Here is a 48,527-nt window from a genome sequence, read left to right on the forward strand (position 1 = left end):
CACCCCCGCCCCTCTCCCCGGGATCCGCCCCCCGCCCCTAGCGGTAGGCTGCGCGGGCGGGGACCGCCACCGCACGGAGGGGCTGACGATCACGTGAACCTGCGCGACAAGCTGCGCGGCCTGCTGGTCAGGCTGTACGCGCGCCGGGTGGAAGGCCACCTGGACCACGCTCAGGTGCCCAAGCACATCGGCGTCATCATGGACGGCAACCGGCGCTGGGCGAAGGCGGCGGGCTCCTCCACCATGCACGGTCACCGCGCCGGTGCCGACAAGATCGAGGAGTTCCTCGGCTGGTGCACCGAGACCGATGTCGAGGTCGTGACCCTCTGGCTGCTGTCGACGGACAACTTCGACCGGCCCAGCGAGGAACTGGTCCCCCTGCTCGGCATCATCGAGGACGTCGTGCGCACCCTCGGCGCCGACGGACGCTGGCGGGTGCACCACGTCGGCACGCTCGACCTGCTGCCGGACGGCATGCAGCGCACGATCAAGGGGGCGCAGGAGGCCACCGCGCACGTCGACGGGATAGTCGTCAACGTGGCCATCGGCTACGGCGGCCGCCAGGAGATCGCTGACGCCGTCCGCTCGATGCTCCTCGACGCCCATGACAGCGGCGTCTCGATGGAGAAGCTCGCAGAGTCCGTCGACATCGACATGATCGGACGTCACCTCTACACCGGCGCCCAGCCCGACCCGGACCTGGTCATCAGGACCAGCGGCGAACAGCGGCTGTCCGGATTCATGCTCTGGCAGACGGCACACTCCGAGTACTACTTCTGCGACGTCTTCTGGCCCGCCTTCCGCAAGGTCGACTTCCTGCGCGCCCTGCGCGACTACGCGGCCCGCCACCGCCGCTTCGGCGGCTGACGCACATCTCACGCAGGCCCCACCGGGCAGCACGTAACACGGAGTTCACCAGCTCGCCGTCATATGCCCTGGCATGGCGGCGGGTGTTCGAGGGCATAAACCCAACAGGTCGACTCCCGAACCACGGGTGTCGGATCTCAGCGGGCGGCACGGGGCCGTCCGCCCGGGAGGCCCTTTGCACCAGCCCGATCGTGCGTTCACCGCACGGACGAAGCAGCGGAGGGCCGGTTCTCGGCCCGCAGTGCAGGGCGGCCGCAGACCGGTCCAGCTCCTCTCCGTCGCTCCCCGACCTCATCCGAGGGGGTACGTCCTTCCGTGGTGACCAGCACAAAGCGCCACAAGCCCGACCGGCGCACCTATGTTCTCGACACCAGCGTCCTGCTGGCCGACCCGAACGCCCTGAGCCGCTTCGAGGAGCACGAGGTCGTGCTCCCCGTCGTCGTGGTCACGGAGCTGGAGGCCAAGCGGCACCATCCCGAACTCGGCTACTTCGCCCGGCAGGCCCTCAGGCTGCTGGACGACTACCGCGTCCGGTACGGCCGTCTGGACGCCCCCATCCCGATCGGGGAGCTGGGCGGAACGCTCCGGGTCGAGCTGAACCACTCGGACCCCAGCGTGCTGCCCAGCGGCTACCGCCTGGGGGACAACGACTCACGCATCCTCGCGGTCGCCCGCAACCTCCAGGCCGAGGGGTTCGACGTCACCGTCGTGTCGAAGGACCTCCCGCTGCGGATCAAGGCGTCCTCCGTGGGCCTCCTCGCCGAGGAGTACCGGGCGGAACTCGCCATCACGGACGCCTCCGGCTGGACCGGGATGTCCGAAGTCACCCTCCCCGGCGAACAGGTGGACATCCTCTTCGAGGAAGGGCACCTGTACGTCCCCGAGGCCGCCGACCTGCCCGTGCACACCGGCCTGACCATCCAGTCGGAGCGCGGCAAGGCGCTCGGCCGGGTCACGCCGGAGGGCAGTGTCCGGCTGGTGCGCGGCGACCGGGAGGCGTTCGGCATCAAGGGGCGCAGCGCCGAGCAGCGGATCGCGCTCGACCTGCTCCTCGACCCGGACGTGGGGATCGTGTCGATGGGCGGCCGGGCGGGCACCGGCAAGTCGGCGCTCGCGCTGTGCGCCGGTCTGGAGGCGGTGCTGGAGCGCCGTCAGCACCAGAAGGTGATGGTCTTCCGGCCGCTGTACGCCGTGGGCGGGCAGGAGCTGGGCTATCTGCCCGGCACCGAGGCCGAGAAGATGAGCCCCTGGGCGCAGGCGGTGTTCGACACCCTGTCGGCGGTGACGAGCCGTGAGGTCATCGAGGAGGTCACCGCGCGGGGCATGCTGGAGGTCCTGCCGCTCACCCACATCCGGGGCCGGTCCCTGCACGACGCGTTCGTGATCGTGGACGAGGCGCAGTCGCTGGAGCGGAACGTCCTGCTGACGGTTCTGTCCCGGATCGGGGCCAATTCCCGGGTCGTCCTCACCCATGACGTGGCGCAGCGCGACAACCTGCGCGTGGGGCGCTACGACGGAGTGGTGGCCGTCGTGGAGAAACTGAAGGGGCATCCGCTCTTCGCGCATGTCACGCTGACGCGGTCCGAGAGGTCCCAGATCGCGGCCCTTGTGACCGAAATGCTGGAGGATGGACAGATCTGACCGTAGCGCCCCAGGTCGGGGCGGTTACCCGGCAGTTGGCGCCGTCCGGCAAAGGCCCAGAGCCTAGCCGGGCGGCGCCGCCGTGTGTGGGGGAAAGAGGAAATCCCCGGGGCCGAACCGCATGTGAGCTTTCACACGCAACTCGGAATTGCCTTGCGCCGTCGGGTTACGGCAGAGTCTCAATCCTGTCAGGCCCCGCATACGACACTTCTGTGCCCCCAGCGCCACGGCACACCAACAGCAACAACTCCATAGCAGCCGTCGTATGCCGCCCGAGCACCATGCGGCGCTCCCGAGCCGGGAGTTGCCCACCGGGCCCGCGCCTCCCGTGACCCCGCAGTTGGGGAGGCCAGTGCCAGGGGCACGATTGCGTCCGCCAGGGTCACCGAAGCGGGCGATGCTGGAAGGAAACCGTGTGAGCCGGATCTCGGTCCGGGGATTCGCAGTGGCCTCCGCCACCGCGGTCACCGCAGTCGGAAGCGTCGTCGGCGTTGCCTCGGGCAGCACCGCCCAGAACAACGACGCCGAGGCGGCGGCAACCGACCTGACGCTCCTCGCGGACATACCCGCGGGCCAGCAGGCCCAGGTGCAGACCGCGTCCCTGACGCAGCAGGCCGACGTGCAGGCCATCGCCGCGGACGCCAGCGCCAAGAAGGAAGCGGAGGAAGCGGCCCGCAAGGCCGCCGCCAAGTCCGCGATCGAGAAGAAGGAAGCCGCCGAGGCGGCGGAGAAGGCCGCCCAGGAGGCCAAGGAGCGCGAGGAGGCCGAGGAACTGGCCAGCCGCTCCGCCACCCGGGACGCCTCCAGCTTCACGGTCCAGAGTTCCTACTCCATCGCGGAGATCCAGTCGATGGCGCGGGCGATGGTCCCGGGCGACCAGTGGACGTGCTTCAGCAACATCGTGGACCACGAGTCCAGCTGGAACTACCAGGCGGTCAACCCCTCCTCTGGCGCGTACGGCCTCTTCCAGGCGCTGCCGGGCTCCAAGATGTCGTCGGTCGGCTCCGACTGGCAGACCAACCCGGCCACCCAGATCAAGTGGGGCCTGAACTACATGAACGAGCGGTACGGCAGCCCCTGCGGCGCCTGGGACTTCTGGCAGGCCAACCGCTGGTACTGAGCCGGACCACCCGCTCGTCTCAACCCCGCGAAGCCCTTCCCCGTCCTAGGGGAGGGGCTTTCGCGCTGTCCGGGGCCGGGGCCCTGTACGGTCGGATCCGACGACTCCGGGGGGAGTGGTGGGGAAGAACGGGGGAAGAGGACGGATCATGTCGCGAGTGCCTGGATGGCTCGGCCGGCTCGGTGCCGGACTGACGGCGGCGAGCGAGCGGTGGAGCGAACGCCGGGCCGAGGTGGCCCGGCAGGACGCCGAGCGCGACGCGCATCCGCCGGAGTCCGCCACCGGCCAGGTGCCGCCCCCGCCCGACCATCCGCCCCTCGTCCAGCCGAGGCCCGATCCGGCGCAGGCGGTGCCGTGGGGCGTACGGGTGGCCGCCGAGGTCGGGTGGCGGCTGCTGGTGCTGGCCGGGACGGTGTGGGTGCTGATGCGGGTCATCAGCGCCGTACAGCTGGTGGTGCTGGCGTTCGCGGCCTCGCTGCTGATGACCGCGCTGCTCCAGCCGACCGTGGCGCGGCTACGGCGGTACGGGGTGCCGCGGGGGCCCGCGACCGCGCTGACCGCGGTGCTCGGGTTCGTGGTGATGGGCCTGATCGGGTGGTTCGTGACCTGGCAGGTCATGGAGAACATCGACAACCTCTCCGACCAGATCCAGGACGGCATCGAGGAGCTGCGGCGGTGGCTGCTCGACAGCCCGTTCCACGTCACGGACAAGCAGATCAACGAGATCGCCGCGAACCTGCGGGAGGCGGTCGGCGCCAACACCGACCAGATCACCTCCGCGGGTCTGGAGGGCGTGACGGTGGTCGTGGAGACCCTGACGGGCATTCTCCTGGCCGTCTTCTCCACCCTGTTCCTGCTCTACGACGGCCGCCGGATCTGGGAGTGGTCCCTGAAGCTGGTCCCGGCGGCGGCCCGGCCCGGGGTGGCCGGGGCGGGGCCGCGGGCCTGGCGGACACTGACGGCGTACGTACGCGGCACGGTGGTGGTCGCGCTGATCGACGCCATCTTCATCGGGCTCGGCATCTACTTCCTGGACGTCCCGATGGCCGTCCCGCTCGCCGTGTTCATCTTCCTGTTCGCCTTCATCCCGCTGGTGGGCGCGGTGGTGTCCGGGGCGCTGGCGGTCGTCGTCGCCCTGGTCACCCAAGGGGTGTTCACCGCGGTGATGACGCTGGCCGTCGTCCTGGCCGTGCAGCAGATCGAGGGCCACATCCTCCAGCCGTTCATCCTCGGCCGCGCGGTCCGGGTGCATCCCCTCGCCGTCGTGCTGTCCGTGACGGCGGGCGGCATGATCGCCGGGATCGGCGGCGCGGTCGTCGCGGTGCCCCTGGTGGCGGTGACCAACACCGTCGTCGGCTATCTGCGCGGCTACTCCGAGGAGGTGGCACGGGCAAGGCTGGTGGCGGAGTCCAAGACCCCGCCACCAGCCCCGGCCGACAACGGCACGGAGGCGTCGTAGCTCACTCGGTGCGCAGCCCCTCCGGCCGCATCAGACGCCACAGCGGCGGCAGGCTCAGCAGGGTCACGGCGAGGACGACGGCCGCGCCGATACCGGTCATGGTCGCCACGCTCGACCAGTCCACCGCGACCGGTGTCGCCGTCATCCGCAGCAGCACGGCGCCCAGCGTCAGGCCCACCGCGGCGGCCAGGACCAGGCCGAGGGCGACCGGGATCGCCGTCTGCCAGAGCACCGACAGGCTCAGGGTGCGGCGCCGGGTGCCGAAGGCGACCAGCGACGACAGCAGCTTGCGGCGTTCGCGCAGCTGCTCCAGCTGGGAGACGAGCAGGCTCGCGCCGATCAGCGTCAGGACACAGGCGGCGCCGACGAACAACCCGGTGCGGATGGAGTCGTAGCGGTCGGCGCGGTCCGTGGCGGTCCACATCATCGGGTACGCCAGCGGGTCGACGGTCGCGGCCGTGTTGCGCACCAGCTCGGACGCGTCCGGCACCGAGAAGTCGACGGCCAGGTACACCTGCCCGGTCAGCGCCCGTGCCGCGCCCTCGGGCAGGGCGCCCGGGGTGAGGAGGAAGCCGCTGCGCTCGCCGCCCGTCATGTCCGTGCGGGTCCCCGCCGACTTCAGGCCCTCCGGGAGCGTCCAGGGGACCTCCCGGCCGGGCAGGGCGCCCTCGTAGGACGGGTCGAGGTACAGGGTGCGGCCCGGCTTCGCCAGCGCCGGTGTCTCCGTGTCGTACTCGGCACCCGTCACCGCGAACGCGTCGCCGTCCCGGCACGACGGCAGCTCGGCCACCTCCCGCAGGGCCGCGCAGTCGCCGACGGTCACCTGGGCGGTGCTGTCCGGGTCGCGGCGCCGGTCGCCGAGGCCGCCCTCGGAGTAAGCGGTCGCCTCGCGCACCCCCGGGGTCTGCCGGAACCGCTCGGCGGCGGTGGTCACGGCCACGTCGCTCGTCAGGCGCACCTGCATCTGCGCGCGGGTCAGGTCGGCGCCGGTCGGCCGGGTGTAGTCGCTCTCGACACCGGCGAACAGCATCTGGAGGGCGATCGCACCCGCCACCGCGACCGCGATGCCGTTGACCGTGCGGGCCGCCGTACCGCTGCTCAACTGGAGCCTGCGCACGGCCAGTTGCCAGGACACGGCGCCCGCGCCGAGCCGGGCGACGAACCGCTCGACGAGCCACGGCAGCAGCGCGGTGACGCCGACCAGCAGCAGGACCACACCGCCGACGACCAGGTACTCGTTGAAGTCACCGTTGTCGCGGCCCTGGCCGGTCATCGGGTACAGGGCGGCGAGACCGGCCAGCGGCAGCAGCAGCCGCCACCACAGCCGCCGCCGCGCGGGCTTCGCGGTACGGACCACGCCCAGCGGCTCGATCACCACACCGCGCAGCGCGAGCAGGGTGACCAGTACGGCGGCCAGCGGCACCGTCACCGCGACCAGCGCGGCCAGCGCGGGGGAGGGGTTGAGGTAGCTCGGGAAGACACTGATCCCGAACGCCTCAAGGGAACCCGCCCCCTCCCTGCCCAGCAGGAAGAAGACCACCCCGAAGGCCAGTCCCAGCGCGGACCCCGCGAGCGCCTCGCCCGCGGCGACCCGGCGGGTCATCCGGCTGTCGGAGCCGACCAGCCGCAGCGCGGCGAGCCGCCGGTCGCGTCCCTCCCCGCCGAACCGCACGGCCGCGGCGATGAACACGCCGACCGGCATCAGCAGGACCGCGAAGAGCACCACGATCAGCAGGATCAGCACCGGGTCCCACGGTTCGGTCCCCTGCTGCGCGCCGCCGAAGCGGTCGATCCGGGTGACGTAGGAGGTGTCGATGTGCTCGGCGAGGCCCTGACCGCCCCGGTAGAAGGAGAGTTCGGCGGGGCCGACCAGGCCCTGGTCGCCGATGGTGCCGGTGATCTCGTCGGGCAGCCGTTCCCGCAGCAGGGCGCCCTCGTCCGACTCCAGCAGCCGCCGGAGCGCCGGGGAGACCAGCATCTCGCCCTTCGCCGGGAACCGGGACACGCCCGGCGGCAGTGGCGCCCGCGCCCCCTCCGGCTCCAGCTCCCGGCCCCGGATCTCGTCGTCGTGGTAGGAGGTGTCGACATCCGCGACGAGCAGGGAACGGTCCGACTTCGGCGCCGTCACGGGGCCGTAGGTGATGTCCGTACGCGCCGCCGACCGCTCGTGCCGGGCGTCCAGCGCGTTCGGGATCGCGGTGGTGAGCAGCAGCAGCGCCACGCCGAGGCCGACGCCGACGCCGGTGAGGACGGCCCGCACCCAGCCACCGCGGCCGGTGAACGCGAAGGACGCGCCCATGGCGAGGTCGCGGTACCACTGCCGGGCGGCACTCATACGGCCCGCTCCATGTCCCGGGACCTGCCGTCGCGGACGACGATCTCGCGGTCGGAGTAGGCGGCGACGCGGGCCTCGTGGGTGACGAGGACGACGGCGGCGTTGGTGGAGCGCGCGGCGTCGGTGAGGAGTTCCATCACGCGCTCCCCGTTGAGGGAGTCGAGGGCGCCGGTCGGCTCGTCGGCGAACAGGACCTTGGGGTCGGTGACCAGGGCCCGCGCCACCGCCACCCGCTGGCCCTGGCCGCCGGAGACCTCGCCGGGCCGCTTGCGCCGCAGGTCGTCGACCTCGAGGCGTTCCATCCAGGTGAGCGCGGCGCGCTCGGCGTCCTTGCGGGGGCGGCCGTTGAGGCGCAGCGGCAGCGCCACGTTCTCCACGCAGGTCAGTTCGGGTACCAGCTGCCCGAACTGGAAGACGAACCCGAACTCCGAGCGGCGCAGGGCGCTGCGCCGGGTGTCGCCCATGGTCGCCATCTCCTGGCCGGCGTAGACGATCGAGCCCGAGTCGGGGGTGACAATCCCGGCGAGGCAGTGCAGCAGGGTCGACTTGCCGGACCCGGAGGGGCCCATGACGGCGACGACCTCGCCGGGGTGGATGGAGAAGTCGGCGCCGTCCAGGGCGGTGGTGGGGCCGTAGGCCTTGCGGAGCTGGGAGGCGGTGAGCAGGGAGCCGGAGGGTGCGGTCACTTGGTCCTCACCGCCTCGGCGAGCTTGTCGAGGCGGGCGGCGGTCAGTTCCAGCCAGCGCAGGTCGGCCTCCAGGTGGAACAGGGCGTGGTCGCAGATCAGCTGGTCGGCGAGGTCGCCCTTGCGCTTGCGGTCGGTGAGGATCCGCATCATCCGCAGGTGCTCGGAGCGCTGGGTGTCGAGGATGTCGGCGGCGTCGCGCCGGGTGAGCAGGGCGAGGACGACCTTGGTGTACAGGGTCGACTGGAGGTACGGCTCCGGCTTCTCCGGGGTGCCGAGCCACCGTTCGACGTCGGTGACCCCGGCGTCGGTGATGGCGTACCGCTTGCGCTCGGGGCCGCCGCCGGGCTCGATGCCGTCGACCTCGACGAGGCCGTTCTTCAGCAGGCGGGACATCGTCGAGTAGACCTGGCCGTAGTGCAGGGGCCGGTCCTGACCGAACTTCTCGTCGAACGCCCGCTTCAGGTCGTAGCCGTGGCGCGGGCCGGACTCCAGGAGTCCGAGGAGGGTGTGACCGATGGACATGCCGAGCACTGTACACAGGGAGTATACCTCGTGTGTATACGCGGCGTGCACAGTGCTCGGCAGGGGGTACGGCCATGCAGGTCAGGGCCGGTTGTCACAGTTGTGCTACTGAGCCTCCGGACCGCGCGGTGGCCGCCCCCGGCGCGGGATCGGGCCCGCCTCGCCGGGCAGCCGTCCCGCCTCCGCGAGCGCGCGCCGCAGCAGGAACTCGATCTGGGCGTTGGCCGACCGCAGTTCGTCCGCCGCCCACCGTGCGAGCGCCTCGTGGACCAGCGGGTCGAGCCGCAGCAGCACCTGCTTGCGCTGCTGCGGCCCGCGCCGGGGGCTCTCCGGTTCCTCGCGGGGCGCCGTCACTGGTAGAGCGTCCCGGTGTTCAGCACGGGCTGCGCCGAGCGGTCCCCGCAGAGCACCACCATCAGGTTGGACACCATCGCCGCCTTCCGTTCCGAGTCCAGCTCCACGATGTCCTGCTCGGCGATCCGGGCCAGCGCCGCCTCGACCATGCCGACCGCGCCGTCCACGATCTGCCGCCGCGCCGCCACGACCGCGCCGGCCTGCTGCCGCTGGAGCATCGCCGAGGCGATCTCGGGGGCGTAGGCGAGGTGGGTGAAGCGGGACTCGATGATCTGCACTCCGGCCGCCTCCACGCGCGCGTGCAGCTCGACGGCGAGCTTCTCGGTGATCTCCTCGGCGTTGCCGCGCAGCGAGAGGCCGTCCTCGTCGTGGGCGTCGTAGGGGTACTCGATGGCGATGTGCCGCACGGCCGCCTCGGTCTGGGTCGACACGAACTCGATGTAGTCGTCGACCTCGAAGGTGGCCTGCGCGGTGTCCTCGACCCGCCACACCACGACCGCGGCCAGCTCGATGGGGTTGCCGTAGGCGTCGTTGACCTTGAGGACGGCCGTCTCGTGGTTGCGGACCCGGGTGGAGATCTTGGTGCGGCTGGTGAGCGGGTTCACCCAGCGCAGGCCGTCCTGCCGGATCGTGCCCCGGTAGCGCCCGAAGAGCTGGACCACGCGGGCCTCGCCCGGGGCCACCGTGTTCAGCCCGCACAGGGCGAGGAACGCGGCGAGGGAGAGCAGTACGCCGGAGACGACCAGGGCGGCCTTGGCGCCGCCCCCGCTGACGGCGACGGCCGAGATGGCCAGGGCGACCCCGCCGGGCAGCCCTATGAGCCCCAGCAGCAGGGCGAGTCCCCCGTGGATGCTGTGCGCGGCGACCTCGCGGACGCGCGGGGCGGGCATCTCGGGGATGTCGGCGGTGGGTGCGGTGTCGTGCGTGGACATGAGGGTCCCCCCGTTTCTGCGCTAACAGCGCGATGTCATAGTGCTATCACTTTACCCGTTCATGGCAACCTCAACCGCCCTCCAGTCGTCGGTTCCAGTGAGGTGGGTGCTCATTGTCACGTCCGTAAAGAGCCGGATCGGGCGGACTTGGTCATATAAACCGGTGTTAGCTTGCAAGGCTGAGACAGACGACTGCGACAGACGAGAACGAAGCGGAGCGAACGGACTCATGGGACGAGCCGAAGAGAGGCGAGCGCGGCAGCGTCGTGGCCGTCGTGCGGCCGGTCCCGGCGGCATACGCGCGCTGCTCACCTGGAAGAAGATCCTCGGCACGTTCCTCGGCCTGTGCCTGCTCGGCATCGGCGGCTTCATCCTGCTGTACCTGCTGATCGATGTGCCCAGGGGCAACGCCCTCGCCCAGGAGCAGAGCAACGTCTACAAGTACGCCGACGGCACCACCCTCACCCGCACCGGCGAGGTCAACCGCGAGGTCGTCGACCTCGCCCAGGTCCCCAAGGCCGTACAGCGCACCTTCGTCGCCGCCGAGAACAAGTCCTTCTACAGCGACTCCGGCGTCGACCTGAAGGGCACCGCGCGGGGCGTCCTCAACACCCTGTCCGGCAAGGGCAAGCAGGGCGGCTCGACCATCACCCAGCAGTACGTCAAGAACTACTACCTCACCCAGGAACAGACGGTCACCCGCAAGCTCAAGGAGCTGGTGATCTCCCTGAAGGTGGACCGCCAGATGTCCAAGGACGACATCCTCGCGGGCTACATCAACACCAGCTACTACGGCCGCGGCACCTACGGCATCCAGGCCGCCGCCCAGGCCTACTACCGCGTCGACGCCGACGACCTCACCGTCGAGCAGGGCGCCTACCTCGCCGCGCTGCTCCAGGCGCCCAGCCAGTACGACTGGACGAGCGCCTCCGACACCGGCAGGAAGCTGGTGAAGCAGCGCTGGAACTACGTCCTGGACAACATGGTCGAGGAGGGCTGGCTGTCCGCCGCCGACCGCGCGGACGCCGAGTTCCCGGTGCCCGAGGAGCCCAAGGGCGCCCCCGGCATGGAGGGCCAGACCGGCTACCTGGTCAACGCGGCCAACCAGGAACTCGCCCGCCGGCTCGTCGAGCAGGGCGCCGCCACCGACACCGAGGAGGCGATGGCGAGGATCGACCGGGGCGGCTGGACGATCACGGTCAACATCGACAAGAAGAAGCAGTCCCAGCTCGTCAAGGCGGTCAAGGACCAGCTCACCAGCAAGCTCGACCCCGACGAGCGGAAGGTCGACGCCGACGTCCAGGCCGGTGCCGCGTCCGTCGACCCGAAGACGGGCAAGGTGGTGGCGATGTACGGCGGCGTCGACTACCTCAAGCACTTCCGCAACAACGCCACCCGCCTCGACTACCAGGCCGCCTCCACCTTCAAGCCGGTGATCCTCGCCGCCGCCCTGGAGGACGGCGCCGAGACCCAGGACGGCGAGCCGATCACCGCGAAGACGGTCTACGGCGGTGACAGCGAGCGCCCGGCCGTGGACAACGGCCGCGAGGTCGGCTTCGCGCCGCCGAACGAGGACGACGTCTCCTACGGCGACGTCACCGTGCAGACCGCGATGAACAAGTCCATCAACTCCGTCTTCGCGCAGATGGGCATCGACGTCGGCATGGAGCGGGTGATGGAGGTCGCCGAGGAACTCGGCATGAGCGCCGGCCTGGAGGCCGTACCCGCCCAGACCCTCGGCTCCATGGGCGCCAGCCCGCTCCAGATGGCCGGGGTGTACGCCACCCTCGACAACCACGGCAAGAAGGTCACCCCGGCGATCGTGGCCTCCGCCGAGCACAAGGACATGACCGTCGAGATGCCGGACCCGATCGGTGAGCAGGTCCTCAGCCGGGAGGCCGCCGACACCGTCACCTCGGTGCTCACCGGCGTGGTCGACGACGGCACCGCCCGGGTGTCGGTCCGCGACAACCCGGCCCGCGGTGAGCAGCAGGTCGCGGGCAAGACCGGTACGTCCGACGAGAACCGCTCCGCCTGGTTCACCGGCTACACACCGGGCCTGGTCACCTCGGTCGGCCTGTTCGGCGAGAACGACGAGCCGCCGCACAACCAGGTGCCGATGTACAAGGCGGGCGGCGTCCCGCGCGTCAACGGCGGCGGCTTCCCGGCGATGATCTGGGCGCAGTACACCTTCGGCGCGATGGGCCCGGTGACCGAGTTCGACCTGGACACCGACCAGGGCGCGGCCGTCGAGCCCAGCTGGACGCCGACGTCGCAGGCGCCGACCAGCGAGGCGCCGAGCGAGGAGCCCACCACGGAGGAGCCCAGCGACGAGCCGACCACGCGCGAGCCGACGACCGAGGCGCCCACCACCGAGCCCCCGGTCACCGACGAGCCGACGACCGAGCCGCCCACGACCGTGTCGCCGCCCGCGTCGACGACGGGCGAGCCGGAGATCCCGGAGAACCCGTTCGCGCCGGACGGCGACGAGTAGGGGCGGGCGCCGGTCAGCCGCCGTTGACCTCGTGGGCGATCCGGTCGCCGATCTCCTTGTCGATGTTCCGCCAGTACCTCAGGGCGCGGTCGACGACCGGACGGCTCACCCCGTTCAGCAGGTGCCCGCTGACGTTGGAGACCAGCCGCGCGCGGGCGTCGTCGTCGAGGACCTGGCGGACCATGGTGCCCGCCTGCCCGAAGTCGTCGTCCTCGGCGTGCAGCGCGTACGCCTCGCGGACCATCTCGCCCGCCGTCCGCCAGCCCGCGACGTCCCCGAACCGGTCGGTGTCCGCGGCCGGACCGCCGTACGAGTTCGGCGCGTACGGCGCACCCGTGCGCGCCGCCTCGTAGCGCATGGGGCCGTCCTTGGCGTAGGAGCGCACCGGCGAGCGGGGCCGGTTCGGCGGGAGCTGGGCGTAGTTCGGGCCGATGCGGTAGCGGTGGGTGTCGGGGTAGGAGAAGAGACGGCCGAGGAGCATCTTGTCGGGGGACGGGCCGATGCCCGGCACCATGTTGGACGGCTCGAACGCGGCCTGCTCGATGTGGACGAAGTAGTCCTCGGGGTTCTCGTTGAGGGTCATCCGGCCGACCTCGATCAGCGGGTAGTCGCCGTGCGGCCACACCTTGGTCAGGTCGAACGGGTTGAACCGGTAGTCCGTGGCGTCCTCGAACGGCATCACCTGGACGTGCACCGTCCACGACGGGTGCTCGCCGCGCTCGATGGCGGTGAACAGGTCCCGCCGGTGGAAGTCGGCGTCGGACCCGGCCAGGCCGTCGGCCTCGGCCTGGGTGAGGAACTGGATGCCCTGGTCGGTCTTGATGTGGTACTTGACCCAGAACCTCTCGCCGCCGTGGTTGACCCACATGTACGTGTGCGAGGAGTAGCCGTTCATGTGCCGGTACGTCCTCGGCACGCCCCGGTCGCCCATCAGCCAGGTCACCATGTGCGCGGACTCGGGGGAGAGGGTCCAGAAATCCCACTGCATGTCGTTGTCGCGCAGCCCGTTGTCGGGGCGGCGCTTCTGCGAGCGGATGAAGTCCTGGAACTTCTGCGGGTCGCGGACGAAGAACACGGGCGTGTTGTTGCCGACGAGGTCGTAGTTGCCGTGCTCGGTGTAGAACTTCAGCGCGAAGCCGCGCGGGTCGCGCCAGGTGTCGGGCGAGCCCAGCTCACCGGCGACGGTCGAGAAACGGGCCAGCATCGCCGTGCGCCTGCCGGGCTGGAAGAGGTCGGCCTTGGTGAACTGGCTGACGTCGTTGGTCACTTCGAAGAATCCGTAGGCACCGCTGCCCTTGGCGTGCACCACCCGCTCGGGGACCCGTTCCCGGTTGAACTGGGCCATCTTCTCGATCAGGTAGTGGTCCTGGAGCAGGACCGGACCGTTCGCCCCGACGGTCAGCGAGTGCTCGTCGCTCTCCACCGGGATGCCGTGGTTGTTGGTGGTGTACGGAACCTGCTGGGGTGTGGTCGCATCGCTCACCCCAGCAGTCAAAGCCCGTTTCGTTACATCGGCAACTTTTGGCGCGTATCTACTCGCGTATCCACTGTTGTGTCCTTATGTCCCGTTCAGTTCGAACCAGACCACCTTGCCGGTGCTCAGCCGGGTCGCCCCCCACCGCCGCGCCAGCCGGTTCACCAGGTAGAGCCCACGTCCGCCCTCGTCGGTGGCGCGGGCCTGCCGCAGCCGGGGCAGCTGGGGCACGTCGTCGCCGACCTCGCAGCGCAGCACGTCGGTGCGCAGCAGCCGGAGCGTGATAGGCCGGGACGCGTAGCGCACGGCGTTCGTCACGACCTCGCTGACCAGCAGCTCCACCGAGTCCGTCAGCTCCTCCAGACCCCAGCGGGCGAGCGCGCGCCGGGCGAGCCGCCGGGCCTTGCCGGGCGCCATCTCCTCCGGGTCGAGGTACCAGTACGCCACATCGCTCGGCGCGATCCCGTCGAAGCGGGCGGCGAGCAGCGCGATGTCGTCGTCCCGGTCACCGGGACCGAGCATGTCCAGCACCTCGTCGCACAGGGCCTCCAGTGGCGGCGGGTGATCCGGGCCGGTCAGCTGGGCGGTCGCGGCGAGCTTCTCCCGCAGCTGCTCTATGCCGGTCCACACGTCCCGCAGCCGGGACTCCACCAGCCCGTCCGTGTACAGCAGCAGGGTGCCCCCGGCGGGCGCGTCCAGCTCCACGGCCTCGAAGTCGACGCCGCCGACCCCGATCGGGGCGCCCGCGGGCACCCGCAGCACCTCGGCCCGGCCGCCCAGGTGCAGCAGCACCGGCGGCGGGTGTCCGGCGTTGGCGACCGTGATGCGGTGGCTGACCGGGTCGTACACCGCGTACAGACAGGTCGCCATCCGGTCGGTGCCCAGGCGCTGGGCCTGCTCGTCGAGGTGGTGCAGCACCTCCTGCGGCGGCAGATCGAGACCGGCCAGGGTCTGCGCGGTGGTGCGCAGCTGCCCCATGATCGCCGCCGAGGTCATGGAGTGCCCCATGACGTCACCGACCACGAGGGCGACCCGGCTGCCCGGCAGCGGGATCGCGTCGTACCAGTCGCCGCCGACCCGCGCGGTCTCGGCGGCCGGGAGGTAGCGGGAGGCCAGCCGCACCCCGGTGGGCTGCGGCAGCGTCTCCGGCAGCATGGTGCGCTGCAGTTCGTCCGCGATGTACGCCTCCCGCCCGTACAGCACCGCCTTGTCGATGCCGAGGGCGCTGTGCGTGGCGAGCTGGGCGGCGACCAGCAGATCGTCGGCCTCGAAGGCGAGCCGCTCCGGGCGGCGCAGGAAGACCGCCGCGCCGATCACCCGGCGACGGCCGCGCAGCGGCGCGAGGATGGCCCGCTGGCCGCACGGGATGACCGCGTCGGCGTCCGGCCCGAGGAGTTCCGGCAGCGCGGCGCGGGCCGCGGGCGCGTCGGCGAACACCGGGCGCACCCCGCGCAGCACCTCCGCGAGCGCGCCACCGGGCCGCACCTCGGACAGCTCCACCGTCAGCTCGGTCAGCGCCGACTCCGACGCCTCCGCCGCCAGCGCGGACAGGAAGCCGCTCTCGGTGTCCCGCTCCTCCGGTATCCGGTCGGTACGGCGCAGCCGCAGCACCATCGGGCCGGTGGGCCGCTCGTCGCCGACCGGCAGCGGGTCGCGCAGATAGACCAGGATCGCGTCGGAGAACGTCGGTACGGTCGCCCGGCACAGCCCCATCACGATCTCGTCGAGGTCTATGCCACGGGCGATCCGCCGGGTGGCCGCGCCCACGAAGCGCAGCCGGTCCCCGTCGCGCCGCATCGGCGTGGGCCGCCCCGGCGTCAGCACACCCTGCCCGGTGCGCCGCTCCTGACCGGCCGGGCCCGGACCGTTGCCCGGCGGGTCCTGGTCGGAGGGCTGGGCCGGGATGTGGTCGGCCGCCGCGGGCCGCGGCCGGTGGGTGCCGGGGTCGGTGGCGGCGGGCTGGGCGTGCTCGGCCCCGGAGGAGGCGGCCGGGTTGCCCGCGGGCGTCTCACCGGTGCGGGACTGGGCGGGTAAACCCGCGGCCCGGGACGTCGCGGGGGACGCCGGGGAACGCAGCATCGCCCCGCGGCCATCCACGGGGTCGGCGCCCGCCTGGGGGCGCTCGAAGGAGGTCGGCTGCTCCGTCACGCCTGTCGAATCCATCCGTCCGGGGTCGTGCGCACCGTGCGCCGCACACGCAGTTCGTCCCGCAGAAGTCCCGATACCCGGAATACGTGCCCCAGGAACGGAATTTCCGCGTGGTCAGAGGCTGTTGCTGTGCCCCCGGCGAACCTGAGGTCCGCGCGGGTCATGCCGTAGTACCCCTCGCTCACGTCCTGCCGCCCCTCGGTGACAACTGGTCAGACCCTGCACTTGCCCCCGGAGTTGCTGCCACGCGCCCTTGCGGAGGACGATCCTACGTTTCCTGCCCGGGGGTCTATCAAGGGTCTCATGAGGACACACGCGCGGGCGTACGATCCCAGTCCTCCGGCAGTTGCGGAACCTCCCAGGACGGATCCGGCCGCCAGTGCTCCCAGCCCTCCGAGAAGGGCGACCCCCAGGCGCGGATCACCTCCACCGCCGCCCGCCCCGCCGCCAGCACCCGCTCGGCCTGCGCGGCGTCCATCAGACCGTCCCGCTGGGCCTGTGCGAACTCGTCCTCGTCCCGCCAGTGCCAACTGCCGTCCGGGTGCACCGAGATGTCGAGAAAGTGGTCCTCGGAGTCCACGCCCCCACCCCACCGGGTGAGCGGCTCCTCCAGGTTCACGTACCAGTTCTTGAACCGCCAGCCCGGCTCCCAGAACAGCCACACCGACCACGGCTCACCCGGCCGCGCCAGCTTCAGCACCCCGGTGCCGAACCAGCGGTCGCGCTGCACGGACCGCGGCTTGGTGTACCGGCTGCCCAGCGGCTCCAGGTGGACCGGCGTACCGTCCGCGAGCACGGGCTTGACGCACTCGGTGCCGGGCGCCATCCAGGCGGCGAGCAGTTCGGCGTCGTCGCGTACGACGGTGACGGGGCGCGCGATGTGGAAGCGGTCACCGGCGTTCTCCCGGTACCGCCACAGGATGCGCGTCCCCGGCGCCCAGTACGCCGCCGCCGGGGCACCGCCCGCCGCCACCCGCCTCACGTCTCCACCGTCTGCCATGAACAGATATTAGGTGTCACCGGCACAGGACGCTGCGGCGCGTGTCACGGTTCACGCACCGGTCACCGGGCCGCCCCCGCCGTCACGGCCGCGTCATACGCAGCACGTCCAGCGCCTGGTCCAACTGCTCCAAGGTGAGGTCACCGCGCTCCACATACCCCCCCTCGAGGACGACCTCTCGAATGGTCTTCCGCTCCGCCAGCGACCTCTTCGCGACCTTCGCGGCCTCCTCGTACCCGATGTACTTGTTGAGCGGCGTGACCACGGACGGCGACGACTCGGCGTACTCGCGGGCGCGTTCCCGGTCCGCCACGATCCCGTCGACGGTCCGGTCGGCCAGTAGCCGCGACACGTTGGCGAGCAGCCGGATCGACTCCAGCACGTTCTTGGCGATGACCGGAAGCATGACATTCAGCTCGAAGTTGCCGGACGCGCCCGCCGTCGCGACGGTGGCGTCGTTCCCGACGACCTGCGCGGCGACCATCAGCACGGCCTCGGGGATCACGGGGTTGACCTTGCCCGGCATGATCGACGACCCCGGCTGAAGATCCGGCAGCGCGATCTCGGCGAGCCCGGTGCGCGGCCCCGACGCCATCCACCGCAGGTCGTTCGCGATCTTCGTCAGCCCGACCGCGACGGTCCGCAACTGCCCGCTGACCTCGACGATCCCGTCCCGTGCGCCCTGCGCCTCGAAGTGGTCCCGCGCCTCGGTCAACGGCAGCCCGGTCGCACGGGCCACCTCCTCGATGACGGCGGCGGAGAACCCGGGCGGGGTGTTGATGCCGGTCCCGACCGCCGTGCCGCCGAGCGGCAGTTCGGCCAGCCGCGGCAGCGAGGCCTCCAGTCGCTCCACGCCGTACCGCACCTGGGCGGCGTACCCGCCGAACTCCTGCCCGAGGGTGACGGGCGTGGCGTCCATGAGGTGGGTCCGCCCCGACTTCACGACATCGGCGAACTCCTCGGCCTTGCGGGAGAGGGAGGCGGCGAGGTGACCGAGCGCGGGGATCAGGTCCCGCGTGACGGCGGCGGTGGCGGCGATGTGGATGGAGGAGGGGAAGACGTCATTGGACGACTGCGAGGCGTTGACGTGGTCGTTGGGGTGCACGGGCCGTCCCAGCCGCTCGCTGGCGAGGGTGGCGATCACCTCGTTGGCGTTCATGTTGGACGAGGTCCCGGACCCGGTCTGGAACACGTCCACGGGGAAGTGCTCGTCCCACTTCCCCTCCGCGACCTCGCCCGCCGCCGCCTGCACGGCCCCGGCGATGTCCTCGTCCAGCACGCCGAGCCGCGCGTTCACCTTCGCCGCGGCGCCCTTGATCCGCGCGAGGGCCTCGATGTGCGCGCGCTCGATGCGCTGGCCGGAGACGGGGAAGTTCTCGACGGCACGCTGCGTCTGGGCACGCCACTTGGCGTCCGCGGGGACGCGGACCTCGCCCATGGAGTCGTGTTCGATCCGGTAATCGCTCATACCGGCTACAGCGATCGGGGAGGCGGGGATGTTCCGTCGATTGGGCCACATGGGGTGAGGGTGCGGTGCACACTGAGGGTGACGGTGTGGTTGTGGAGAGTGACTCGGGGGTGTCCAGGGGTGACTACGGCGTACGGCGACTGGTTGCGGGAGCAGCGGGAGGCGGCGGGCAAGACGCAGCAGCAGCTGGCGGACGAGGCGATCATGTCGCGGACGCATATTGCCCACATTGAGGCGGGGCGGAGGGTGCCGAGCCGGGAGGACGCGCGGAGGCTGGACCAGGTGCTGAACACGCGGGGCGCGCTGACGAGTTTCCGGCCCGGGAACGACCGCAGGCCGGTGGCCACGCATTTCAAGGCGGCGCTGGAGCTGGAACAACAGGCGTCCGTCATCAGGGAGTTCGCGCTGTCCTTCGTGCCGGGCTTCCTCCAGACGGAGGCGTACGCGGATGCCGTGCTGCGGGACGCGTCGTACCCGCCGCTGGGCAAGGAGGTGCGCGCCGAGGCCGTGGCCACACGAGTGGCCCGTGCGCGGATCCTCGACAACCCGTGTACGCCGGTGGTGTTGGCGCTGCTTGACGAGGCGGTACTGCGGCGGCCGACCGGCGGGCGTGAGGTGATGGCCGCGCAGATCAGACACCTGGTGCAGCTGGTGGAGAGCGAGCGGATCCGGGTGCATGTGGTGCCGCTCGAGGTCGGCTGCCATCCACTTCTCGTCAGTGCGGCCAAGCTGCTGTGGTTCGAGGATCAGCCTCCGGCCGTCTATGTCGAGGCGTTCCTCACGGGCACGGTGCACGACGATCCGGATCTGGTCGAGCGCGTCCAGCAGACCTACGATCTCGTGCTGGGAGACGCCCTACCGCAGCGGGAGTCAACGGCCCTGATGCGGTCGATCGCTAAGGAATATGGCCATCATGACTGAGCACACGATCCCCGACGCTTCCGCGCTCAGGGGTTGGCGCAAGTCCTCGTACAGCGGCGGAAACGAGGGCGACTGCCTCGAAGTCGTCCCTGACGTACCGTCCGGCCTCCCGGTCCGGGACTCCAAGAACCCCCACGGCCCGGCGATAGTCTTCGGCCGCTCGGCGTGGGTGGCGTTCGTCGGCCATCTCAGCCCGTCCGGCGTTTGAGGACGAGGCCCGCAGGGCCGACAGGGGGTCCAGGGGGCAGCGCCCCCTGGACGGTGTCGTAGGGGCTGCGCCCCTACGACAGCCCAGGCCCCCGCACCGGAATCGACGTGAACGTCGGCGCCGGCGCCGGGTCCTGGAAGAAGTCGTTGCCCTTGTCGTCAACGACGACGAACGCCGGGAAGTCCTCCACCTCGATCTTCCACACCGCCTCCATCCCCAGCTCCTCGTACTCCAGGACCTCCACCTTCTTGATGCAGTCCTGCGCGAGCCGGGCCGCGGGCCCACCGATGGACCCGAGGTAGAACCCGCCGTGCGCGGCGCACGCGTCGGTGACCTGCTTACTCCGGTTGCCCTTGGCGAGCATCACCTTGGAACCCCCGGCCGCCTGGAACTGCTCCACGTACGAGTCCATCCGCCCGGCCGTCGTCGGCCCGAAGGACCCGGACGCGTACCCCTCGGGCGTCTTCGCGGGCCCGGCGTAGTACACCGGGTGGTCCTTCAGGTACTGCGGCATCTCCTCACCCGCGTCCAGCCGCTCCTTGATCTTCGCGTGGGCGATGTCGCGGGCGACGACGAGCGGCCCGGTCAGCGAGAGCCGCGTCTTGACGGGGTACTTCGTCAGCTCGGCGAGCACGGACTCCATCGGCTGGTTGAGGTCGATCTTGACGACGTCACCGTCGGCCTCCAGGTGCTCGTCCGTCGTCTCGGGCAGGAACCGCGCCGGGTCGGTCTCCAGCTGCTCCAGGAAGACACCCTCGGCGGTGATCTTCGCGACGGCCTGCCGGTCGGCCGAGCAGGACACGGCGATGGCGACGGGGCAGGACGCGCCGTGCCGCGGCAGCCGCACCACGCGCACGTCGTGGCAGAAGTACTTCCCGCCGAACTGCGCCCCGATCCCGATCCTCTGCGTCAGCTCGAAGACCTTCTCCTCCAGCTCCTTGTCCCGGAACCCGTGCCCGAGCGGCGACCCCTCGGTGGGGATCTCGTCCAGGTAGTGCGCGGAGGCGTACTTCGCGGTCTTCAGCGCGTACTCGGCGCTCGTACCGCCGACGACGATCGCGAGGTGGTACGGCGGACAGGCGGCCGTACCCAGCGAACGGATCTTCTCCTCCAGGAACTTCATCATGGAGGCCTCGTTGAGGACGGCCTTGGTCTCCTGGTACAGGAACGACTTGTTGGCGGAACCGCCGCCCTTGGCCATGATCAGGAACTTGTAGGCGCCGCCGTCGGTGGCGTACAGCTCGATCTGGGCCGGGAGATTGGAGCCGGTGTTCTTCTCCTCCCACATGGTGAGCGGAGCCATCTGCGAGTACCGCAGGTTCAGCTTGGTGTAGGCGTCGTAGATGCCGCGGCTCAGGGCCTCCTCGTCGCCGCCGTCGGTGAGCACGTTCTGCCCGCGCTTGCCCATGACGATCGCCGTGCCGGTGTCCTGGCACATCGGCAGGACGCCCGCCGCCGCGATGTTGGCGTTCTTCAGCAGGTCGAGCGCCACGAACTTGTCGTTGCCGGACGCCTCGGGGTCGTCGATGATGCGGCGCAGCTGGGCGAGGTGGGCAGGGCGCAGGTAGTGCTGGATGTCGTGGATTGCCTCTTCCGCGAGCTTGCGCAGCGCCTCCGGCTCCACTTTGAGGAACGTCCGACCGTCGGCCTCGAAGGTGGAGACACCTTCGGAGGTCACCAGCCGGTAGGGGGTGGTGTCCTCTCCCAGGGGGAGCAGATCGGTGTACGCGAACTCAGGCATGTCGCCCATTCCTCACTCGACAGACGGCCGCCCGCCTCCGTTGGCGGGCGCTCACCAGCGTAGAACCTGCGACTGACACCGGACCTGTGAGGTAAGGCTCAGTTGAAGCCACGACGACCCCTTCCGGGGGCTATCGCGATCTATCGTGTTTCGGTACGCTGCTGCCGTGGACCTTCAGAAGCAGACCGCGCCCGCGTCCGAGCCCCCGCCCGCCGCCACCGGGGACCCGGCTCCCGAGGAGCTGCGTGCCTCGGACGCCGACCGGGACCAGACCGCGGACATCCTGCGCGACGCCCTCGCCGAGGGCCGTCTGACCGCCGACGAGCACGCCGAGCGCGTCGAGCGGGCGTACCGCGCCCGGACGGTCGGCGAGCTGGCTCCCCTCGTCCGCGACCTGCCCGGCGGTCACCAGCCGCGCCCGTCCGCCCCGCCGTTCACCCCCGGCCGCCCCACCCCGGGCGCCATACCCGTCGAGCCCGATGACAACGTCGTCGCGGTCTTCAGCAGCGCCGGCCGCAAGGGCCGCTGGCGCGCGGGCCGCCGTATCCACGCGTACGCGATCTTCGGCAACGTGGAGATCGACCTGAGCGAGGCGCTCTTCGAGTACCAGCAGGTCGTCATCAAGGCGGTCTCCGTCTTCGGCAACGTCGAGATCGACGTCCCGGAGAACGTGTCGCTGCACGGCTCGGGCGGTGGCGTCTTCGGCAACTTCGAGGTCGACACCCTCGACTCCCGCGACCCGGAGGCGCCCGTCATCCTCGTCGAGGGCTGGTCGGTGATGGGCAACATCGAGGCGCGGGCCAAGCGGGGCAAGCTGGTCACGGACATCCTGGACCGCGTGCAGCGCAAGATCGACCGCAAGCTCGACCGGGGTCTGCGCAAGCATCTCGGTCACTGATGGAAGTGAACTAACCGCGGCCGTACGGCCGTTGGGGACTCCCTGCATAGGCGCGCGCACAGCGGGTAGACCTTGCTGCATCGTCTCTCGCTCGCGAAGCCGTCGTCAGGAGTAGACCGTGCCGCAACCGCCGCATTCGTCCTTGCAGGTAGCTGCCGCTCCGGCCCAGCGGGTACCAGCGCGGGACAGGGACCAAGACGCGCCCTGGCACACCGAGGCGGTGTGCCGACGTGACGAGGCCGGCCTGTTCTTCGCCCCGTCGAAGGAACCCACCGCCGCCCGGCTCTCCCGCGAGGAGGCCGCCAAGCGCGTCTGCGCCCGTTGCCCGGTCATGGTCGAGTGCCGCGAGCACGCCCTGCTCCAGCCCGAGCCGTACGGCGTCTGGGGAGGCCTCACCGCCGCCGAGCGCAGAGTCGTCCTCGCCCGGCGCCGCCGCCGCGACCTGGAGCTGAAGAAGGCCGCCCGAGCGACCAACCGCATAGCGGCCGCAGGCTGACAACGAACAGGGGGCGCCCCCTCCGCACCGGAGGCGCCCCCTCTTTCTTTTGGTGGTCGTCCGGCGACCTTCTTCACACGGGGAACCGCATGCCCTCAGGGGCGCGGGGAACTGCGCGAGCAACCACAACGAACCCGCACGGATCCCCTCCCGCAACCGGCGGAGCTACTTCGCCCGGTCGAAGTCGATCGCGCTGTACGCCCGCAACTTGCTCAGCCGGTGCTCCGAATCGATCCGCCGCACCGTCCCCGACTTCGACCGCATCACGATCGAGTCGGTCGTCGCCGTCTCCGACCGGTACCGCACCCCCCGCAGCAACTCCCCGTCGGTGATCCCGGTCGCGACGAAGAACACGTTCTCCCCGGTGACCAGGTCCTCGGTCGTCAGCACCCGGTCCAGGTCGTGCCCGGCGTCCAGCGCCCGCTGCCGCTCGTCGTCGTCCTTCGGCCAGAGCTTGCCCTGGATGGTGCCGCCGAGGCACTTCACGGCGCAGGCCGAGATGATGCCCTCCGGCGTCCCGCCGATGCCGAGCAGCAGGTCGATGCCGGTGCCCTCGCGCAGGGCGAGGATCGAACCGGCCACATCGCCGTCGGAGATCAGCTTGATACGGGCCCCGGTCTCCCGGATCTCCTCGATGATGCCCTGGTGCCGGGGCCGGTCGAGGATGACGACGGTGACGTCCTCGGGGGTGGAGCGCTTGGCCTTGGCGACCCGCCGGATGTTGACGGAGACCGGCGCGTTGATGTCGACGAAGTCGGCGGCGTCGGGGCCGGTGACCAGCTTGTCCATGTAGAAGACGGCCGACGGGTCGAACATCGAGCCCCGCTCGGCCGCCGCCAGCACGGCGATCGCGTTGGGCATGCCCTTGGCGGTCAGGGTGGTCCCGTCGATCGGGTCGACGGCGATGTCGCACTCGGGGCCGGTGCCGTCACCGACCCGCTCCCCGTTGAAGAGCATCGGGGCCTCGTCCTTCTCGCCCTCCCCGATGACGACGACGCCGTTCATGGAGACGGTCGAGACGAGGGTGCGCATGGCGCGCACCGCCGCCCCGTCGGCGCCGTTCTTGTCGCCGCGGCCGACCCAGCGGCCCGCGGCCATCGCCGCGGCTTCGGTGACCCGGACGAGTTCCAGGGCGAGGTTGCGGTCGGGGGCCTCGGAGGGGACATCGAGTTCGGACGGCAGATGATGCTCGGTCATCGGAGCGCACCTTTCTGATACGACGACGGCCGGATGAGGGTGTTGGCCATGACTCTATCCCCAGGCCGACAGAATGAGCAGGGAACCCCACGGATGAGCGGAGTGGGCCACCTGCGACGATAGGGGGCGTGGCAGGGACGAATCGCAAGCAGAAGACGATCCGCGGCATGGTGCTCTCCCTCTCGGTGAGCGTGCTCGCGGCAGGGGTCATCTACCTCTTCACCCCGCACGAGGACAAGGATCCCGACCTTCCTCGGGTGGACTACCGAGTGGAGCTGCTCACCGCACGCCGCGCCGCCACCTACCCGGTGGCCGCCCCGGAGGGCCTGCCGGAGAGCTGGAAGCCCACCTCCGTCCGCTTCAGGGGCGAGCCCCACAAGACCTGGCACCTCGGCTTCCACGCACCCGACGGGGAGTACGTGGAGATCGCGCAGTCGACTCAGCGGCGGACGAAGTTCATCAACGAGACCAGCCTGGGGTCGACCGGCACGAAGACCACCGAGGAGATCGGCGGCCGTACCTGGACCCGGTACACGGGCGGCCGGTACGACGCGCTGGTGCTGGAGGAGACCGCCGACACCAAGGGCTCGACGACGGTGGTCGCCGGTACGGGCTCGTTCGAGCAGCTCGCGCAGATGGCGGGGGCGCTGAAGATGTCGTAGGCGTCGTGGATGTCATGGACGAAGAAGAGACCCCCGGTGGGCACCGGGGGTCTCTTCATGCTGTGCGCGCGGCTCACACGGTGGTGACGACCTCGTCGTACGCCAGCCGCGGGGAGCGCGGGAACCAGGCGTTCTCGCCGGGCCTGCCGATGTTGACGACCATCAGCGGGGTGTGGTCGTCGTCCAGGAACTCCTTGCGGACGCCCTCCAGGTCGGCGCCGGTCATCGGACCGGCGGCCAGTCCGGCGGAGCGCAGGCCGACGATGAAGTAGGCGGCCTGGAGGGCGGCGTTCAGGGTGGCCTGGCTCTCGCGGGCCTCGCGGCCGAAGCCCTCGAACATGTCCTTGGCGCCCTCGAAGTGCGGGAACAGCGTCGGCAGCTCGTGGTGGAACTCGTTGTCGGCGGAGAGGATCGCGACCAGCGGGGCCTTGCCGGTCTTCTCCTTGTTGCCGTCGGCCATGAGGCCGACCAGGCGCTCGCGGGCCTCGGCCGAGCGGACCAGGGTGATGCGCAGCGGCGACTGGTTCATCGACGTCGGGCCGTACTTGATCAGGTCGTAGACGGCCTGGATCTGCTCGTCGGTGACGGGCTCGTCGGTGAAGGTGTTCGCGGTGCGGGCCTCACGGAACAGCAGGTCCTGGGCGGCGGGGTCAAGAACGAGGGACATGGTTCGGCTTTCTCGCGTTGTCGGTCCGGGGGGATCGGCTGACAACAGTGAATGTACGTGAGGGAAGTTCAATGTTCAACCAAAAGCGGGACGTGGTGATCCGCTTCACAGACCTCGCAGGTTCGGAGGGGCTCTGGCCGCGCGGCTTAGTCCTCCGGGGCCTCCTGCCGGGCCGCTTCCTCCGCTTCCTCCGCCTCCTCCTCGGCCAGCGCCGCGTCCAGCCGCGCCCGCGCGCCGTCCAGCCAGCGGCGGCACACCTTCGCCAGCTCCTCGCCCCGCTCCCAGAGCGCCAGCGACTCCTCCAGCGTCGTACCGCCCGCCTCCAGCCGTCGTACGACGTCGATCAGCTCGTCGCGCGCCTGCTCGTACCCGAGCGCCTCGTCCGTCCTGCTGGTCATTCGCTCACCTTCGTGTCAACTCGTACGGAGAACTCGCCCTCGGCCACCCGCGCCCGCAGCGGCTCCTCGGCGGCCACCTCGTCAGGGGTGCGGACGACATGGCCGTCCGCCTTCTGGAGCACCGCGTAACCCCGCTTCAGGGTGGCCGCCGGGGAGAGGGCCACCACGCGCGCGTGCGTGTGCGTCAGGTCGGAGAGGCCGCGGTCCAGCTGGTGCCCGAAGCAACGGCGGCCCCGGTCGAGAAGCGACGCCACCTGGTCGGCGCGCTCGTCGATCATCCGGTGCGGGTCCTCTATGGACGGCCGGGCGAGCGCATGCGCCAGGCCACGCTCCTCCCGGTCGAGGAAGGCGTCCACGCAGCGCCGCGCGCGGTCCCGCAGCAGCCGTACCCGCTCGTACTCCTCACCGACGTCCGGGACGACCTTCTTGGCGGCGTCCGTGGGCGTGGAGGCGCGCAGATCGGCGACATGGTCGAGCAGGGGGTTGTCCGGCTCGTGCCCGATCGCGGACACCACCGGCGTACGACAGGCCGCCACCGCCCGCACCAGCTGCTCGTCGGAGAACGGCAGCAGGTCCTCCACGCTGCCGCCGCCCCGCGCCACGATGATCACGTCCACGTCGTCGAGCGCGTCCAGCTCCTTCACCGCCTGCACCACCTGCGGCACCGCGTGCACGCCCTGCACGGCCACATTGCGCACCTCGAAACGGACCGCGGGCCACCGGTGCCGGGCGTTCTCCAGCACGTCCCGCTCCGCCGCCGAGGCCCGGCCGCACACCAGCCCGATCAGCTGCGGCAGGAACGGCAGCGGCTTCTTGCGCTCCGGCGCGAACAGCCCCTCGGCCGCGAGCGCCTTCTTCAGCCGCTCCAGCCGCGCGAGCAGCTCCCCGACGCCCACCGGCCGTATCTCCGCGGCCCGCAGTGACAGCTGCCCGCGCGGGGCGTACCACTCCGGCTTCGCGTGCACGACGACCCGCGCGCCCTCGCTGACCATGTCCGCGACGGCGTCGAACACCTGCCGGTAACAGGTGACGCTCACCGAGATGTCGTACGACGGATCCCGCAGCGTCAGGAACACCACGCCCGCGCCCGGCCGCCGCGAGAGCTGGGTGATCTGCCCCTCCACCCACACCGCGCCCAGCCGGTCGATCCAGCCCCCGATGAGCCGCGACACCTCACCCACGGGCAGCGGGGATTCCACGGACGTGTTGACAGCCATGCCGCGAGCGTAGTCGCAGGCACCGACAGTCACCGACAGCCCGAACCGGGAGATCGAGGGGCCGGGGGCGCGGCCTTACGATGGGTGCCATGACTGCTTCGTCTGGCCGCCGTGTCCTGCTCGCCGCCCCCCGGGGCTACTGCGCCGGTGTGGACCGCGCCGTGATCGCCGTCGAGAAAGCCCTCGAACAGTACGGGGCCCCCGTCTACGTCCGGCACGAGATCGTCCACAACAAGTACGTCGTACAGACCCTGGAGAAGAAGGGCGCCGTCTTCGTCGAGCGGACCGAGGAGGTCCCTCCGGGGAACATCGTGATGTTCTCCGCGCACGGCGTCGCCCCGACCGTCCACGAGGAGGCCCGGCAGGGCCGCCTCGCCACCATCGACGCCACCTGCCCGCTGGTCACCAAGGTCCACAAGGAAGCCGTCCGCTTCGCCGACGAGGACTACGACATCCTCCTGATCGGACACGAGGGCCACGAGGAGGTCATCGGCACCTCCGGCGAGGCCCCCGACCACATCCAGCTCGTCGACGGGCCGGACGACGTCGCGAAGGTCGAGGTCCGCGACGAGTCGAAGGTCGTCTGGCTCTCCCAGACCACGCTGAGCGTCGACGAGACGATGGAGACCGTCGACGCCCTGAAGGAGAAGTTCCCGCAGCTGATCTCCCCGCCGAGCGACGACATCTGCTACGCCACGCAGAACCGCCAGCTCGCCGTGAAGCAGATGGGCGCGGAGGCGGAGCTGGTGATCGTCGTCGGTTCCCGCAACTCCTCCAACTCCAAGCGGCTCGTCGAGGTCGCCAAGCTCGCCGGTGCGCGCGAGGCGTACCTGGTGGACTTCGCCGACGAGATCGACGAGGCCTGGCTGGAGGGCGTGAGCACGGTCGGCGTCACCTCCGGCGCCTCCGTCCCCGAGGTCCTGGTCGAACAGGTCCTGGAGTGGCTCGGGCAGCGCGGCTACGAGGACGTGGAGCTGGTGAAGGCGGCCGAGGAGTCCATCACCTTCTCCCTGCCGAAGGAACTGCGCCGTGACCTGCGCGAGGAGGCGGCGGCGCTGATCGCGGAGCGGACCGGCACCGCCCGGGAGTGACTGTCAGTCCTCCGTCGTAACGTAGGGCCATGCAGATCTTCGGTGTGGACATCGGCGGGTCCGGTATCAAGGGCGCCCCTGTGGACCTCGACAGGGGCGACCTGGCCGCGGAGCGCTTCAAGGTGCTCACCCCCCATCCGGCGACGCCCGACGGGGTGGCCGACGGAGTCAGACAGGTCGTCGACCACTTCGGGTGGACGGGCCCGGTCGGGCTGACCTTCCCGGGCGTGGTGACCGGCGGCGCCACGATCCGTACGGCGGCCAATGTCGACAAGAGCTGGATCGACACCGACGCGCGCGCGTTGTTCGGCGAGCGTCTGGGCGGCCTGCCGGTGACGGTCGTCAACGACGCCGACGCGGCCGGCGTCGCCGAGATGGCCTTCGGCGCCGGACGCGACCGCAGGGGCACGGTCATCCTCCTCACCTTCGGCACCGGCATCGGCAGCGCCCTCTTCATCGACGGCCGCCTGGTCCCCAACACCGAGCTGGGCCACCTGGAGCTGCACGGCCACGACGCGGAGAAGCGCGCCTCCAGCAAGGCCAAGGAGGACGAGGACCTGAGCTGGGAGCACTGGGCGCACCGCGTGCAGAAGTACCTCGCCCATGTCGAGATGCTGTTCTCCCCCGAGCTGTTCATCATCGGCGGCGGGGTGAGCCGCAAGTCGGCCAAGTTCCTCCACCACATCGAGGGCATCAAGGCGGAGATCGTCCCGGCCCAGCTCCAGAACAACGCGGGGATCGTGGGCGCGGCGATGAGAGCGGCGGACCGGGTCGGCGACTGACGCCGGGGCGCACGGGCTGACGGTCGGGTGGGGGCGGCGGGGGCATCGGGGGCCGCTTTGCCGGGCGGCTGGGGTGGTCGCGGAGAGGCGAGTGGCCGGGCGGCTGCGGGGGTCATGGACAGACGGCCGGGCGGGCGGCGCCGCCGTGGTCATCGGGGGGCCACCTCGCCGGGCGGTCGCGGTCGTCACCGAGAGGCGAGTGGCCGGGCGGCTGCGTTGGTCACGGACAGACGGCCGGGCGGGCGGCGAGCCGGTCAGCGACCGGCAACTGGGCGGGCGGCCGTGGGGGTCGCCGGGTGGGGGCCGCACCGCCGGGCGGTCGCGGTGGTCATCCGGCGCCACCCCGCCGGGACACGGCCGCAGCCGTAGCCGCGCTGGCCGCCGTAGCCGCGCCCGCGGCCATCGCCACCCGCCGCCGCCTCCGCATCAGCCGCACCTTCCGTACGGTGACGATCACCCCGGTGACGAGGGTCCCGCCGTACAACCACCCCGCCTCGGTGGCCAGAGCGGTCGCCAGCCCCACCATCCACCCGCTGAAGCCGTCCCCGCCATCGGCGACGAAGACGAGCCCGGCGGCAAAGCCGATCGGCACCACGACGGGCGCGCTGGTCAGGTCCCCCCGGCGCACCCACACCGCGCTCAGCAGACACACCGGCAGGAACAGCACGCCGTACACGGTCGGCGAGCCCCCGAACAACACCCGCGTCAGCGCACCGAGCACGAGCATCACCGTGGCACAGAACAGCCCGCACCCGAGCCCGGTGAGCCGGGGGTTGGGCATGCGGCGCGGGGCGGGGGCGGAGGCGGCGTCGCCGGACAGGGGGCGCCCCCCCGGCCGCACGGGCCGCACAGGCCGCACGGGCCGGGCAGGGCGCGCCCCGCCCCGTCCCTTCTGCGGTGGCAGCGAGGTGGGGTGCGCTCCGCGTCGCGGTCCGTGCTGAGGAGGTCGCGTCCTGTGTTGCTCCACTGGACCAACTTAGGTCGTTCAATATGTCGAATAGGTGCTCGGACACGCCGTCGCGCCGACCTTGGCCAAGCGTTCGAAGGATCGCCGGGCCGCGTCCCGGCACCCCGTAGACTGGGGGATCGGCCGGCCCCGGGTCTCGGTGCCTGGCCCTCCGGGCCCCTCCTCCTCACGTACGGGAAGTCGAGAACGTGTCGCTCACGATCGGAATCGTCGGTCTGCCGAATGTCGGCAAGTCGACCCTGTTCAACGCCCTGACCAAGAACGACGTGCTCGCGGCCAACTACCCGTTCGCCACGATCGAGCCCAACGTCGGCGTCGTCGGCGTCCCCGACGGCCGTCTCGCCAAGCTCGCGTCGATCTTCAAGTCGGAGCGCATCCTCCCGGCCACGGTCGACTTCGTCGACATCGCGGGCATCGTCCGCGGCGCCTCCGAGGGCGAGGGCCTGGGCAACAAGTTCCTCGCGAACATCCGCGAGTCCGACGCGATCTGCCAGGTCATCCGCGCCTTCAAGGACGAGAACGTCGTCCACGTCGACGGCAAGGTCTCCCCGAAGGACGACATCGAGACCATCAACACCGAGCTGATCCTCGCCGACCTCCAGACGATCGAGAAGGTCCTCCCGCGCCTCCAGAAGGAGTCGAGGATCAAGAAGGACCTGGCCGCGAAGGTGAAGGCGGTGGAGGAGGCGAAGGAGATCCTCGACCAGGGCGAGACCCTCTTCGCCCACGGCATCGTCCAGGGCAGCGAGCGCGCGGAACTCCTCCACGACCTGCACCTGCTGACGACGAAGCCCTTCCTCTACGTCTTCAACGTCGACGAGGACGAACTGACCGACGAAGCCTTCAAGGACGAGCAGCGCGCCCTGGTCGCCCCCGCCGAGGCGATCTTCCTCAACGCCAAGCTTGAGGCCGACCTGGCAGAGCTGGACGAGGAGGACGCCATGGAACTCCTCGAGTCCGTCGGCGCCGAGGAGCCCGGCCTCGCCACCCTCGCCCGCGTCGGCTTCAACACCCTCGGCCTCCAGACCTACCTCACCGCGGGCCCCAAGGAATCCCGGGCCTGGACCATCAAGCGCGGCGCCACCGCCCCGGAAGCCGCCGGCGTGATCCACACCGACTTCCAGAAGGGCTTCATCAAGGCCGAGGTCATCTCCTTCGACGACCTGGTCACCACGGGCTCGGTCGCCGAGGCCCGCGCCAAGGGCAAGGCCCGCATGGAGGGCAAGGACTACGTGATGCAGGACGGGGACGTGGTGGAGTTCCGCTTCAACGTGTGAGCGGATGAAGTAACGCGACGTATGCAGCGTGGCAGCCTCGCAGGTCAGATGGGGTCGGCTCCTCCTGGGGTCGGCCCCTTGCTCTTTGGTAATTGGTGCTGAGGAAGACGGTCGAGAGTGGTACGTTATTCGGTACCACTTGATGTAGGGAGTCAGGTCATGTCGATAACTGCGAGCGAAGCCCGCAAGGCTCTCTTCCCGTTGATCAAGAAGGTCAACGACGATCACGAGGCCATCGAGATCGTCTCCAAGCACGGCAACGCCGTACTTGTCTCGGCTGAGGACTACGCGGCTCTGCGGGAGGGCTCGTATCTGCTGCGCTCTCCGGCGAACGCTCGCCGGTTGCTCAAGGCATACGAGAACGCCCTGGCCAACATCAACGTGTCGGAGCGAGAGCTGATCGACCCTGACTCGCCGGATGCGGCGCGTGAGGGTGCTGCGTGAGGCTCGTCTTTGAGGATCAGGGCTGGGAGGACTACACGTCCTGGCTCAAGAACGACCGCAAGGTGCTGGCTCGGATCAACAAGCTCATCGAGGACGTCAAGCGTGACCCCTTCACGGGGATCGGCAAGCCCGAGCCTCTCAAGTACCACTTGCCCGGGGCGTGGTCGAGGCGGATCGATGACGAGCACCGGCTCGTCTACCTGGTGACGGAGAAGGAGATCGTCATCCTCGCGGCTCGTTACCACTACTGACCGGCTCTGTGATGCCGTTTGTTCAGCGGCACAGTTCCTCGACCAGTGGCGGAGTCGGTCACCGTCGAGGAGGACGCGGTGGGCGAGGAAGTTGCGGGCCTCGCGCAGGATGCGCAGCCGACGGCGTTCGGAGGGATTGAGGGCGATCACGCCGTCGCAGTGCGCGCCCCACATTGCGCCCAGCTCCATCATGGCGACGGCAGAGTCATCGGGCTCGGGAGCCGTGCCGGGTGCGCGGCACGGGCTGTAGTCCTGGGCGAGCCGGGCCAGCGGGATTCGAGCACGCAGCCGGACGGTGGTGGCGAACTGGTCTCGGGCGTCGTCCAGTAGCGGTAGCAGCACCTGGTTCTGCGCCAGCCATACCCGTGCAGCCACCGCCTGCCCGTCAAGGTCGTAGCTGGGGTGGCGGCGTAGTCTGCCGTCCCAGTTGTCGACGGTGCCTGCGTTCCAGGCGGTGAGCAGCCTATCGTCGGGTCGGCGGCCGGGATGCCGGCTGCGTTCGGCCCGCTGCGGTGGGATGGCCGCCGGTCCGGAAGGATCCGCGATCTCGTCGCGATGGGCCGGCGTCAGGCTCTCGGGGCGTCCGTCGTCCCAGTGACTGGCCAGGGCGGCGGCGATCTCCAGGTGCCATTACGAGATCCTGCCAGACCGATCCTCGACGGACCAAGTACCCTGCGAGCAGGGCGCATCGCACCGCAGCCTGCGTTACCTCAACTCCCGGCGAGCCCGGTCGTCACCGTTCACTCAGTCGCCACCGCCGATGCCTCCAGGCCCATCTACAGCTACGACGCCCGCGCCGATTCCTCAGCTCGGCATGTGCACCATTGGACACCCTGCACGTACGCGCCTGACGGCCGACGCGCACGAAACGGTAAGTCCGGCGTCCGGATGGACCGCGTCAACGTGTCGAGACCGAACGTCGCGACCGGGCGCTGTCGTCTGGGGTGTCACCCCAGCGGAACCCGGCCGATTGGGCCGCCGGAGACCGAGTCTCGGCAGGCGAGGCAGTGGGGGTTGGCGCAGTGGGTCACGTTCTGGTCGGCGGTCATGGCTTCGACCGCGGCGGCGAGGGTCTTCTTCGCCGGGTAGGCGCTCCATTGGGACTCGCCCACCTGGGTGGTGCGTGCCAGCGGTCGCAGCCACGGTTCCAGCCGTGGGAATCCCTCTGAGCACGACCCTGTCTCCACCATGATCACCCTGCCGTCGGCTGCGCGGGCCCAGCGGACGGGGAGCTGTCGGCCGGACTGCTGCTCGGCCAGGTGGAGCGCGGTCATCCGGTTCAGTCCGACGCCCACCAGCAGGAGGGCGCCGTCGTTGTCCGCAAGGGTACGCACGGGTCCGTACACGTCGGTCGGGGTCTGTGCGGCGATGAGTTCGGCCGCTTGTGGCCCGACCGCCGCGAAGGCTGTACTCGGTACCCAAACCAGCGCAATGGTGCAGTCGCGGGGCGCTGGGATGCACTCCGGTAAGTGCGTACGCGCTGGCGGGCTGGTGGCGCTCTGCCTTCTGCCGGGTCCCGGCAGCGCTGTTCGGGGGAGTGCTGCCGGAGTCGTTTCTCGCGCTGGGGTCAGGTCTCGCGGACTCTGGGGGGACTCGTGGGAGGGGGTGCCGGGTGAGGCATGTGCCGTTCTTCCGGTGGGTGTTGACGTTGGGGGGCGTGTTCTTCGCCTGTTCGGTGTGGCTGTATGCCGCCGGGGCGGGCCTGCCCGAGGCGCGGCAGGTCGATCTGACGGTGGTGGAGGAGGAGGCCGACGGGTCGTGCACCGTCCGGTGGGAGGACCCGTATCAGGGGCGGACGAGGGAAGCGGACTACCAGTGTGATCCCGGCCGGTCCGAGCTGCTCAAGGCGCCGCGGTACTCCGACAGTCGTGGCTACGGCTGGGACACCGCGTACATGCTCACCGAAGGGCCCCAGCGCGGGAATCTGGAGGAGCTTGCCGCCGGTGAGCAAGGGCTCAACGTCTCCGACGTGTGCCTGCTGCTGGGGGCGTCGCTCATCGCCCTCGGGCTGGTCGGGGGGAACCTGCGTGCCCTGCCCCGGGTTCTCGGTGTGCGGGCTCGGGTCGTCCGGCGTGCGGCCGAGTTGTCCGAGGCCGCGGAGTGGGTGGCCGAGGACTACGAGCGGGTCGTGTCGGTGGTGAGGGAAGAGGGGCGCCACCCCGATGCCCTGGCTCAGGGGAGTGGTGGTGCGGACGGTTCGCGACTGGTCACCGGGCTCTGGGTGCTGCGGGAGGCCGGGCCGCGGGCGGGAGAGACGGCGGCTCTCGCGCGGCGGCTGACGCGGCGGCTTCAGGGGCTGCTGGACGACGCGGCGCCCGCCGCCGGACTGCGGAGCAGGCTGCGCGCGGGTCCGGTGGCCCGGAGCGATGCCGACCGGGCGGTGGCCGAGCTGCGGCTGCTGCTGGCCGACGCCGAGCGGGACGGGCTGGCCGAGCGTTTCGCGCAGACCTCCGTCGATCTGCTCCGGGGGCAGGACGCCGAGCGGGCCGTCCTCGCGGCCACGGCCGACTTCGCGCGGGAACCCGACGCGTACCGGCTGCTGTTGGCCGAGGTGGCGGGGCCCGCGGTCGTACCGTGGCGGCGGCGGGTCAAGGGCGTTCTCCGGCGTCGTCGTCCGTCAGGCGCATGAGGAGCAGGTCGAATTCCGCGGGCCGGGTGAGGTGCGGTTCTCCGGTGTGGTGGTGGATCAGGCGGGTCAGGATGCCGTGGTGCCACCAGTAGACGTCCGGGGTGACCGGGCCCACCGCGTGGGTGTGGTTGGCGGTGGTGAAGGCGGTCATGCCGTCCAGGGTGGGGAGGAGAGGGATGGCCGTGGTGATGGGGCTCAGGGCCAGCGTGTAGCGGTTGGGCATGGACAGCAGGGCTCCCGCCGGGGACAGGTCGTGGCCCGTGAGGTCGCGGGTCAGTTGGTCGGCCGTCAGGGCGCGGCTGGAGGTGAAGAAGGACTCGCCCGTGAGGACGTGGAAGCGGATACCGTCCGGGCCGTGCAGGATCGAGTGGGTTTCCAGCGGGAGGGCGCGGAGGTTGGCCAGCGCCCGGCGGCGTAGGTCCACGAGGTCGCCCAGTGAGGACAGCGCCTCGTCCGTGAGGGGCATGACGCTTTCCGGGAGGTCCAGGGCCAGGACCTCGCAGAGGCCCGGGGCCACGACGCGGGCGTGGGTGTGGGCCATGGGAGCGGCGGCGTCCGGGGTCAGGACGTCCGCGGTCACCACCCAGGGGCGTAGCCGGGTGAGCAGTTCCTCGTGGGGGAGGGAGTCCAGCGGGGACGGGCCGTCCGCCACCCTCAGTACGCGGTCCACGTGGTCGCGGATCACCCGTGGCCACCGGCCGCGGCCCCCGGCGTCGTGGTGGCAGACCGCCGCCAGGTCGGTCAGGGCGAAGTGGCGGCCCGCGCTGTCGCTGACCTCCGTGGCGTGGATCGTGACCTCCAGGCCGCGTTCGGCGAAGGCCTCGCGGACCTGGGAGCGGAAGTAGGCGCCCTCGTCCAGGGAGAGGAAGCCGTACGTGGTGTCGCGGGGGGCGGTTCGCTCGTCGCGGCCGCGCGGACGGCGGTGGGTCCACATGCGGTGGTCCTTTCTGCTGGCTGTGTCACGGCGCAACGTGTGACGGGTGTGGAGGGTTCAACGCGTTCCCCTCGGTTCCGGCGTACTGAACCGTCGGCGTTCCCGTGCCGTGGTGCCCCCTGAGTCGAGGAGGCCCCGATGTTCCTTGTGTCCGCCCCGTCCCCTGCGCGGACCCGTGTCCGTGAGGTCGATGTCCTGCGCGGGTTCGCGCTGTTCGGCATCCTGCTGGTCAACGCGTCGGTCATGGCCGGGCCGCGGGTGGGCAGCGGACGGGCGGACGACGTCGCGGCCTGGCTGGTGACCGCGCTCGTCGCCGGTAAGTTCTATCCGCTGTTCGCCTTTCTTTTCGGCTACAGCTTCGTCCTCCAGCGGGCCGCCGCCGAGCGGGCGGGGGCGCCCTTCGCGCCCCGGCACCTGCGCCGGCTGCTCTGTCTCCTCGCGCTCGGTCTCGCCCACGGCGTGCTGCTGTTCTCCGGTGATGTGCTGATGGTCTACGCGGCGCTGAGCCTCGTCCTGTTCGCGCTGCGGGACATCGCACCCCGGACCGCGGTCCGTGTCGCGGTCTGGCTTGTCGTGGGGTGTGCGGCGTTCCTGCTGGCCTGGGGGCTGTTCACCGTCGTCTACGCGCAGCCCCTGCGGGCGGGAGCCGTCGCGGCGTGGGCGGAGGAGCGGGCCGCGGCCTACCGGGGTGGTCCCGGCTCCGTCGTCGAGGCCAATCTGCGGCGGCTGCGCGACACCCTGGGGTGGAACGTCCTCTACGCCCTCGACATCCTCGCCGCTCTGCTGGTGGGGCTCGCCGCGGGGAGGGTGGGGCTGCTCGCCGACGTCGGCCGGTACCGGGCGGTCATGCGGCGGGTCGTGAGGTGGGGGCTGCCGGTGGGGCTGGCCGGGGGTGTCGTCATGGCGGTCTGCCGTAACGGGCCGCTCGACAGCCGGTGGTACGACGTCGGGTCCGCCGTCGGGGTGCTCACCGGGCCCGCGCTCACGGCGGCGTATGCCTGTGGGCTGTTGTTGTGGGTGGGGGCGGCGGGGGGCGGGCGTCGTGTTGGCGTTGTGCTCGGGTCCGCCGGGCGGCTCGCGCTGACGAACTACCTCGGCCAGTCGCTGGTCATGGCGGTCGTCTTCACCGGGTACGGGCTGGGGCTGTACGGGCGGACCGGCACACTGGCGCTCCTCGCCGGGTGCCTCGTCCTGTACGGCGTTCAGCTCGCGGTCAGCGGCTGGGTGGTGCGGCGCTTCCGGTACGGTCCGGCGGAGTGGCTGCTGCGGGCGGTGACGTTGGCGCGTAGGCCGTGAGTTTGTGCTTCGTGGTGTGAGTTTGTGCTTCGTGGTGTGGGCTGGTGCCGATGGTGTGGGCTGGTGCCGATGGTGTGGACTGGTGCCGCATGGTGTGGGCTGGTGCTTCATGGTGCGGGCTTGTTCAGGGTGACCGCGCCGCGCTGCCATCTGCTGGCCGCCTCCGTGGGGGCGGGTGACGCGGGGCCCGTCCAGGAGCGCGTGGCGCGTTCCGTGATCGCCGCCGTCTCCGCCTTGGCCGCCGCCGAGATGGCCGCCGCGCCCGGCTCCAGGTACCAGGGGCGCAGCCGGATCAGCGCGGGGCGTACGCCGGTGGCCAGGAGCAGGGCGGTGCCCTTGGGCAGGGCGCGGATGCGGTCCGCGGGAAGCACCGGGTCCAGACGGTAGGAGTACGAGCGGGACACGCCCTCCTTGCTGCGGGTGACGGACGGGGTGCGGATGTCGCTGTTACCGACCAGCTTGGAGATCTTCTCCACGAAGTCGGCGTCGTCCAGGCCCGCCCCGAGCAACTTGATCGTGGCCGCGCTCCACAGGGCGTCCATGCCCGCCTCGCCCCACACCCGGCTGCCCTGCCGGTAGCTCTGGAGCAGGGTGACGACGTTGATGCCGCGCGAGCCGAAGTGGCTGTACAGGTCGGGCAGGTCGGAGATGCGGCAGACGTTGGCCGCCTCGTCGAGGACGGCGGTCATCGGCGGGTCCAGGCGCCCGCCCATCCGCTCGGCGGCGACCACACCGGCGCGCATCGTCGCGTCCGCGAGGCCCGCGATCACGCCCGCCGCCGAGCCGCCGCCGTCCTTGGAGAGCAGGTAGAGGGTGTCCTTGCCGAGGACGTGCTCGTGCGGCCTGAACTCCGGGAGGTGCGGGTCCGGTGTCACCCACGCCACGATCTCCGGGTCCAGCAGACAGGCCACGCACTGCCGGGCCGTCTCGTAGATGCCGTCGCGGGTCTCCACCGCGCCGCGCACCGTGCCCTGCAACTGCTCGGCCATGGCGACCATGTTGACGTCCCGCAGCAGGTCGACGGGCGTGCGGTCGGCCGGGTCGGCGAGCCAGGTCAGCAGGTCCAGGACGGACGCCTTGCCGCGGGCTGCGGCGAGGAACAGCGCGGTGAGGGTGTTCTGCGCCGCGGAGATCCAGAAGTCCTTCTTCGACTGGTCGTCGTTGACGGACGCCACGAAGTGCCCGGCCAGACGGCGGGCGCCCTCGATGGTGTGGCAGTCGGCCAGGATGTTCCACCACATCTCGCGCGGGGCGTGCGCGATGCCCTGCGGGTCGAACGTCCACACCCGGCCCTTCTTGGCGCGTTCGGCGCGGGTGACGGCGTACACGTCGGACTTGTTGGAGGTCAGCAGCACCGCGCCCTGTGCGCGCAGCACGCGGGGGACGGCGATGCCGGTGGACTTGCCCGCCCGGGGGGCCATCAGGTCCAGCTCCACGTCCTCGAAGGAGGAGCGCAGTTCGGGGCCCTTCGGGGCGAGGTCGCCGAGGAGGTTGCCGGTCTCGTCGGGGTGGAGTTCCGTACGGCCCTTGAGGGAGGGGCGCAGTTCGCGGGCGCGGGCCGCGATGCCGTCCGGGGCGAGGGCGGCCAGGTCCCGCTGCCGGGCGAGGCCCTTGGGCTGGGCGAGGTAGCTCACCGCCTTGCGGACGGTGAGGACCACGAGCGTGACGACGACGCCGAAGACGACGACGATGCCCGCCGTCACCCCGGCCGTCGACGCGCCCGGCCACAGGGCGTCCGGGCCCTCGGTGAGCAGGGCGCCGAACGACGCCAGGCCGAACGCCGGGGGGTGCCAGCCGGAGCCGGTCACCGCCGCGCCCAGGGTGCCGCCGAGCCAGACGCCCCCGAACAGGACGAGGAAGCCGCCCGCCACCAGCACGATCGCCCACGGCATGAGTTCGCCGCCGTACATGCGGCCCTTGGCCGCGGTGCCGCCGCTCATGGGTTCACCTCTCGTCCGCTGTCGTGGTCACCGGGGGCCGTCGGTGGGCTGGTTCGCCGCCCAGCGCTTGTTCGTGTCGTGCAGGTGCCGTTCGGTGTCGGTGATGGCGACCTGGATGGGGATGCCCGGACGGCCACCGACCTTGATCAGGAAGCGCCCCCGGCCGGGCGGCTCCTCGCGGTCGCCGTGCGCGGCCCAGCCGGGCGGGGAGGACCAGGAGGAGACGAGTTCGATCTCCCGGCGGGACAGGCCCACGATGTGGCCCAGCTCCTCCATCTCCTGGCGGGGCAGCCCGGCGCACACCACCATCCCGGCGCGTTCGACGAAGCCGCGCGCCTTGACGCGGTCGGCGTCGGTGCCGAGCGCCTCGGCGTCCTTCAGGGTGTGGGTGATCTTGGCGTCGCCGAGGCCGAGGGTGCGGTTGAGGCGGGTCAGCGCGTCGATGCGGTCGACGATGCCGGAGGCCGCGCGCAGCGGACGCCACAGCTCGTCCAGGACGGTGAAGAACCAGCGCCGGGGCGCGAGTCCGGCGTCCGCGAGGGCGTGCGAGGCGGCGACCGTGCCCAGGCCGTCGGACCAGGCCGCGAGCATCGCCGCCGCGGTGAGCTGGGTGTCCGCCTCCCCGATCCGGGAGATGTCCATGCACACCGCGGAGGAGTTGAGGTCGATACGGGTGGACGTCTCGGCGGCGAAGGTGTCGCCGAGCGGACCGTCCAGGATGCCGAGCAGTGAGCGGTGCAGCGGGTCCACCGCGTCGCGGTAACGGGACTCGTCACCGCGGTCCAGGGTCACCGCCCGCACCCGGGGCGGCCCTTCGGCGAGGACCCGCACCAGCTCGGGCAGCAGCGGGGCGCGGCCCGGCGGGGTGCGTTCGCGCAGGTGGTGCAGGGCCGCGGAGAGCACGGACTGCTCGTGGTCGCTCATGGCGCTGTCCCGCACGATGGTGATCAGCGCGGCGACCATGTTGAGGACACGGCCGTGCGTCTCCGCCTCCAGCACCCGGCCCGCCTCGCCGCCGATCCGCTGGGCGGCGGCGCCCATGGCACCGGGGTCGAGGACGTTGATGCCGCCCACGCCGCGGCCGATGGAGATGACCTGACCGCCCAGGGCGCGCACGGTGTCGGCGTAGTCGGGCTTGAGGTCGCCCAGCACCAGCGGCACCACACCGGTCGCGGCCAGCCCGATGAGCATGCGGTTGACCAGCGTGGACTTGCCCAGGCCCGGCATGCCGAGCATGAACAGCGACGGGTTGGAGATGTAGTGGGCGCGGGTGAACCAGGACAGCGGGTCACCGCACACCGTGGCCCCGGTGTAGAGGTGCTGGCCGAGCGGGACGCCGGTCATGGGGGCGCCCGAGCCCGCAGCGAACGGCCACAGTCCGCACGCCTGCACGGTGGTGGCCCGCCACATCGACGGCGGGTCCATGTTGGCGACCTGGCCGCCGCCGGGGCCGGGCCAGCCCCGGGCCGGGATCGGGGGTTCCTTGCGGGGGCGGTCGGGGGCGGTGCTCTTGCGGGAGGGCTTGCGGTCCGGGTCCTCGTCGCGGTGCGGGACCGGGGTGTCGTCGTCCGGGTGCGCCCCCGGCCGTTTCCCGGGCGTCGCGGGCCGCTCCCCGTGCGCCCCGCGCCCTTCCGTCGCTCGTACGCGCGTCCTCACAGCGCCTCCTTCAGTTCGCGCGGCACCAGGGTGTGCTCCCACGGCAGGATTCCGACCGGCAGGGTGCAGCTGAACGCCGCCGCCTGCATCCGGTCGGCCGGACGCATCAGGAGCCGCGCCCCGGCCAGCAGGTTGCGTACCGTCACGTTCGCGTCGTCGAGTTCGGCGTCGGAGTCCACCGTCACCGTCACCATCAGCGAAAACTCCACCAGCCCGGCACCAGTGGCCTCCTCCACCGCCGTCTGCTCGGCGGCGCGCACCTCGTTGGCGGCGCGCGCCTGCACCATGCCGCGCCGGGAGGTGGCCATGAACTGCGCCGCACGCCGGTCGGCCTCGACGATGCGCGCCGAGGTCGCCGGGTCGATCGGCCGGTACAGCAGCGCCACCCGCTTGCGACGGGTGCCGGGCGCGTCCTCCAGCAGGCCGCGCAGCACCTGGGCGCGGACCGTGCCGCGCGGTGCCAGGGTGAGCATCCAGGTGCGCGAGACGCCCGAGTCGTGCTGGTAGGCGTTGACCTTCTCGATGGCGGCGGCGGGACCGGCGTCCTCCCAGCCCAGCCCCGTGCCGCCGTGTACGGCGCGGGCCTCCAGGACGTCCGCGGCCACGGCCGGGTCGTAGGCCACCCGGACCACCTCGGCGATCCGCTCGGCCGACAGGGGCGTCGCCGGTCCGCCGCCCGCCCGGACCACGCCCTCCAGCAGTCCGGGTATACGGACGGCCAGGTCGGCGATGAGGTCCTCGCCGCGGCGCTTCTGCCCGGGCGGCATGCCGTACGTCAGCGCCAGGTAGGTGTGCATCTCCGAGGAGGCGGTGGGGTAGCGCTGCACCACCTCCTCCATCACGGCCCGGGCCGCCGCGGGGGCGTTGGGGTCGATGCGCGGCAGCACCTCGTTGGCGAGCCGGGTCCCGGAGTCCGGGGCGGTCTCCACGATCACGGAGGCGCCGCGCAGGCCCGGCTCGCTGGAGAGCCTGGCCAGCCAGTGGCCCCAGGCCGCCACCCAGTTGTCGATCTGGTCGGAGTCGACCAGGGAACCGCCGTCGGGTTCGCAGCCGAGCACGATGGTGTAGAGGTTCTTGCCGGGGTGGTGCAGTACGCCGAAGGGCTGGTCGTAGGCGTCCCTGCCCTCGGACACCTTCACCCGGCTGAGCAGGCCCGGCGGGCGGAAGGTGCCGCCGGGGCGCGGTGACAGCGGCCCGGAGACGTAGCTGGTCGACCCCTTGGCGCGGCGCCGGAACCAGCTCACGCGCAGGGCGAGCAACTGGTAGACGTTGCGGCCGTCCTGGGTGCGCACGGCGAGCGGCAGCAGGAACAGGGCCTGGATCAGCACCACCACCAGCGTGAGCGGCAGTGAGACGAGCGACACCATCAGGTCGAGGACGAGCCCGCCGAACAGTCCTACGGTGCCGATCAGCCCGAACGGCCCGAGGCCGGGGCGCCGCGGTCGGCGCCAGTTCCCGTAGGTCGGGGCGGCGTTGGCGGCTTCGGTGGACATGGGTTGTCTGTCCCTTCCATTGGTCGTGGGTGGGGGTGGGGAGCCCAGAGGGCGACAGGGGTGGGGCGCCGGACGGCTGGGGCGCGCGGGCGCGGCCCGGCCCCCGCCCGGCGGTCGATCAGCGGTCGTCGTACCGGTTGGCGCACTGGACGCCGCTCGCGGCCACGTTCACGGTGCCGTTGGCGATCTTCCCGGCCGCGACCAGGGCCGCCAGGGCGGGATTCGCCGCCGCCCCCGCACCCGCGCCCGCAGCCGCGCCGCCGGCGCTCGCCGCACCGGCCTGCCCCGCCGGTCCCGCGCCGCCGCCCGCGCCGCTGCGCCCGCCCGCTCCGGACGCGCCCGCGCCGCCGCTCGCCCCGGTGCCGCCGCTGGCGCCCGAGGGGCCCCGCGACCCGGCGGGGCCGCCCGAGCCGCCCGAGCCGCCGGGGCCCTTGCGGCCGCCGGAGTCGGCCAGGGACACCGCCCCGGAGGCGACACCCCCGGCGACGCCCATGGTGGTGGACCCGACGGAGTCGCCGCCGAGCGCGGCCGTCGCCGGGACGATCAGTCGCATCAGGGCGGGCAGGGCCACGGCCGACAGCAGCAGCAGTCCCATTCCGGCGATCTGGGTGTCGACGTCGCTGTGCGCCTCGGAGGCGTCGACCATGACGGACCCCGAGTACAGGACGAGGGCGACGGTGGGCTTGTAGAGCAGCCAGGCGGCCATCCAGCCGACGTGCTTGCGCCACCAGGTGCCGCCCCAGTCCGTCATGGACGCGGCGGCGGCGATCGGCAGCGTGCCCATCAGGATGATCATCACGCCGAGCCGGATCCACATCAGCAGCGCGTGGATGATGCCCGCGATCAGCAGCAGGACGCCGATGACCAGCAGCAGCATGTTCGGCACGTTGCCGTTGCAGTCGATGCCCTCCATCAGGTTCTGGAGGGTGCCGCGCAGGAGGAAGTCGGAGTACCGGTCGGTGAGGTCGACGAACGTGCCGATGATGGCGGTCACGCCCGCGCTCACCACGAGGACGCGCAGCATGCCCTTGAGCGCGAGCTGCCCCGACTCCGCACGCCGGTTCAGGGCCATCTTGGCCGCGGCGAACAGGATCGAGCCGCACGCCAGGTACACGACGATCCAGCGCGTCTGGTTGCTGATCTTGCCGGACGCGCCCGGGTTGGTGGACTCGATGTCCCAGACCGCGTCGAAGACGCCGAGGGCGCCGGTGATGATGATCTCGGCGACCATCTGGATCATGGTGCCGATGGGGTCGCCGAACATGCCGAGGAAGTCGATGCCCCCGTCGCATCCGTCCCCTGCCGCTGCCAGATTCATCTCACGCCCCCCACAGGGTGAAGCCTTCGGTGGTCGCCTGGCGTTCGACCGAGGAGTACAGGGACCCGTCGTCCCGCAGCGCCACCTTCCAGTCGCCGTCCCGCCAGCGCACGGACACGGACGTGGACAGGTAGCCGCCCATGGGATCGGTGACGAGCAGTCGTACGGTCGCCAGGTCGCCGGAGTACGACGCCACGGAGAAGCCCACGAACCTGCCGATGGCGCTGTCCTCGGAGACGGCCGTGCCGGACTCGGCCTTGCCCGCGACGAACGTGTCGCGCGGGGCGCCGGGGACGACCTGCTGCTGGGCGACGAGACGCCAGGAGACGCCGCTCAGCTGGACGGGGATGATGTGCGCCGCCAGCGCCGCGCCCGTGGGCGTGTGGGCGAAGCACCACCACATCGTGGCGTCGGTGTGCAGGGGCCCGGCCGACGGTGAGACGGGCACCATGATGGCGACCAGCTTCCGCCACTCGACGTCCTCGGGCGCCGCGGTGGGCGGCGCCCCGTCCCCGTCGTCGGTGGCGCAGTCCTCCGGCCGCCCGCCGGGACCGCCGCGCACCCCTTGCGGATCGCCGGGGGAGAGCGGGCCGTCGAGCCCGGTGAGGATCTCCCGGCTGGTCTCGGCGAGGTCGACGCCCTTGGGGTCGCTCACGAACGCCACCAGTGACATGACCAGGAAGAAGCCCAGGAAGAGGGCCGCGCTGATCCAGCCTCGCTCTTTGTAGAAGGGACCGCCCACCGGGTCCCTCTCGCGCTGTGTACCGAACACGTCGACGGCCTCTCCCCGTGGTCGGCTCTAGGCGAAGAGGAACGCGACGGTGGGCCCCGCGGTGGCCACCAGCACACAGCCGCCCAGCACCATGCCCAGCCGGCTGAGGTGCTCCGACCCCTCACCGCGCTTCATGGACACGGCCATCATGATCCCGGTGACGATGACACCGGCCACCCCGGCGGCGGTGCCCGCCCAGGCCGCGATGCCGAGCACGGTGTTCACCGCGTCGGCGAGGTCGCCGGGGGCCTGCTTCTCCGGCTGCGGGACGTCGCCCGTACCACCGGCCGTGGTGGCGAGGTAGAGCGTGTGCAGGGCGTCCTTCATGAGTTTCTCCAGGTGTGACGACGGGACAGGTGTGCGACGGACAGGGAGCCGACGGACAGCAAGCTGACGGACAGCAAGCTGACGGACAGCAAGCTGACGGACGGCAAGCCGACGGAGCGGCGCTGCTACAGCAGGAAGTTGACGATCGGTCCGGCGGTGGTGCCGAGGACGCAGGCCATGACGACGATGAAGCCGCCCCGGAAGTAGGTCGCCCCCTCGCCCATCTCGCCGCGCCGCAGTTGCATGGCCATCTGGATGCCCACGACGAGCAGCCCCCCGACCGAGGCGGCCGACACGATCCAGGTGAGGTAGCCGAGCAGGTCACCCACCTCGGGCTGGGGGTTGAAGGAACCGTTGGGCCCGAAGTCGTCGGGGTTGACGTTGGCCGTGGTGATCCGGTCGGCCGAGAGCCTCACTTCGGCCTCCGTGACCGCCCGGCCGGGGCCGAGATGACCCGGCCCAGCGCGCGCACCGGCCTCGGCAGCTTGTCGGTCTCCGCACCGAGGCGCCAGGCCGGGACCCAGGGCACACGGTGCACGGTGGCCGCCGAACGCAGCACGCGCACCTGCCGCCCGAGCGGGCGCGGCAGACGCCCCGGCGCGTCGGCGACGAGCACGACCGCGACGAGCCGCACCCCCGCCGGATGCTCCCCCTTGCGGAGCGCGTTCAGCGCCTGGGACGCCGCCCGCATGCCCGCGTGGTGGGTGCGCGCCACCAGCAGCACCTCGCCGGGTTCGCCGTCGGCCGGGTCGGGCCACCGGCGTCCGATGTCCGCGCCGCCCAGCACCCGGGCGAGGGTGCTGGCCCCGGCGCCGCCGTGCGCGCTGACCCAGGCGACCCGGTCGCCCCGGGAGACCGGCGCGGCCCCGTCGCCCGGCGGGACCGGCGCGGGGCGCCCGGTGGGTGCCGGCGCGGCCCGCTCCGTGTGCGACGGCGCGGCCTGTGGTGCGGTCGGTCCGCGCACCCACATCTGTGAGCCCGCCGACGTCGCCGAAGGGACGCCCATGGGTGTCCGCTCCTCTCCATCCCGGATTGAACTGATGGACCGCCATGTCCGTTGCTGCGTGCGGCGGTCGCGGTGATCCGTCGGGCAGCCACTACGGGAAATCAGGTGACCTGGTTCAAGGCGTCCCGGGACGCGTACCGGGTGAGCGGAGGCGAGGGGTGTGACGGGACGTGGGCGCGCGGCCAGGAGTGGACTCACAGGGCGAGGCCGACAAGAAGCGGAACTCCATGCTGATCGGCGCCGGGGTCGGCACAGGCGTCCTGGGCTGCCTGTTCGCGCCGCTGCTCATCCTCCTGCTGCTGCTCGGGGTGCTGGTGATGTGCGCCATCGGATGGATCCTGTGGCCCATCGTGCTGCTCTGTGAGATCGGCCTCCTGCCCTGCGGCGGGGGCGGCGGGGGCCGAGGCGGGGGCGTGGACAGCACCGCGATCGTCGACGCGTTCAACAGCGACGGGCTCGGCGAGCTGAACACCGAGGCCGTGCCCAGCAAGTACCGCGAGGTGATCGAGAAGGCCGGGCAGGAGTGTGCGCAGATCGGCGCCATCGTGATCGTCTCGCAGGTCCAGTACGAGTCCGGGTTCGTGGAGAACCTGGTCGGCCCCGACGGCGCCGAGGGGCTCTCCCAGCTGCCGCCGGACAAGTTCGACGAGTTCGGTGAGGACGACGACGACAGCGGCGAGACCTCGGCCCTGGACGGCGAGGACTCGATCATGGCGCAGGCCAGGTACATGTGCTCGCTCGCCGACGACATCGACGCCCTCATCGCCGGCAACGAGGTGCAGGGCGACCGCCTCGACCTGACCCTGGCGGCGTACGACGCCGGTCTGGACGCGGTCAAGGAGGCGAAGGGCGTCCCGGAGACCTCGCGCTCACAGACGTACGTCATCGGCGTCCGCTCGTCGTTCGCCCTGTACTCCGAGGACGCGGACCTGTCGGACGCGGAGTACCCGAGTCTCGACCCGCGCCCGACCCCCTCCACATGACCAGCACGCGCCACGGCGTGGAAAGGAGCCCGCAGATGTTCGGCACACGTACCCGCAAGGACCCGCGGCCGCCGTCGTCCCCCTTCGACGTCCTCATCGGGGAGGACGGCCGCGTGACGGTCGACGGCGAACCCCTCGCCGTACCGGAGGGCGAACCGGTGCACGTGGCCGTGCTGGACGTGATGCACCGTCATGCGCGGGAGTCGGAGCGGCCCGTGGAGGCGGCGATCCTGGACCGCCAGCAGGGCGAGGCCACGGTGGTCGAGGTCGCTCCCGACGGGTCGAGCCGGGTCGTCCTGCACGAGCGGTTCGAGGAGCCACCGCGGGAGGACGGCCCCGACGAGACGCCCGACGGCACCGGTGTCGCACCGCCCCCGGCCGACGCCCGCGTCCCGGACCAACTCGCCGAGCTGGTGCGGCTGGTGGGGGAGTCGCTGGACTCCGGCGCTCCGGAGCGGGCCGCCGCCCTCGCCTTCCGGCTGCGGGAGCACACCGTACGGGCGTTCGGCCCCGGGCACCCGCACACGCTGGAGGCCCACGCTCTGGAGGCGTACGTCGCCCACCGCAGCGCCAACCACCGCCTCGCCACGGACATCTGCCTCGAACTGGCCCGCGTCCGCCACGGGCAGGGCGACCCCCGGGCCCACGAGGAGCTGACGCGCGCGGTCGCGGCGTGGCTGCGCAACGACGACGTGCCGTCCGCCGTCGAGCAGGGCCGGGCACTGCTGGCCGCGCTGCTCACCCTGCGGCCCGAACGGCCGCACCAGGCCGCGCCGGACGCCGCCGTGCCGCACCTCGTCAATCGACGTATGCAGGCCCTGACCGCGAGCCCCGTGCCGGGCGCCGCCTGACGGGAACGCCCAGCTCAGGACGGTTGTGGCGGGGGAGCGGCACGGGTGTGCGCGACCCCGCCGGGACCGGCCGCGACCCCCCGTGCGGCGGCGGTCGTCATGCGCGCCGTCAACCACTCGTCAACGCCGCGTGGAACTCCCCTCGCAAGACTCCCGGCCACACCGGGGCCACCGACCACGGCCCCAGAGGCGACCTCTGCCACGAGGTCAGGGAACGAGGGGGTACGACCTTGAGCTGGACCGTGATGGGCTCGACGGGGGCGGTCACCGCCAGGGAACGGGCCATGCGCGTCCTGTACGACGAGCAGGCGGGGGACCTGTACAAGTACGTGCTGCGGCTGCTGGGGGGCGACCGGTACCGGGCGGAGGACGTCGTGCAGGAGACGCTGCTGCGCTGCTGGCGCACCCAGGACCTGGTCAGCGGGGAGCCCCTGCGGCCGTGGCTGTTCCGGGTGGCCCGCAACATCGTCGTCGACGAGTACCGGACGCGCATGGCCCGCCCGCAGGAGGTCGACGGCACCGCCTGGCTGGACGAACTGCTCGCCCGGAGCGACGACCTGGACCGGCTGCTGTCCTCGGTGCTGCTGCGGGAGGCGTTCAAGGCGCTGTCGGTCAAGCACCGCGAGGTGCTATACGAGACCTACTACACCGGCCGGTCGACCCGCGAGGCGGCCCTCGTGCTCGGCATCCCGCCGGGCACCGTCAAGTCGCGCCTGTACCACGCGGTCCGGGCGCTGCGCATGGCCCTGGACCTCGTCGCGGCGCCGGACGAGGAGGTCGACGCGAGGCCCGCGTGGTACTCGCCCGCGGCCTGAGCCCCGGCGGACTCAGCGCGCGGCCCCGGCGTCCCGTGCCGGCCGCTCCCAACTCGGCATCGGACGCCGTGCACGCACCGCACCGGACGACCGGTCAACGGATCGGTCGCCGGGTCGGTCGCCGGGTTGGCCGACGACGGCCCGGTCGGCGGATCGGCCAGGGGGCTGGTCACCAGGCCGGTCAACGAACCGGTCACCGGGCCGCGCGAGTGCGCGCGGCGCCGGGCCCGTCCGTGGCCCAGGCTGCCCGGTGTTGGCCGCGCGCCCGGTAGCTACCTGCCCGGCGTCGGCCGCGGGCCGGGTGTTGGCTACCTGCCCGGCGTAGGCCGCCGGTCCGGTGTTGGCCGCGGGACCGGTGTTGGCCGCGGGCCCGGTGTTGGCTACCTGCTCGGCGTCGGCAGCCCGTCCGGCGTAGGCCGCCGGTCCGGTGTTGGCCGCGGGCCCGGTGTTGGCCACCTGCCCGGCATCGGCAGCCCGTCCGGCATCGGCAGCCCGTCCGGCGTCGGCCGCCCGTTCGCCGTTCGCCGTCCGCGCCGCCGTCAGCCACGCCTGGTGTTCCAGGACGGCGGTCAGCGCGCCGCCGTCCTCGCCCGGTATCTGGTTGCGCAGCCTGACCATGCCGATCCCGGCGGACAGTGCCGCGTCCAGGTCGGTGATCTGGAGCCAGACCGTCTCGGCGCGGGTGGCGGCGGCCTCGGCACGCTCGCCGTCGCCCTGGTAGTGCCAGCGCTCGGCGACGTCGCGGAACAGCCGTACGCCGCCGCCCGCGTCACCGTGCTGGCCGGGGA

General features: G+C 71.5%; 45 protein-coding genes and 1 pseudogene. 20 read left to right on the forward strand and 26 right to left on the reverse strand.

What is annotated here, in order from left to right; all coding sequences use genetic code 11:
• Nucleotides 1-93 precede the first annotated feature (93 nt).
• The 4 genes from KBY47_RS30730 (at nt 94) to KBY47_RS30745 (ending at nt 5,087) form a co-directional block, all read left to right on the forward strand.
• Nucleotides 94-867, forward strand: a complete 774-nt coding sequence (locus KBY47_RS30730; protein ID WP_210926914.1) for an isoprenyl transferase — start codon at nt 94-96, stop codon at nt 865-867.
• A 315-nt stretch (nt 868-1,182) separates the two neighbouring features.
• Entirely contained in the window at nt 1,183-2,508 is a 1,326-nt protein-coding gene (locus tag KBY47_RS30735; protein ID WP_210926916.1) for a PhoH family protein, read from the forward strand.
• 415 nt (nt 2,509-2,923) lie between these two features.
• Entirely contained in the window at nt 2,924-3,628 is a 705-nt protein-coding gene (locus KBY47_RS30740) for a transglycosylase SLT domain-containing protein (RefSeq protein WP_210926919.1), read from the forward strand.
• A 148-nt stretch (nt 3,629-3,776) separates the two neighbouring features.
• A complete protein-coding gene (locus tag KBY47_RS30745) occupies nt 3,777-5,087 on the forward strand; it encodes an AI-2E family transporter (RefSeq protein ID WP_210926921.1) in 1,311 nt (436 codons plus the stop codon).
• 1 nt (nt 5,088) lies between these two features.
• On the opposite strand, the gene KBY47_RS30750 is transcribed toward KBY47_RS30745, so the two are convergent.
• From KBY47_RS30750 to KBY47_RS30770, 5 genes are all read right to left on the reverse strand, one after another.
• Nucleotides 5,089-7,422, reverse strand: coding sequence for an ABC transporter permease (locus KBY47_RS30750; RefSeq protein WP_210926923.1), 2,334 nt, complete (start codon nt 7,420-7,422; stop codon nt 5,089-5,091).
• On the reverse strand, nt 7,419-8,108 hold the full coding sequence (locus KBY47_RS30755) for an ABC transporter ATP-binding protein (protein ID WP_210926925.1): 690 nt from the start codon (nt 8,106-8,108) through the stop codon (nt 7,419-7,421). The genes KBY47_RS30750 and KBY47_RS30755 overlap by 4 nt, the downstream gene beginning before the upstream one ends.
• Nucleotides 8,105-8,632 (reverse strand): PadR family transcriptional regulator, encoded by a 528-nt coding sequence (locus KBY47_RS30760; RefSeq protein WP_210926927.1) that lies wholly within the window; start codon nt 8,630-8,632, stop codon nt 8,105-8,107. Before KBY47_RS30760 ends, KBY47_RS30755 begins: the two co-directional genes overlap by 4 nt.
• Nucleotides 8,633-8,737: 105 nt before the next feature.
• Nucleotides 8,738-8,986, reverse strand: coding sequence for a hypothetical protein (locus KBY47_RS30765; protein WP_210926929.1), 249 nt, complete (start codon nt 8,984-8,986; stop codon nt 8,738-8,740).
• A complete protein-coding gene (locus KBY47_RS30770; protein ID WP_210926931.1) occupies nt 8,983-9,918 on the reverse strand; it encodes an SPFH domain-containing protein in 936 nt (311 codons plus the stop codon). Before KBY47_RS30770 ends, KBY47_RS30765 begins: the two co-directional genes overlap by 4 nt.
• Before the next feature lie 229 nt (nt 9,919-10,147).
• Here KBY47_RS30770 and KBY47_RS30775 point away from each other — a divergent pair, with 229 nt between their 5' ends.
• Nucleotides 10,148-12,412: a transglycosylase domain-containing protein gene (locus KBY47_RS30775; RefSeq protein ID WP_210926933.1), complete on the forward strand. Its 2,265-nt coding sequence runs from the start codon at nt 10,148-10,150 to the stop codon at nt 12,410-12,412.
• 13 nt (nt 12,413-12,425) lie between these two features.
• Here the strand turns inward: KBY47_RS30775 and KBY47_RS30780 are convergent, their stop codons facing one another.
• The 4 genes from KBY47_RS30780 to KBY47_RS30795 all read right to left on the reverse strand — a co-directional run bounded on the left by KBY47_RS30780 (nt 12,426) and on the right by KBY47_RS30795 (nt 18,502).
• Entirely contained in the window at nt 12,426-13,895 is a 1,470-nt protein-coding gene (locus tag KBY47_RS30780) for a catalase (RefSeq protein WP_210926936.1), read from the reverse strand.
• A 75-nt stretch (nt 13,896-13,970) separates the two neighbouring features.
• The gene (locus tag KBY47_RS30785; RefSeq protein ID WP_210926938.1) at nt 13,971-16,049 is read right to left on the reverse strand and encodes an ATP-binding SpoIIE family protein phosphatase; all 2,079 of its coding nucleotides are present in this window, start codon (nt 16,047-16,049) and stop codon (nt 13,971-13,973) included.
• 286 nt (nt 16,050-16,335) lie between these two features.
• Entirely contained in the window at nt 16,336-17,034 is a 699-nt protein-coding gene (locus tag KBY47_RS30790) for a DUF402 domain-containing protein (protein ID WP_210926940.1), read from the reverse strand.
• Between the two features lie 82 nt (nt 17,035-17,116).
• Nucleotides 17,117-18,502 carry an aspartate ammonia-lyase gene (locus tag KBY47_RS30795; protein ID WP_210926942.1) on the reverse strand — a complete coding sequence of 462 codons (1,386 nt, stop codon included), beginning with the start codon at nt 18,500-18,502 and terminating at the stop codon, nt 17,117-17,119.
• Nucleotides 18,503-18,622: 120 nt separating this feature from the next.
• On the opposite strand from KBY47_RS30795, the gene KBY47_RS30800 reads away from it, so the two are divergent.
• The gene (locus tag KBY47_RS30800) at nt 18,623-19,423 is read left to right on the forward strand and encodes a helix-turn-helix transcriptional regulator (RefSeq protein WP_210926944.1); all 801 of its coding nucleotides are present in this window, start codon (nt 18,623-18,625) and stop codon (nt 19,421-19,423) included.
• Nucleotides 19,416-19,631 carry a DUF397 domain-containing protein gene (locus tag KBY47_RS30805; protein ID WP_210926946.1) on the forward strand — a complete coding sequence of 72 codons (216 nt, stop codon included), beginning with the start codon at nt 19,416-19,418 and terminating at the stop codon, nt 19,629-19,631. The genes KBY47_RS30800 and KBY47_RS30805 overlap by 8 nt, the downstream gene beginning before the upstream one ends.
• 73 nt (nt 19,632-19,704) lie before the next feature.
• Here the strand turns inward: KBY47_RS30805 and KBY47_RS30810 are convergent, their stop codons facing one another.
• The gene (locus KBY47_RS30810) at nt 19,705-21,381 is read right to left on the reverse strand and encodes a fumarate hydratase (protein ID WP_210926948.1); all 1,677 of its coding nucleotides are present in this window, start codon (nt 21,379-21,381) and stop codon (nt 19,705-19,707) included.
• Nucleotides 21,382-21,538: 157 nt separating this feature from the next.
• Here KBY47_RS30810 and KBY47_RS30815 point away from each other — a divergent pair, with 157 nt between their 5' ends.
• Together KBY47_RS30815 and KBY47_RS30820 are read left to right on the forward strand one after the other, a co-directional pair.
• Nucleotides 21,539-22,270: a DUF1707 domain-containing protein gene (locus KBY47_RS30815; protein ID WP_210926950.1), complete on the forward strand. Its 732-nt coding sequence runs from the start codon at nt 21,539-21,541 to the stop codon at nt 22,268-22,270.
• A 118-nt stretch (nt 22,271-22,388) separates the two neighbouring features.
• Nucleotides 22,389-22,766, forward strand: a complete 378-nt coding sequence (locus KBY47_RS30820) for a WhiB family transcriptional regulator (protein WP_210926953.1) — start codon at nt 22,389-22,391, stop codon at nt 22,764-22,766.
• Between the two features lie 165 nt (nt 22,767-22,931).
• On the opposite strand, the gene glpX is transcribed toward KBY47_RS30820, so the two are convergent.
• Complete coding sequence (glpX, locus tag KBY47_RS30825) at nt 22,932-23,963, reverse strand: class II fructose-bisphosphatase (RefSeq protein WP_210926955.1); 1,032 nt, start codon at nt 23,961-23,963, stop codon at nt 22,932-22,934.
• Between the two features lie 128 nt (nt 23,964-24,091).
• On the opposite strand from glpX, the gene KBY47_RS30830 reads away from it, so the two are divergent.
• The gene (locus KBY47_RS30830; RefSeq protein ID WP_210926957.1) at nt 24,092-24,625 is read left to right on the forward strand and encodes a DUF4245 domain-containing protein; all 534 of its coding nucleotides are present in this window, start codon (nt 24,092-24,094) and stop codon (nt 24,623-24,625) included.
• Nucleotides 24,626-24,698: 73 nt separating this feature from the next.
• Here the strand turns inward: KBY47_RS30830 and KBY47_RS30835 are convergent, their stop codons facing one another.
• The 3 genes from KBY47_RS30835 to xseA all read right to left on the reverse strand — a co-directional run bounded on the left by KBY47_RS30835 (nt 24,699) and on the right by xseA (nt 26,907).
• Nucleotides 24,699-25,292 carry a malonic semialdehyde reductase gene (locus KBY47_RS30835; protein WP_210926959.1) on the reverse strand — a complete coding sequence of 198 codons (594 nt, stop codon included), beginning with the start codon at nt 25,290-25,292 and terminating at the stop codon, nt 24,699-24,701.
• Between the two features lie 146 nt (nt 25,293-25,438).
• The gene (locus tag KBY47_RS30840; protein WP_210926961.1) at nt 25,439-25,690 is read right to left on the reverse strand and encodes an exodeoxyribonuclease VII small subunit; all 252 of its coding nucleotides are present in this window, start codon (nt 25,688-25,690) and stop codon (nt 25,439-25,441) included.
• Nucleotides 25,687-26,907: an exodeoxyribonuclease VII large subunit gene (gene xseA, locus KBY47_RS30845; RefSeq protein ID WP_210926963.1), complete on the reverse strand. Its 1,221-nt coding sequence runs from the start codon at nt 26,905-26,907 to the stop codon at nt 25,687-25,689. The genes KBY47_RS30840 and xseA overlap by 4 nt, the downstream gene beginning before the upstream one ends.
• Nucleotides 26,908-26,987: 80 nt before the next feature.
• Here xseA and KBY47_RS30850 point away from each other — a divergent pair, with 80 nt between their 5' ends.
• A complete protein-coding gene (locus KBY47_RS30850) occupies nt 26,988-27,998 on the forward strand; it encodes a 4-hydroxy-3-methylbut-2-enyl diphosphate reductase (protein WP_210926964.1) in 1,011 nt (336 codons plus the stop codon).
• Between the two features lie 29 nt (nt 27,999-28,027).
• Nucleotides 28,028-28,780 (forward strand): polyphosphate--glucose phosphotransferase, encoded by a 753-nt coding sequence (gene ppgK, locus KBY47_RS30855; protein ID WP_210926966.1) that lies wholly within the window; start codon nt 28,028-28,030, stop codon nt 28,778-28,780.
• 328 nt (nt 28,781-29,108) lie between these two features.
• On the opposite strand, the gene KBY47_RS30860 is transcribed toward ppgK, so the two are convergent.
• Nucleotides 29,109-29,561, reverse strand: coding sequence for a DUF6542 domain-containing protein (locus KBY47_RS30860; RefSeq protein WP_374103134.1), 453 nt, complete (start codon nt 29,559-29,561; stop codon nt 29,109-29,111).
• Between the two features lie 374 nt (nt 29,562-29,935).
• Here KBY47_RS30860 and ychF point away from each other — a divergent pair, with 374 nt between their 5' ends.
• From ychF to KBY47_RS30875, 3 genes are all read left to right on the forward strand, one after another.
• On the forward strand, nt 29,936-31,024 hold the full coding sequence (ychF, locus tag KBY47_RS30865; RefSeq protein WP_210926969.1) for a redox-regulated ATPase YchF: 1,089 nt from the start codon (nt 29,936-29,938) through the stop codon (nt 31,022-31,024).
• Between the two features lie 159 nt (nt 31,025-31,183).
• Nucleotides 31,184-31,468, forward strand: a complete 285-nt coding sequence (locus tag KBY47_RS30870) for a type II toxin-antitoxin system Phd/YefM family antitoxin (RefSeq protein ID WP_210926971.1) — start codon at nt 31,184-31,186, stop codon at nt 31,466-31,468.
• Nucleotides 31,465-31,719 carry a Txe/YoeB family addiction module toxin gene (locus KBY47_RS30875; protein ID WP_210926974.1) on the forward strand — a complete coding sequence of 85 codons (255 nt, stop codon included), beginning with the start codon at nt 31,465-31,467 and terminating at the stop codon, nt 31,717-31,719. Before KBY47_RS30870 ends, KBY47_RS30875 begins: the two co-directional genes overlap by 4 nt.
• A 947-nt stretch (nt 31,720-32,666) precedes the next feature.
• Here KBY47_RS30875 and KBY47_RS30880 read toward each other — a convergent pair.
• On the reverse strand, nt 32,667-33,290 hold the full coding sequence (locus tag KBY47_RS30880) for an AAC(3) family N-acetyltransferase (protein ID WP_308405356.1): 624 nt from the start codon (nt 33,288-33,290) through the stop codon (nt 32,667-32,669).
• Nucleotides 33,291-33,376: 86 nt separating this feature from the next.
• Between KBY47_RS30880 and KBY47_RS30885 the strand changes: the two genes are divergently transcribed.
• Nucleotides 33,377-34,348, forward strand: coding sequence for a hypothetical protein (locus KBY47_RS30885; RefSeq protein ID WP_210926976.1), 972 nt, complete (start codon nt 33,377-33,379; stop codon nt 34,346-34,348).
• On the opposite strand, the gene KBY47_RS30890 is transcribed toward KBY47_RS30885, so the two are convergent.
• Entirely contained in the window at nt 34,308-35,282 is a 975-nt protein-coding gene (locus KBY47_RS30890; protein ID WP_210926978.1) for a hypothetical protein, read from the reverse strand. The two genes, KBY47_RS30885 and KBY47_RS30890, sit on opposite strands and share 41 nt — an antisense overlap.
• A 138-nt stretch (nt 35,283-35,420) precedes the next feature.
• On the opposite strand from KBY47_RS30890, the gene KBY47_RS30895 reads away from it, so the two are divergent.
• The gene (locus KBY47_RS30895) at nt 35,421-36,578 is read left to right on the forward strand and encodes a DUF418 domain-containing protein (protein ID WP_210926980.1); all 1,158 of its coding nucleotides are present in this window, start codon (nt 35,421-35,423) and stop codon (nt 36,576-36,578) included.
• A gap of 107 nt (nt 36,579-36,685) precedes the next feature.
• Here KBY47_RS30895 and KBY47_RS30900 read toward each other — a convergent pair whose 3' ends face one another.
• The 8 genes from KBY47_RS30900 to KBY47_RS30935 all read right to left on the reverse strand — a co-directional run bounded on the left by KBY47_RS30900 (nt 36,686) and on the right by KBY47_RS30935 (nt 45,090).
• Nucleotides 36,686-38,518, reverse strand: a complete 1,833-nt coding sequence (locus KBY47_RS30900; RefSeq protein ID WP_210926982.1) for a type IV secretory system conjugative DNA transfer family protein — start codon at nt 38,516-38,518, stop codon at nt 36,686-36,688.
• 27 nt (nt 38,519-38,545) lie between these two features.
• Nucleotides 38,546-39,943, reverse strand: a complete 1,398-nt coding sequence (locus KBY47_RS30905; protein WP_247695502.1) for an ATP/GTP-binding protein — start codon at nt 39,941-39,943, stop codon at nt 38,546-38,548.
• A 227-nt stretch (nt 39,944-40,170) separates the two neighbouring features.
• Nucleotides 40,171-41,667, reverse strand: a complete 1,497-nt coding sequence (locus KBY47_RS30910) for an SCO6880 family protein (protein WP_210926984.1) — start codon at nt 41,665-41,667, stop codon at nt 40,171-40,173.
• 118 nt (nt 41,668-41,785) lie between these two features.
• Nucleotides 41,786-42,985, reverse strand: coding sequence for a hypothetical protein (locus tag KBY47_RS37100; protein WP_210926986.1), 1,200 nt, complete (start codon nt 42,983-42,985; stop codon nt 41,786-41,788).
• 1 nt (nt 42,986) lies between these two features.
• Nucleotides 42,987-43,757: a hypothetical protein gene (locus KBY47_RS30920; protein ID WP_210926988.1), complete on the reverse strand. Its 771-nt coding sequence runs from the start codon at nt 43,755-43,757 to the stop codon at nt 42,987-42,989.
• Nucleotides 43,758-43,784: 27 nt separating this feature from the next.
• A complete protein-coding gene (locus tag KBY47_RS30925; RefSeq protein WP_210926990.1) occupies nt 43,785-44,084 on the reverse strand; it encodes a hypothetical protein in 300 nt (99 codons plus the stop codon).
• Between the two features lie 125 nt (nt 44,085-44,209).
• Nucleotides 44,210-44,500, reverse strand: a complete 291-nt coding sequence (locus KBY47_RS30930; RefSeq protein ID WP_308405355.1) for a hypothetical protein — start codon at nt 44,498-44,500, stop codon at nt 44,210-44,212.
• On the reverse strand, nt 44,497-45,090 hold the full coding sequence (locus KBY47_RS30935; protein WP_210926992.1) for a DUF6668 family protein: 594 nt from the start codon (nt 45,088-45,090) through the stop codon (nt 44,497-44,499). Before KBY47_RS30935 ends, KBY47_RS30930 begins: the two co-directional genes overlap by 4 nt.
• Before the next feature lie 170 nt (nt 45,091-45,260).
• Between KBY47_RS30935 and KBY47_RS30940 the strand changes: the two genes are divergently transcribed.
• The 3 genes from KBY47_RS30940 to KBY47_RS30950 all read left to right on the forward strand — a co-directional run bounded on the left by KBY47_RS30940 (nt 45,261) and on the right by KBY47_RS30950 (nt 47,739).
• Nucleotides 45,261-46,073: a transglycosylase SLT domain-containing protein gene (locus tag KBY47_RS30940; protein WP_210926994.1), complete on the forward strand. Its 813-nt coding sequence runs from the start codon at nt 45,261-45,263 to the stop codon at nt 46,071-46,073.
• 35 nt (nt 46,074-46,108) lie between these two features.
• Nucleotides 46,109-46,924 (forward strand): hypothetical protein, encoded by an 816-nt coding sequence (locus KBY47_RS30945; RefSeq protein ID WP_210926996.1) that lies wholly within the window; start codon nt 46,109-46,111, stop codon nt 46,922-46,924.
• 230 nt (nt 46,925-47,154) lie between these two features.
• A complete protein-coding gene (locus KBY47_RS30950; RefSeq protein ID WP_247695490.1) occupies nt 47,155-47,739 on the forward strand; it encodes a sigma-70 family RNA polymerase sigma factor in 585 nt (194 codons plus the stop codon).
• A gap of 12 nt (nt 47,740-47,751) precedes the next feature.
• Here KBY47_RS30950 and KBY47_RS30955 read toward each other — a convergent pair.
• Nucleotides 47,752-48,527: pseudogene (locus KBY47_RS30955) on the reverse strand (hypothetical protein); the annotation flags it as partial.

The organism is Streptomyces sp. B93, from assembly GCF_018070565.1.
Lineage (GTDB): Bacteria > Actinomycetota > Actinomycetes > Streptomycetales > Streptomycetaceae > Streptomyces.

What these genes read in the sequence shown, in the direction of transcription:
- KBY47_RS30945 (WP_210926996.1), top strand. Translation starts at nt 46,109, where the DNA reads ATGTTCGGCACACGTACCCGCAAGGACCCGCGGCCGCCGTCGTCCCCC.
- KBY47_RS30835 (WP_210926959.1), bottom strand. Translation starts at nt 25,292, where the DNA reads ATGTCCCTCGTTCTTGACCCCGCCGCCCAGGACCTGCTGTTCCGTGAG.
- KBY47_RS30775 (WP_210926933.1), top strand. Translation starts at nt 10,148, where the DNA reads ATGGGACGAGCCGAAGAGAGGCGAGCGCGGCAGCGTCGTGGCCGTCGT.
- KBY47_RS30895 (WP_210926980.1), top strand. Translation starts at nt 35,421, where the DNA reads ATGTTCCTTGTGTCCGCCCCGTCCCCTGCGCGGACCCGTGTCCGTGAG.
- KBY47_RS30770 (WP_210926931.1), bottom strand. Translation starts at nt 9,918, where the DNA reads ATGTCCACGCACGACACCGCACCCACCGCCGACATCCCCGAGATGCCC.
- KBY47_RS30910 (WP_210926984.1), bottom strand. Translation starts at nt 41,667, where the DNA reads ATGTCCACCGAAGCCGCCAACGCCGCCCCGACCTACGGGAACTGGCGC.
- KBY47_RS30890 (WP_210926978.1), bottom strand. Translation starts at nt 35,282, where the DNA reads ATGTGGACCCACCGCCGTCCGCGCGGCCGCGACGAGCGAACCGCCCCC.
- KBY47_RS30785 (WP_210926938.1), bottom strand. Translation starts at nt 16,049, where the DNA reads ATGGATTCGACAGGCGTGACGGAGCAGCCGACCTCCTTCGAGCGCCCC.
- KBY47_RS30905 (WP_247695502.1), bottom strand. Translation starts at nt 39,943, where the DNA reads ATGGACCCGCCGTCGATGTGGCGGGCCACCACCGTGCAGGCGTGCGGA.
- KBY47_RS30860 (WP_374103134.1), bottom strand. Translation starts at nt 29,561, where the DNA reads ATGCCCAACCCCCGGCTCACCGGGCTCGGGTGCGGGCTGTTCTGTGCC.
- ppgK (WP_210926966.1), top strand. Translation starts at nt 28,028, where the DNA reads ATGCAGATCTTCGGTGTGGACATCGGCGGGTCCGGTATCAAGGGCGCC.
- KBY47_RS30790 (WP_210926940.1), bottom strand. Translation starts at nt 17,034, where the DNA reads ATGGCAGACGGTGGAGACGTGAGGCGGGTGGCGGCGGGCGGTGCCCCG.
- KBY47_RS30840 (WP_210926961.1), bottom strand. Translation starts at nt 25,690, where the DNA reads ATGACCAGCAGGACGGACGAGGCGCTCGGGTACGAGCAGGCGCGCGAC.
- KBY47_RS30925 (WP_210926990.1), bottom strand. Translation starts at nt 44,084, where the DNA reads ATGAAGGACGCCCTGCACACGCTCTACCTCGCCACCACGGCCGGTGGT.
- KBY47_RS30870 (WP_210926971.1), top strand. Translation starts at nt 31,184, where the DNA reads ATGTCGATAACTGCGAGCGAAGCCCGCAAGGCTCTCTTCCCGTTGATC.
- KBY47_RS30750 (WP_210926923.1), bottom strand. Translation starts at nt 7,422, where the DNA reads ATGAGTGCCGCCCGGCAGTGGTACCGCGACCTCGCCATGGGCGCGTCC.
- KBY47_RS30760 (WP_210926927.1), bottom strand. Translation starts at nt 8,632, where the DNA reads ATGTCCATCGGTCACACCCTCCTCGGACTCCTGGAGTCCGGCCCGCGC.
- KBY47_RS30900 (WP_210926982.1), bottom strand. Translation starts at nt 38,518, where the DNA reads ATGAGCGGCGGCACCGCGGCCAAGGGCCGCATGTACGGCGGCGAACTC.
- KBY47_RS30745 (WP_210926921.1), top strand. Translation starts at nt 3,777, where the DNA reads ATGTCGCGAGTGCCTGGATGGCTCGGCCGGCTCGGTGCCGGACTGACG.
- glpX (WP_210926955.1), bottom strand. Translation starts at nt 23,963, where the DNA reads ATGACCGAGCATCATCTGCCGTCCGAACTCGATGTCCCCTCCGAGGCC.
- KBY47_RS37100 (WP_210926986.1), bottom strand. Translation starts at nt 42,985, where the DNA reads ATGAATCTGGCAGCGGCAGGGGACGGATGCGACGGGGGCATCGACTTC.
- KBY47_RS30850 (WP_210926964.1), top strand. Translation starts at nt 26,988, where the DNA reads ATGGGTGCCATGACTGCTTCGTCTGGCCGCCGTGTCCTGCTCGCCGCC.
- KBY47_RS30810 (WP_210926948.1), bottom strand. Translation starts at nt 21,381, where the DNA reads ATGGGCGACATGCCTGAGTTCGCGTACACCGATCTGCTCCCCCTGGGA.
- KBY47_RS30805 (WP_210926946.1), top strand. Translation starts at nt 19,416, where the DNA reads ATGACTGAGCACACGATCCCCGACGCTTCCGCGCTCAGGGGTTGGCGC.
- KBY47_RS30935 (WP_210926992.1), bottom strand. Translation starts at nt 45,090, where the DNA reads ATGGGCGTCCCTTCGGCGACGTCGGCGGGCTCACAGATGTGGGTGCGC.
- xseA (WP_210926963.1), bottom strand. Translation starts at nt 26,907, where the DNA reads ATGGCTGTCAACACGTCCGTGGAATCCCCGCTGCCCGTGGGTGAGGTG.
- KBY47_RS30795 (WP_210926942.1), bottom strand. Translation starts at nt 18,502, where the DNA reads ATGAGCGATTACCGGATCGAACACGACTCCATGGGCGAGGTCCGCGTC.